The following is a 56,047-nucleotide window of genomic DNA, read 5'->3' on the forward strand; positions in this document are numbered from 1 at the left end:
CAATATCGCGCGAGGCGAGTTCCGCACCCGGAACATCAGCCATGAAACGTTCGCCGTTCTCATTAAGTAGAAGTGCGCCTTCGCCCCGCACTGCCTCGCTCACCAGCGCCAGCGGCCGTCGTAGCGAGGAAAGCGCCGTCGGGTGAAACTGGACGAATTCCATATCGGCGAGGATGGCGCCGGCGCGGGCGGCGAGCATGATGCCCTGTCCGAAATTGCCGGATGGATTGGTCGTCGCCTCATAAAGCCCGCCGAGGCCGCCGGTGGCGAGAACGACCTGTGTGGCCGGCAACGTAAAGCAGCCTTTGGGGCCGATGCAGGCGAGACCGGCGATGGCGCCGTTTTCCGTCAGCAGGCGACGAACTTCCGTGCCTTCCAGAACGGTGATGGAGGGTGTGCGAAGAACGCTGGCGGCGAGAGCCGTGACGATGGCCGCGCCCGAACCGTCACCTTCGGCATGCAGGATGCGCCTTCTGCCATGGGCGGCCTCCAGCCCGAAGACGAGCCTGCCCGCGGCATCACGGTCAAAGCGCACCCCCGCCTGCTCCAGCGCCTCGATGACGGCGGGGGCGGCGGAAACGATCTCTGCGGCCATTTCAGCATCGCAGAGGCCGTCACCCGCGGCGAGCGTATCGGCAAGGTGGAGGGCTGCACTATCGTCGGGGCCGAGGCTTGCCGCAATACCGCCCTGCGCCCAGGCGCTGGACGTCTCGCCGCCGAGAACGCCGCGTGTGATAAGCAGCACAGGCTGCGGCGCAAGCGTCAGCGCCGCCATCAGGCCGGCAATGCCGCTGCCGACAATGACCGTCCAGCCCGCATGCGACGGGAGGCGTTCGTTCATACTTCCAGCATCCTTTCCACGGCGCGGCGGGCGGCGACGGCGATAGCCGGATCGACCGTCACTTCGTGGCGGTTTTCCTCAAGGGCCGTGCGGATGTTGCCAAGCGTGATGCGCTTCATATGCGGGCAGAGATTGCAGGGACGGATGAATTCGACATCCGGGTGATGTACGGCGACATTGTCGCTCATCGAGCATTCCGTCAGAAGCACCACGCGGGCGGGGCGTTCGCGGCCGACATAGTCGGACATGACGGCGGTGGAACCGGAAAAATCCGCGGCCTCCACGACATCGGGCGGACATTCCGGATGCGCCAGCACGGTGACGCCGGGATGGCTTTCCCTGAGTTCTCTGATGTCATCGGCGGTGAACAGTTCATGCACCTCGCAATGGCCGCGCCAGGCGATCAGTTCGACATTGGTTTCCTTCGCCACGTTCTTTGCCAGATATTCATCCGGCAGCATCAGCACGCGCGGCACGCCGAGCGATTCCACCACCTGGCGGGCATTGCCTGACGTGCAGCAGATGTCGGAGGCCGCCTTCACCGCAGCGGACGTGTTCACATAGGTGACAACCGGAACGCCGGGATAGGCCTTGCGCAGAAGGGCAATGTCCTCGGGCGTGATGGAATCCGCCAGCGAGCAGCCTGCGCCCATATCCGGAATGAGCACGGTTTTTTGCGGATTGAGCAGCTTTGCCGTCTCGGCCATGAAATGCACGCCGGCGAGAACGATCACATCCGCTTCCACTTCCATCGCCTTGCGGGCAAGGGCAAGGCTGTCGCCGACGATATCGGCGACGCCGTGGAAGATTTCCGGTGTCTGGTAATTATGGGCGAGGATGACCGCGTTTCGCTTGCGCTTCAACTCGAGGATCGCATCCACATCGTCCTGAAAGCCCATCCATTCGGCCTTGGGAATCACCCGGGCGACGCGATCATAGAGGCTTGCGGCGGATATCTGTTCGTTCACGGCACTCTCCCATTTATACTCTGTTTGAGTATATCTAGGACAAAGAGATATTCTCATTGTGAGTATATGTCAATTGCGGGAGAGGGGCAGTTTTGTACCTGAGAGGGCGCGTTCATCGAGAACGGTCTGGCGGAAGCGGAAAAGCTTTGCCGGGCGGCCGCCGGTTTCGGTCGCCATGTCGCCGGTTTCTTCCACCAGCTGCTGCTGTTCAATCAGCCGGCGGAAATTCTGCTTGTGCAGCGTCAGCCCGGCCAGCGCCTCGATAGCGCGCTGCAGCTGCAGGAGCGTGAAGGCATCGGGCATCAATTCGAACACCACCGGCCGGTATTTGATCTTGGCCCTCAATCGCGCAATGCCGGTGGCGAGAATGCGGCGGTGATCGGCAAACATGGGCCTGCCGAAATTGATCCGCGGATCGCCCTGCGCTTCCTCAACCAGCCCGGCTTCATACAGCAGCTCATAGCGCTGCAGGGTCAGTTCCTCGTTCCAGCCGCCGCCATCTAGGCCGAAGGTGAAGTCCGCCCGCAAATGGCGCTGGCTTTTGCAGGCGGGATCGGAATCCGCCCAAGCACGCAGCCTGTCGATGATGCTGTCCAAAACCTCAGGGCGTCCCTGGCGATGATCTTCCCAGGGGAAATATTCGTACCAGCCGTGCCAAAGGGCGCGTTTGCCGCCTGAGGCTTCCTGCTCGCGAACCAGCCCAAGATAACCGATGGAGATGGTTCTGCCGCCCAAAATGTCGTTGTTGCGGTCGCGATCGGCGAAGGTGTAGAGCTGTTCGAGATAACCGACGGGGTGGTGGGTCTGTTCGTGGATCCATTCCCGCAACCCGCTCTGGAGCGTTCTGTGCCCGAATTCGAACGGCCCCGACGGAAGTGCTGCGCCTTCCCGAACGGTCATGACCCGCGGCTCATCCGTGGTGATGGCGGTGACGACGGCGATGAGTTCGGCATGGGCAAGCCCGATGGTCACGGCGGCTCCTCTGGTCGTTGGCTCTAGGGTCAACCTTCTTTGGCACAGGAAGGTTGGTTCGCCAACATGGCGGCCGAAATGGGCTGTCGATAATCCGCCGCCCACAAAACCGCGTCTCATCAGACAAAAGGATGAATTCTTGTGGTTAGCCGTCTATCGTCTGGTATGTTACAGACCCGCACAAGCATTTCAGACGGTAGAAGGCCGATGTTGGAGAACATATCGCTCGAAGAGACACTTGTGGGTTATTATACCTGGAACATCGGGCAGAACCTGATCTATCTCGATGCCGTGGCGGCCCGCCTGCGCGAATTCTCGCCGGAAAAAGCCGCCTGCGGCATTCCGGTCGAAGATTTCATCGCGCAGATCGAAAGCGGCTCGCGCGCACGCGTCGCCAAGGCGGTTTATAATTCGCTGACAAATGGCGTGTTCTATGATCAGGAATATCGCATTCAGCTCAAATCCGGCGGTTTCCGCTGGTTGCGGACAACCGGACGGGTGATCCTGGATAGCGACCAGCTCCCGATCATGGCCATGGGCACCGTGCGGGATGTCAGTGCGTGCAAGGTTTTATTGATGTGATATGCGGCCGGTCACTTTCGTAAAGACGGCCGATTTATTTTATGTCGTTCATTGTTTTGATGTTGCGGTGACATGGTCAGGCAGATCGCAATTTTGCTGTTTCAGATCGTCCTTGCCATAGGCCTCGGCATAGCCGGCATCCGCATCGCCTCGCTCGTCAATGGCGAGGCGACCTCCGCACCGGCGAGCCTTGCCGCCAATACGGAACTGCTGTGGACCACCTCGCCGGTGCGGGTCGATCCCCGTAGCCAAAATTACGAGCGCATTCCGACGCCGCCAGATCTCTATCCGATAAAAATGCATGCGGACCAGCGCCTGCGTGTGATTTCCAGCAACCGCTTTACCTTCAAGGGCCAGGAATTCCGCCTCGCCGGCGTGGAGGAGGTCGAACGCAACCGCGTCTGCACCGGCCCCGACGGCCGCCGTTACGCCTGCGGCCTCAACGCCTTCAAGGCGCTGGAGAACCGGCTGCGCGGCAGATATCTCGAATGTCGGGTGGTGGAGGAGGTGAGTGCGCCGGGTTCCCTGGAGTGCCGTATCAACGGGCAGGATGTGCGGGCGCTGCTGCAATAGGCGATGACGTCAAATGGCCTAAAAGATGAATAGGACCGGTTGGCCGAAAGCAGAATTTATTGTCTGAGAAGATTTGGTGGAGCTAAGCGGGATCGAACCGCTGACCTCTTGCATGCCATGCAAGCGCTCTCCCAGCTGAGCTATAGCCCCATAAGGGTTCCGGCATTTCTTCCGGTTCCGGGAACCGAAGCGGTTGTTGTTCCGTTCGGTGGCGGCTTACTACTGCGGCTTTCCGACGAGTGCAAGCATAAAAAACGGCCCGGCGTCATTTTTTTGTCGTCGGGCCGAATTATCGAGTAAAATCAAGCTTCTTCGTCGTCGCCCGATACGCCGATGATGCCGGACATGTCGTCGTCGTCATCTTCGTCGTCGGTTTCGAGGAAGGTGTCGTCATCGTCGTCGATTTCGACGTCATCGTCGTCACCCAGATCAGGGATTTCGTCGCCGCTGTTGTCGCCATCGGCATCTTCCAGCGAGACGAGTTCGACTTCCGTGTTTTCGGTATCGACTTCCGCCACTTCCTCTTCTTCAGCCTGCTCCATCTTGGCCTGGGCGGTGCTTTCCTCGAAGAAGGACAGCGGCCAGGACTTGCCGGTGTAGGGAGAAACGACCGGGTCGCGGTTCAGATCGTAGAACTTCTTGCCGGTATCGGGGTCTGTGCGCTTGGTACCAAGTTCCGCTTTTGCCACTGTCTAAGCCTCAAATTGTCGGATGAGTTTCGGTGTGTACGCCGTAAAACCGGCATAGACGGTAAAATTTATAGCCGGTCCCCTTAATCGTTGCGCTCTTTCGTGTCAAAGACAAACTTCGGGTGCCGCCTGCCTCGGCGCAACCCCTATGCGGGGATGCTGATATAAATAGGGAGGCATGACACACTCTATTATATCAATGACGGATGCACAGGCGGAAAGCTTCATGACCTTCACGATCGCCATAGACGGGCCGGCCGCGGCGGGCAAAGGAACCCTATCACGCAGGATCGCCGAGACCTATGGTTTCCACCATCTCGATACCGGGCTGACCTACAGGGCAACCGCCAAGGCGCTTCTGGATGCCGGCCTGCCGCTCGATGACGAGGCCGTGGCCGAGAAGATGGCGCTGGAGGTCGATCTTGCGGGGCTCGATCGCGCCGTTCTTTCCCGGCACGATATTGGTGAGGCGGCGTCCAAAATAGCGGTGATGACGCCGGTGAGACGCGCGCTCGTCAAGGCGCAGCAGCGTTTTGCCTTGAAGGAGCCGGGCACGGTGCTTGACGGACGCGACATCGGCACGGTGGTGTGCCCGCAGGCGCCGGTGAAACTTTACGTCACGGCCTCTGCCGACGTGCGGGCGCGACGCCGTTACGACGAAATTCTGGCCAATGGCGGCAGCGGCGATTATGATGCCATCTTCACTGAGGTGAAAAAACGCGACGAGCGCGACATGGGCCGCGCTGACAGCCCGTTGAAGCCGGCTGAAGACGCGCACTTGCTAGATACGTCGGAAATGAGTATAGAGGCGGCGTTTCAGGCCGCGCGGACGATCATCGACGCCGCCCTGGAGAAACAGGTTTCTCGCGGAACCGCTTGAATTCGGTCCGCGTTTAGTCCGGAATTGCCCGAAGTCATGTCCTTGCGCCGGAAAGCCTTTTGAAAAGGCGGGCATGGGGTCGGGTATCAACAACACTAGCCCACCGGCGCTTTTGTATTCGTCATAGCGCGGATGCAATCAGGAGATTTCATGTCAGTATCTACCCCCACGCGCGAAGATTTCGCAGCGCTTCTCGAAGAATCCTTTGCCTCTAACGATCTTGCCGAAGGCTATGTTGCCAAGGGTATCGTAACGGCAATCGAGAAGGACGTTGCCATCGTCGACGTCGGCCTCAAGGTTGAAGGCCGCGTACCGTTGAAGGAATTCGGCGCGAAGTCCAAGGACGGCACGCTGAAGGTCGGCGACGAAGTCGAAGTTTACGTCGAGCGCATCGAAAACGCTCTCGGCGAAGCCGTTCTGTCGCGCGAGAAGGCTCGCCGCGAAGAAAGCTGGGTCAAGCTCGAAGCCAAGTTCGAAGCTGGCGAACGCGTCGAAGGCGTTATCTTCAACCAGGTCAAGGGTGGTTTCACCGTCGATCTGGACGGCGCTGTTGCCTTCCTTCCGCGTTCGCAGGTCGACATCCGTCCGATCCGCGACGTTACCCCGCTGATGCACAACCCGCAGCCCTTCGAAATCCTCAAGATGGACAAGCGTCGCGGCAACATCGTTGTTTCGCGCCGCACGGTTCTCGAAGAGTCCCGCGCCGAGCAGCGTTCTGAAATCGTTCAGAACCTCGAAGAAGGCCAGGTTGTTGACGGCGTCGTCAAGAACATCACCGATTACGGTGCGTTCGTTGACCTCGGCGGCATCGACGGCCTGCTGCACGTTACCGACATGGCATGGCGCCGCGTCAACCATCCTTCGGAAATCCTCAACATTGGCCAGCAGGTCAAGGTTCAGATCATCCGCATCAACCAGGAAACCCACCGTATCTCGCTCGGCATGAAGCAGCTCGAGTCCGATCCGTGGGATGGCATCTCCGCCAAGTACCCGGTTGGCAAGAAGATCTCCGGTACGGTCACGAACATCACCGACTACGGTGCATTCGTTGAGCTGGAGCCGGGCATCGAAGGCCTGATCCACATTTCCGAAATGTCCTGGACCAAGAAGAACGTACATCCCGGCAAGATCCTGTCCACGAGCCAGGAAGTCGACGTTGTCGTTCTCGAAGTCGATCCGTCCAAGCGCCGTATCTCGCTCGGCCTCAAGCAGACGCTGGAAAACCCGTGGCAGGCATTTGCCTACAGCCATCCGGCCGGCACTGAAGTTGAAGGCGAAGTCAAGAACAAGACCGAATTCGGCCTGTTCATTGGCCTCGAAGGCGATGTTGACGGCATGGTTCACCTGTCGGATCTCGACTGGAACCGTCCGGGCGAACAGGTCATCGAAGAGTTCAACAAGGGTGACGTGGTCAAGGCCGTCGTTCTCGATGTTGACGTCGAGAAGGAACGCATCTCGCTCGGCATCAAGCAGCTCGGCAAGGATGCTGTCGGCGAAGCCGCTTCTTCCGGCGACCTGCGCAAGAACGCAGTCGTTTCCGCTGAAGTCATCGGCGTCAACGATGGCGGCATCGAAGTGAAGCTCGTCAACCACGAAGACCTCACCTCGTTCATCCGTCGCGCTGACCTTTCCCGTGACCGTGACGAGCAGCGCCCTGAGCGCTTCTCCGTTGGCCAGGTTGTCGACGCCCGCGTCGTCAACTTCTCGAAGAAGGACCGCAAGGTCATGCTTTCGATCAAGGCTCTGGAAATCGCTGAAGAGAAGGAAGCCGTCGCACAGTTCGGTTCTTCCGACTCGGGCGCTTCGCTCGGCGACATCCTCGGCGCGGCTCTGAAGAACCGCGGCGAATAATCGCCAAGATCTTTGAAATGAAGAACCCGCCGGAATTTTCCGGCGGGTTTTTTATTGCTTTCAGGTTGCGCCGGCGGGCGGGCACCGGCGCTCTTCTCAGAGCATGCCGCTCATCTTGAGATAATAATTTTCCGCGCTGTCGTCGGAAGCCGCCGCAGGCGTGCTTTCCCGCTCGTCTGTCGTGTCATTGGCAGCAATGCGTTCTTCCGTATCGTCCTGACCATCGGAGTTTTCAGCGCCGGCCTCGGCCTCACCTTCCGCCTCATCCTCGGAAAAGGGGCCGCCTCCCCGCGGCGGGGTTTCCGATTCATAGTCCTCGTCCGCCGGCGGATAGGCGACGAGCGGCAGCGGCGTGCCGTCTTTTACCAGGGCGGCGGCGATCAATGATTGCGAGGCCGATTGCTCCAGCATCGCCATTCTCGCTTCCGGGTCCAGCATGGCCCGCGGCTGCAGCTGGGTTTCGGGACGATGGGTCGCCGTTTCCGTTTCTTCGCCGGAGGGGCGGGCGGCGGCCGTTGCGAGGGCGGGTTTTTCCACGGCCTGATCGTCGAAGGGCTGCTGCGCGCCACTTTGCGGCGCGGGCAGAGACTGCTGTGTGCCGGCTGCCTTGGCAGGAAGTTTGCCAGCCGTGGCGGCAAGCAGCAGGGTATTCATGGTCTCGGCGTCGTCCGCGAGCGGACCGGACGGTGGGTTAAAGCCCGTGCGGGGCTCTTTCTGCTCCGCCTTCGTTATCTCTCGATGCGGCAGGGCAGGGCGCGTTTCACCGGTTTCGGCGCGAGGCGGGTTTGCCAGGCGGATTTCGCCCGACACCTCCTTTGTCACGTTGCCGGTCTGAGGCGGAAGCGGACGTGCCGTGTTTTCGGCTCTTCCATCCGGCTTTGCGGCATTGCTTGGCGTATCATGTGTGTCGGCAGGCGGGGCGGAAAGCGTGGGCCGAGGGTCCAGCTGCGCGGTTAGCGCCGCCACCGTGGCTTTCACCGCTGCGCCACTGAGGGCGAGCGGGCCGATGAGCAGAGGCAGAAGCCGGCTGGCGGTCGCGGAATTTGCCGCCTGTGCGGTCACGGCCGGAGAGGGGCGACCTTCGGCATTCTGGCCCGGCGCGTTCTGCTGTTTCGGCGGTGCCGATTGCGCAGGGGTGGGATTGGAGGAATTGTTCTGCTGATAGGAGGAGACCACCGCCTTTGCCGCCAGATCCGCTCCCTTGTAACGGGAAAGCTCGATCAGCAGCGCGAGGCGGGCAGCATCCGGCCCGGTCGGCTGTTTCAGGATTTCGGCGAGCATTGAAAGCGTCAGGCCCTGCAGGGCTTTGCCGACCTGTTGTTCAAGCGCCAGACGTTGTGGCGCCGGCAGGGTGCGGAGCGCCTCTGTCAGTCGCGTCACATAGGTCTGGATCGCTTCGCCATCCCGCCGCGGCAGGTTCATCAGCTTGCCGAGCGCTTCCGCCAGAACGGCGGTGCTGCGGGAGAGCTGAAATTCGCTGGTGAGGGAGGCGATTGCCGCCCGGGCAAAAAGACTGCCGCTATTTTCAGGGACGGGATTGCTCGGTTGCGGCGGTGTGGTCTCTTTCACCTGCCCGCGCGGCATCAGCGGGACCGTGGTTCCATAGGCGGCATCGGTTGCCGCAATTTTCGGTACAGGCGGTAACATGCTGCGCTCCGTTTCTATCGGTGACCGCCGCTGGCTGCGAAAGGGCCAATCCCCATTGGCTCTCTGATCCGCATCTGGCTTAAATGTTGAAAAATCGCCGCGCCGGTGATGGACAGGTGTCATCTCGCCCGCTCATGCGGGAGCGCCGTATACGCCTCTGGCCGCAAATGTCGGTTGCAGCGCATACAGAATCATCTGGTTCAATCTTGGCTTGCAGATATTAAGATTTGGCTAACCAAAGAATTGCCTGTGCGGGCGCAATCAGGGTGAGACGCCGATGAACATGCGGTAAAGGCCGTTATCGTCGGAATTGACAGAGGAAATATGATCGGGGTCGCTGGTTGCGGCCTCAAAAGCCTCCGGTGGCATCGCATCCAGCCAGCTTGCCTTGGGAAGGCTTCGCTCTGGCTGCATTTCAATGGGGGCGATGGGATTGTCCTCTTCGCCGGCTGCGGTGAAGGCCCCGTCATCGGGAACAAGCGGCGGGGCGGCCATGGACAGCAGGGCCTGCGCCGCATTGGGCTCATTGTCGTAAACGACGCTGCCGGATAGGCCGGAAATATCGGTCATGTCTGAACTCACATCATGTTTCGCTCAAGTGACTTTCGGAAGCGGCAATCATGCCGCCTTTTTCTTCAGCAGTTCATAAAGGCCATTGTCGTCGATCGAGACCGGCAGAATGGCATTGCGGGTCTCTTCGACAAGTGTCTGCGCATCGAGCAGTTTTTCGGCGTCGTCTTCCGCATCGGCCGGATTGGTGGCTGCGTCTGTCTCGGCAGGTTCATCTTCGTTCTTCGCCGGCTCGGCTTCATCCGCAGGCGCAGCCGCAAGCACGGAGATCAGGGCGGTTTCCGATGATATGTCGGCCGACGCCTGCGGATCGGCGTCTACCGTCTTTTCCTCGCCGGAAGCATCGATATGCTCCTTCACGACGTCCTGGAGTTCCTGCACGTCTTCAAGCTTGCCCTGCGCATCGAGGGCCTGGATATCCTCTTCCCGCTCCGCCTTCACTTCCGCATCGTTGATTTCGCCAATGCGCTCTTTACCGCGTTCGGCCTGCAACTCTTCTTTGGTTTTGGGATCGGCGACATCTTCGAGACGCTGAATGACTTTCAGGGTCTCCCGCGTCATGAAGCGTGTGCCCTGCGCCTGCGTGTCCAGCGCACCTTTCACGGCGCGCGCCTCGTCGCCATAGGGGTTGGCGATGGCGGCGATCATCTGTCTGGCGGAGATGCCGAGTTGCTTGAGGCCGGTGGTTTCTTCCAGTTCACTGACATTTTTCGGCAAAGTCGCGCGCATCGCCATGATGGCTTTCGACATCTCATCGCCGAAATTATCTTCGTTGCCCGTCAGGCCGGCGCCCTTGGCGATGCGGGCGGCGAGGGCGGCCATGGGATCGGTCTTGGTGGTGGCGCCATTATTCAGCACCTCGACGACCTGTCCCTCCGAAACACCGAAAGAGGTCAGGGAAATTTTCGTGGCTTTTCCCTGCGCATCGGTTTTTTCGAAACTGTCCGTCAGCGTCAGGGCATCCTGAAGTCTTTTGGCGAAGGAAAAGCTCGACTCGTCGGCTTCCTGTGTGATGCCGAGGGCGGAGGAAAAGCGGGAAACAAGTGAGGCGAAAGCATCGGCGTCCGGTTTCATGATGCCGAAGAGATAGGCGCTTATCTTTTCATTGGCGGCGCGATGGCTTTCGTCCGGCTGCGGGTTGGTCTTGACCGCATCGTCCTTTTGGGTGCCGTTCGCCTTTTCCTGCTCTTCGCGCTGGCGGTCCTCGATGGCTTCCACCATCGAGCGCATGAGTTCGCTGACTGCAATGCCCGCCGTCTGCTGTAGCGGAGTGATCATCTTCAAAGTTCCCGGCCGCCCAAAGTTGCGGCCGAGAATAGGCAGTTCTGGTAAATCAGTGCTTAAACGAAGCGGCTGAAGGCTCAGCTATGGGCGAAAATATCCGTTTCTTCCCAGCCGAGGAGATCGAGTTTCGCGCGGGTCGGCAGAAAGGCGAAACAGGCGTCGGCATGGTCGAGGCGGCCGTCGCGGATGAGGCGGGCTGTCAGCTTGTCACGCAGTGCGTGCAGATAGAGCACGTCGGAGGCGGCATATTCGAGCTGGGCGGGCGACAGGGGCTGGGCCGCCCAGTCGGAGGATTGCTGCGCCTTGGAGATGTCGACTTCCAGCATTTCCTTCAGATTGTCCTTAAGGCCATGCCGGTCCGTGTAGGTACGGGTCAGCCGCGAGGCGATCTTGGTGCAGAAGACCGGTGTGGTCGTCACGCCGAAGGTATGGAACAGAACGGCGATATCGAAACGGCCGTAGTGAAAAATCTTCTGGTGGGCGGGATCGGCCAGCATGCGGACGAGGTTCGGGGCCTGCGTCTGGCCGGCGGCGATGCGGATGACGTCAGCCGTGCCATCGCCCGGCGAAAGCTGGACGACGCAGAGACGGTCGCGGCGCGGCACCAGCCCCAGCGTTTCCGTGTCGATGGCGATAGCACCGGTGTAGCGGGCTGCATCTTCGGCGGAAATATCGCCTTCGTGATAGCGGATGGTGGCTGCCATGTCTTGCTCCGGAAATTTCCTGTTTATGGCACCGGCTATAACGGAAAGAGCGTCTGGACGATACCGTTTTATGGGTCGTTTCCGTCCTCCTTCGGCTTGCCTTTGCGAAACAGCCCGGGTTAGGTTCGGAACATCCTTTCCTGACAGATCGCATGAATTCCCGATGACAAAGAAAATCTATCTCGCCGGCCCGGAAGTCTTCCTCCCGAATGCGCGTGAAATGCTCGACCTCAAGGCCTCGCTGGCGCGGGAAGCCGGTTTCATACCGCTTTCGCCGGGTGATCTGCAGATTCCGCCGGCGGACACCAGGATCGGCCACGGTTGCAACATCAATGCCGTCGATGAGCAGATGATGCTGGAAGCGGACGCGATCATTGCTAATCTCACGCCGTTCCGCGGCATCGCCGCCGATACGGGAACGAGCTACGAGCTGGGCTTCATGTGCGCGCTGGGCAAGCCGGTTTTCGCCTATACCAATGTCGCGGCCAATCATTTCACCCGTATCAAGGCGCATTATGGCGGCGTTGCTACCCTGGATGAAACGGGCCGCTATCGCGGACCGGACGGGCTGTCGATTGAGAATTTCGACATGGTCGACAATCTGATGCTGCATGGCGGGATTTTGCGGCGCGGCGGTATCATCATCGTCGGCGATGCACCGGAAGACGCTCTGTATACGGATCTGGACGCCTATAGACGCTGCCTCACGGCGGCGGCTGAAAAATTATTGACACCGATTGACCCCGAACGAACTGATATAGTGGAGGCATCATCATGAGCGGAACCATCCTCATCACCGGCGCGACATCCGGTTTCGGACAGGCCACGGCGCAGCGCTTCGTCAAGGAAGGCTGGAAGGTCATCGGCACGGGCCGGCGGGCGGAACGGCTGGAGGCGCTTTCGGCTGAACTCGGTTCCGCCTTTCATGGCGTCGCCTTCGATATCACCGACGAGGAGGCGACAAAAAAGGCGCTGGCCGGCTTGCCTGATGGATTCAGGGATATCGACATTCTCGTCAACAATGCCGGCCTTGCACTCGGCACGGCGCCCGCGCCGCAGGTGCCGTTGAAAGACTGGCAGACCATGGTGGACACCAACATCACTGGTCTCCTGAACGTCACCCACCATCTGCTGCCGACGCTGATCGAGCGCAAGGGTATTGTTATCAACCTTTCGTCTGTTGCTGCGCACTACCCCTATCTGGGCGGCAATGTGTATGGCGGTACCAAAGCGTTCCTGCGGCAATTCTCGCTCGGCCTGCGTTCCGACCTGCATGGCAAGGGCGTCAGGGTAACCTCGATCGAACCGGGCATGTGCGAAACGGAATTCACGCTGGTGCGCACCGGCGGCAATCAGGAAGCCTCGGATAATCTCTACAAGGGCGTCAATCCGATCACGGCGGACGATATTGCCAACACTATCCACTGGGTCGCCTCGCAGCCCAAGCATATCAACATCAACAGCCTCGAACTCATGCCGGTCAACCAGTCCTTTGCCGGTTTCCAGGTCTATCGGGAAAGCTGATTTCTCACGGTTTGGGGGAGTGCTGAAAAACCGGGCAGGAATTCTGGAGCTATGCAGAAATGCAATGCTGCATTGCGAGACTTGCTCTGTTAAAAATCACAGATACCGCTATAATCAAATCATCGAAGCGACGCACTCCTCCTCCCAGTGTCGCTCGATGTGGATCGGTGGTACTCCTCCTCCCAATCACCGATCAAGTTTGAAGCCTGCCGCACCTCCTCCCGCGGCAGGCTTTTTCCTTTTCTGGGCGTCTTTTCCTTTACTGCCTCTCGCCGTCGTCCTTTGGCGTGCCCGCTCCGTGTTGAAGGCTGGCCGCAAACTCCCCTTGGATTTCCGGGGGGATTTTGATTTTTTGCGTCAAGGCAATGAGGGCTTAAATCGGGCGTGTGTTGATCACATTTTCGTTATGTCTAGATGAATTTGCACAGTTTTGTGGTGGCGCGCCCCGCCGGGCCATTGCCTAGCCCCCGCCCTGTGTTTAAGCATGAGCAAAAGAACGCTTGGGAGGTTGCCGGCACGCTTGTGTCTGCGGCCCGAAAGCGGCGGGGAGAGAATGGCAGACTTTCAAGAGGCGCTGAAGCGGTTTCAGCCGATCGCGGTTTCATCGATCGCTGAAGACGAGTTCAGATTGCGGCTACGTGGCCTGCAAGCGCGGATGATCCAGCAAAATGTGAAGGCGGTCTGGCTCGATGCATCATCGTCGCTGACCTATTATACCGGTCTGTCGCTTGGCCTTTCCGAGCGCATTCATGGCGCTCTCGTTCCTGCCGAGGGTGCGCCGGTCTATGTCAGCCCGACCTTCGAGGAGCCTAAGCTTCAGACGCTCATCCGCATTCCGGGTGAGGTCGCCGTCTGGGAAGAGGATGAAAGTCCCTTCGACCTGATGGCAGGACGCATTGGCGCACTTTCCTGTCCCGGTCATTTTGTCGCCATCGATCCCGCAACACCCTTTGTTTTCGCATCGGCCCTGATGCAGCGTCTCGAAGGACGGATCATTTCCGCCCAGCTGATGATCGTTGCCCAGCGGCAGGTCAAATCCGCGGCCGAAATCGCTCTCATCCAGACCGCGATGGACGCCAGCTACGGTGTGCAGAAAGCCGTGTTCGAAGGCCTGCGTCCCGGCATTTCCACCACCGAAGTGGCCGATTTCGTCAACGCCGCCCATATTGCGCTGGGCCTGAAGCCGCTTTTCGTGGCGGTGCAGTTCGGCGAGGCGACGGCCTATCCGCATGGCGTGCCCTATGCGCAGACGCTGAACGAAGGTGACATGGTGCTGGTCGATCTCGGCGGCATTCTTCATGGCTATCGTTCCGATATCACCCGCACCTATGTTTTCGGTGAGCCGACCGAGCGTCAGCGCTTTCTCTGGAACGCCGAACGCGACGCGCAGGCTGCGGCTTTTGCGGCTGCGAGCCTCGGCGCTGCCTGCCAGGATGTCGACAAGGCCGCGCGCGAAAGCCTCAAGGCGGCTGGTTTTGGCCCGGACTATCAGGTTCCCGGCCTGCCGCACCGCACCGGTCACGGGCTTGGGCTGGATATTCACGAAGAACCCTATATCGTTGCAGGAAATGCCACGGCGCTTGAGCCGGGCATGTGTTTTTCCATCGAGCCGATGCTGTGCGTTTATGGCGAATGCGGCGTCCGTCTCGAGGATATTGCTTATATGACGGAGGCGGGGCCGCGCTGGTTCTGTCCACCGGAGACGAACCTCGACCGGCTGTTTCAGCCGGTCGCCGGGTAATTGGTCGGGAGGCAAAAGACCGAACGGCGACACGGGTCTCCGCGTCGCCGCTGACCAGAAGAGGTAGGCCCCCAGGGGCCGCAGGAACTCAGAAAAAGAGGGAAAGGACCACCAGATGAAAACGCTGACCCGCAGTTTGCTTATCGCCTCTGCGCTTGCGATGGCTTCCGCCATGCCAGCCATGGCGAAGACCTTCGTTTATTGCTCCGAGGCATCGCCGGAAGGCTTCGATCCGTCGCCCTACACCGCAGGTGGCACCTTCGACGCTTCCGCGCATCCGGTCTACAACCGTCTGACCGAGTTCAAGAAGGGCACGACCGAAGTTGAGCCCGGTCTCGCTGAAAAATGGGATGTTTCGAGCGATGGCCTCGAATACACGTTCCACCTGCGCAAGGGTGTGAAGTGGCACTCCAACGAGAAGTTCACGCCGAGCCGCGATTTCAACGCCGACGACGTGATCTTCAGCTACAACCGCCAGGGCGACGCGAAGAACCCGTGGAACCAGTATATCGCAGGCATCACCTACGAATATTACAACTCCATGGAAATGCCGTCGCTGATCAAGGAAATCGTCAAGGTTGACGATTACACCGTCAAGTTCGTGCTGACCCGTCCGGAAGCGCCTTTCCTCGCCAATATCGCGATGCCTTTCGCTTCGATCGTGTCGAAGGAATATGCCGATACGCTTGATAAGGCCGGCACCAAGGAAGACTTCAACAACCTGCCGATCGGCACCGGTCCGTTCAAGTTCGTCGCCTATCAGAAGGACGCGGTCATCCGCTACCAGAAGAACGCCGACTACTGGGGCGAAGCTCCGAAGATCGACGATCTGATCTTCGCGATCACGCCTGACGCCGCCGTTCGCCTGCAGAAGCTGAAGGCCGGCGAATGCCACCTGATGCCTTATCCGGCTCCGGCTGATCTGGCCACCATCCGCGCCGACAAGAACCTCAAGCTCGACGAGCAGCCCGGTCTGAACGTCGCCTATTTCGCCTACAACACGACCGTTGCGCCTTTCGACAAGCCGGAAGTCCGCAAGGCGCTGAACATGGCGATGAACAAGCAGGCGATCATCGACGCCGTGTTCCAGGGCGCCGGCACGGTTGCCAAGAACCCGATCCCGCCGACAATGTGGTCCTACAACGACAGCATCAAGGACGATCCGTACGATCCGGAAGCAGCCAAGAAGGCTCTCGAAGCCGCTGGCGTCAAGGATCTGACGATGAAGATCTGGGCGATGCCGGTTCAGCGTCCCTACATGCCGAACGCCCGCCGCACCGCCGAGCTGATCCAGTCGGATTTCGCGAAGGTCGGCGTCAAGGCCGAGATCGTCTCCTTCGAATGGGGTGAATACCTCAAGAAGTCGACTGAAGTGAACCGCGACGGTGCCGTCATCCTCGGCTGGACCGGCGACAATGGTGACCCTGACAACTTCATGGGCGTTCTGCTTTCCTGCGCTGCAACCGGTGAAGGCGGTGCAAACCGTGCCCAGTGGTGCAACAAGGAGTTCTCCGAACTGCTTTCCAAGGCAAAGCAGACCACTGACGTTGCCGAGCGCACAAAGCTTTATGAGCAGGCGCAGGTGATCTTCAAGGAACAGGCTCCGTGGGCGACGCTTGCGCACTCCACGCAGTTCGTTCCGATGTCCGCCAAGGTTTCCGGCTTCACCATGAGCCCGCTTGGTGACTTCACCTTCGAAAACGTCGACGTCGCGGAATAATCCCAAACAACGGACGCGCGGAAGGACCCTGTTCTTCCGCGCGTCTTTTCAGGAAAAAACCATGATCCGGTTCATTCTCGGCAAACTCCTCTACCTCGTTCCGACATTTCTCGGGATTACCTTCGTCGCCTTCGCCTTCGTGCGCGTCCTGCCGGGCGATCCCGTGCTGTTGATGGCGGGCGAGCGTGGCATTTCGCCTGAGCGGCATGCGCAGCTTGCCGAACAGCTCGGCTTCAGCCAGCCCGTCTGGCAGCAATATCTTCATTTCCTCGGACGGCTGCTTCAGGGCGATCTCGGCAATTCGCTGGTCACCAAGAAGCCGGTTCTCACCGAGTTCCTGTCGCTCTTCCCCGCGACGGTCGAGCTTGGTCTCGTCGCAATCATCATCGCAACATTGATCGGCGTGCCGGTCGGCGTCATTGCCGCCATCCGTCGTGGTTCCTGGTTCGACCAGATTTCCATGACCACCGCGCTCGTCGGCTTCTCCATGCCGATCTTCTGGTGGGGCCTGCTGCTGATCATCATGTTCTCCGGCATCCTGCAATGGACGCCGGTGTCGGGCCGCATTTCGCTGATGTATTTCTTCCCCTCCGTTACCGGTTTCATGCTGATCGACAGCCTGATTTCGGGGCAGAAGGGCGCCTTCCTGTCGGCCTTTTCGCATCTCATCCTGCCGTCGGTCGTGCTTGCCACCATTCCGCTGGCGGTGATTGCCCGCCAGACGCGCTCGGCCATGCTGGAAGTCATGGGCGAGGACTATGTGCGGACCGCACGCGCCAAGGGCATGTCGCCCGCCCGCGTTGTCGGCGTCCATGCGCTTCGCAACGCCATGATCCCGGTCATCACCACCATCGGCCTCCAGATCGGCGTGCTGATGGCTGGCGCCATCCTGACCGAAACCATCTTTTCCTGGCCGGGCATCGGCAAGTGGATGATCGATTCCATCTCGCGCCGCGACTATCCGGTCGTGCAGAGCGGCCTGCTTCTGATCGCGGGTCTGGTAATGGTCGTCAACCTGCTTGTCGATCTGACCTATGGCCTCATCAATCCGAGGATCCGTCACAAATGACCGATGTGATCACCACCCCCGGCGTCCGCCTTTCGGACGCCGCCATCCGCCGCCGGATGATCGCCGATTTCTGGTTCTACTTCCGTCAGAACCGCGGCGCCGTCATCGGCCTTGCCGTCTTCATTCTCCTCGTCCTCATCGCGGTCTTTGCGCCCCTGATCGCGCCGCATGATCCGACCCAGCAATATCGCGATGCGCTGCTCGTCCCGCCGGTCTGGCAGGAAGGCGGTCGTGCCGGCTTCTTCTTCGGCACCGATGCGGTCGGGCGCGACATGCTGTCCCGCCTGATCTATGGCGCACAATATTCGCTGTTCATCGGCGTCGTTGTCGTCTCCATCGCCCTTGTCGGCGGCATCGTTATCGGTCTCGTCGCCGGCTTTTTCGGTGGCTGGGTCGATACCGTCATCATGCGCGTCATGGACGTCATTCTGGCGTTTCCGTCACTGCTTCTGGCGCTGGTCCTGGTCGCGGTCCTCGGGCCGGGGCTCACCAATGCGATGATTGCCATTGCCATCGTCTACCAGCCGCATTTCGCCCGCCTGACGCGTGCTGCCGTCATGAGCGAACTCCGGCGCGAATATGTCACCGCCGCCCGCGTGGCCGGCGCCGGCAATTTACGGCTGATGTTCAAGACCATCCTGCCGAACTGCCTTGCGCCGCTGATCGTTCAGGCAACGCTCTCCTTCTCGTCTGCGGTTCTCGATGCCGCAGCCCTCGGCTTCCTCGGCATGGGTGCACAGCCGCCCGCTTCCGAATGGGGCACGATGCTGGCGGAAGCGCGTGAATTCATCCTGCGCGCCTGGTGGGTTGTCACCCTTCCGGGCCTGACGATCCTGATCTCGGTGCTCGCCATCAACCTCATGGGTGACGGCCTGCGCGATGCGCTCGATCCCAAACTGAAGCGGAGCTGAGCAATGAGCCTGCTGAAAATCAAGAACCTCACCGTCAAATTCGCCACCGCCACCGGCGCCTTCACGGCCGTCGACGGGATCGATGTCTCCGTCGACAAGCACGAAGTGCTGGCGATCGTCGGCGAATCCGGTTCCGGCAAGTCGGTTTCGATGCTCGCCGTCATGGGGCTTCTGCCCGATACGGCGACGATCACCGCCGATGAGATGACCTTTGACGGCATCAACCTGCTCGCCATGTCGCCGCAGGAGCGCCGCAAGCTGATCGGCCGCGAGATCACCATGATCTTCCAGGAGCCGGTCGCCTCGCTCAACCCGTCATTTACGGTCGGTTTCCAGATCGAGGAGGTTCTGCGCCTCAATCTCGGCATGAGCGGCGCTGCCGCGCGTGCCCGGGCTCTGGAACTGTTTCGTGCCGTGGGTATTCCCGAGCCGGAAACCAAGCTCAAGGCTTATCCGCACCAGATGTCGGGTGGCCAGTGCCAGCGCGTGATGATAGCGATTGCGATCGCCTCCAAGCCGCGCCTGCTGATCGCCGACGAGCCGACCACCGCGCTCGACGTGACGATCCAGAAGCAGATCCTCGATCTCCTGATGAATCTGCAGACGGAATATGGCATGGCGCTGATCCTCATCACCCACGACATGGGCGTCGTGGCGGAAACCGCGGATCGCGTCGTCGTGCAATATAAGGGCCGCAAGATGGAGGAGGCGGATGTCTTAAGCCTGTTCGAGGCCCCGCAGCATCCCTATACCAAGGCACTGCTTTCGGCCCTGCCGGAAAATGCCACCGGCGACCGTCTGCCCACGGTTTCCGATTTCTTCGGCAAGGAGGGCGTTCAATGAGTATCGTTGTCGAAGGCAAGGGCATTACCCGCCATTATCACGTTCCCGGCGGCATCTTTGGCGGCGCCAAGACGGTTCAGGCCCTCAAAGGCATCGATTTTGCCGTCGAGCGCGGCAAGACGCTCGCCATCGTCGGTGAGTCCGGTTCGGGCAAGTCGACGCTTGCCCGCATCATCGCGCTGATCGACCCGGCATCCGGCGGTGAACTCAAGATCGAAGGCAAGCCGGTCGATATCGCCAAGCGCCGCCCCGATACGGTCATGCGCTCCAAGGTGCAGATGGTGTTCCAGAACCCCTATGGCAGCCTCAACCCGCGCCAGAAAGTGGGTGATGTGCTGATGGAGCCGCTGCTCATCAACACGAAAATGCCGGCTTCCGAGCGCCGCGAGCGCGCCGAAGCCATGCTGGTGAAGGTTGGCCTCGGTCCTGAGCATTTCAACCGCTATCCGCACATGTTCTCGGGCGGCCAGCGCCAGCGTATCGCCATCGCGCGCGCACTGATGCTGAACCCGGCGCTGCTGGTGCTGGATGAACCGGTCTCCGCGCTCGATCTTTCGGTGCAGGCGCAGGTGCTGAACCTGCTCCGAGATCTGCAGGAAGAATTCGAACTGACCTATGTTTTTGTCAGCCACGATCTTTCTGTGGTGCGCTACATCGCCGATGACGTGCTGGTCATTTCCAAGGGCGAGGCAGTGGAGCAGGGCACGCGCGAGGAACTTTTCGCCAACCCGAAGCACCCCTATACGCGCCAGCTTTTTGCCGCGACACCGATCACGGATGCCGACGCCATCCGCGCCCGCGTGGAGCGCCGCAAGGCGGCACGGCAGGCCGCGACGGCTTAAACGCGAGACGCCAAAGTTGAGAACAGGCCGGATTTCCGGCCTGTTCGTCTTTCAGGACTTCAAAAATATGCCGATGGCGGCGAGTGCGCCAAGTTCCCTGACGTTGCGATAGGCGGCTTTCAGGTTCGAGACGAAGGTTTCATTGCCGGGCAGATCATCGCCGAACGTGCGTTTGAACGCGAGAAAGCGGTCGATAACATCGTCCGGTGCCATTGCCAGCTGATCCGGCGCATCCCACTCCCTGAAGGCCGGATCGAGAATCGTGATCGGCTCTCCCTTTTCGTTCCTGTCCGCGCATGACCTGATCCAGAGGGCCACGGCAAAAATGACAGCGCCGCTTCCGGCGTTTTCCTCCAGCAATTCGCGTAAGGGCGCAAGAATACGCAGCGGCACCTTCTGCGAAGCGTCGGAGGCGATCTGCATGGTCTTGTGCTGCAGAGAGGGATTGGCGAAACGTTCCCGCAGGCCGGCTGCGAATTCCGCACCATCGACGACAGGGTCCAGCGTCCGGCCGACCTCGCGCCAATAGGCGTCGATGAAATCGCGCACGGTCTTTTCACCCCAGGCATCGGCCACCGTCGCAAGGCCGGCAATCTGGCCAATGGCGGCAATGGCGCTATGAGAACCGTTCAGCATTCGGAGCTTCATATGTTCGTACGGTTCGACATTGCCGACAAATTCCACGCCTGATTTCTCGAGCGCCGGCCTTCCATGAGGAAAGTGGTCTTCTATGACGAAACGGAAATAGGGTTCGGCAACGACCGGCCACGCATCACGCAAGCCGAGTGCGACCGAAATCGCATCCCGGTCCGCATCCGTGGTGGCGGGAACGATCCGATCCACCATTGAGCAGGGGCAGGCAATATTGGCTTCGATGAAGGAGGCCAGTTCCTTATCCGCAAGGTTGGCGAATTCCAGCAGCAGCTTTTGCAACACATGGCCGTTGGCGGGCAGGTTGTCGCAGGACAGCAGCGCCAGGGGCCGAGAACCCTCTTTGCGCCTGCGCCGCGTGGCCGCAAGGATGAAGCCGAAGATGGAACGCGGCCTGTCCGGGTTTTCGAGATCATGGACGATATCAGGGTGTTCGCGCAGCAGGCTGCGGGAGGCGAGATTGGTCAGGTAGCCCTTCTCTGTCACGGTCAGGGTGACGATGAGAACGCGCGGATCGGCCATCCGCTCCACCAGCCGTTCGGGGTCTTCCGGGGCAACGATGGTTTCCAGAATGGAGCCGATGATGCGCAGGCGCTCGCTTTGGCCATCACGCAGGCAAAAGGTGTAGAGATTGTCCTGCGGTTCGATGGCGTCGCGTGTGTCCGGACTGCGCAGCGACGCGGCGACGATGCCCCATTGCGTCTCACCGCGGTTAAGGCAATCATCGATGAAAACCGCCTGATGCGCCCGGTGAAAGGCGCCGACGCCGAGATGCACGATGCCGGGCGTGATCTTCTCACGCTCATAGGCGGGTGTTGCTACTGTTTGCGGCAGGCGGGGCAGGGTTGCAGCGGAAAGCCGGTCTGTCATCGACGCGAAATCCCCGTACGGAGCGAGATGGTCGCGGCTCGCGCCGATGGAATTGCGACGCTCGGGTTTTCGCGCATGTCAGTTCCTCCCCTTGTCTTTTGAATGGATCAGACACCGGCCTCTTTGAGCAGCCGGACCTGGCGCAGCGTATTCTGCCGGCTGCGCTCGAGATGCCGCCACAGGGCATCGATGATCTGGACCTTGCTGCCGGCGGCAATGGCGTCGGCGATATTCTGGTGTTCCTCGACCGAGCGGGCGTAATCGCCGAGGATCGAGACGAAAACCGTGTGGGTCTGGTCGAGAATGCGCCCATGCGAGCCGGAAATGACGGGAATGCGCGCCGCCGAAACAAGAGTCGTATGGAAGCTGCGATCGTAAAAAAGCGCTTTCGACAATTCGTCCAGCGTCGAGCCCTTGGCGAATTCACGATGTTTCGTCAGGCTTTCCAGAAGTTCCGCGTGCAGCGCTCCATCCAGTTGGCCGGCGTCGAAAGCCACTTCCACCGCGCCTTTTTCGAGCAGCATTCTGGCGGCGTAAAGTTCTTCCACATCCTCCACCGTGAAATCGCGCACCACCATGCCGCGCCGGGAGGAATTGACCACCAACCCGTCAGCTTCGAGTTTCAGGCAGGCTTCTTTCACCGGTGTGGGGCTGATGCCGAGATCGGCGGCAAGCTCATTGGGCAACAGGCGTTCGCCGCCGCGCAATCTGCCGCTGACGATGCGTGCGCGCAGTTCCTGATGCGCCTGTTCGGCGAGCGTGATTTTGACCAGCGTGTTCATGGCTGCATCATTGCCCAGCTTCGCGGGACAGGCAATGGCTGAATATTAAAAATAAAAAATTTTTTATTTTACAAAAGCCGATTTTCCTTTAGCTCTATCTGCCAGCGGAAGCGGGCTGCTGGAGGAGGGTGGCCTGCAAATTCCCGAAAGCCATCCGCGCGATCTCTGATCGCGGGGCGGTGGCGTCTGTTCCTCCCCGGAAGCAATCAGCATCGAGGACTGACCGATCATGAAAATTACCGCCGTCGAACCTTTCATCCTGCACCTGCCGCTGACCTCGGAGTCCATTTCCGATTCCACCCACAGCATCACCCATTGGGGCGTCGTCGGCGCGAAGATCACCACCAGTGACGGCCTTGAGGGCTATGGTTTCACCGGCACCCATGCGCATCTGCCGTCGGACAGGCTGATCACATCCTGCATCAGCGATTGTTATGCGTCCTTGCTGGTGGGAGAGGATGCGTCGGAGCATTCAAGGCTGTGGACGAAACTTGCCCGTTATCCCTCGCTGCAATGGGTTGGCCGCGCCGGCATCACGCATCTGGCGCTGGCCGCGATCGACGTGGCGCTCTGGGACCTGAAGGCGAAAAAGGCGGGCGTGCCGCTCTGGCAATATCTCGGCGGCGCGCGCACAGCGGCGGTGGAAGCTTACAATACCGATATAGGCTGGCTTTCCTTCACGCTGGAGGATTTGCTGGCGGGCAGCATGAGGGCGGTGGAGGAAGACGGCTTCACCCGCCTGAAGATCAAGGTAGGGCATGATGATCCGACTATCGATATCGCCCGCCTTGCCGCCGTCCGCAAGCGTGTCGGTTCGTCCATTCGCATCGCCATTGACGGCAACGGCAAATGGGATTTGCCGACCTGCCAGCGTTTCTGCGCGGCGGCGAAGGATCTGGATATCTACTGGTTCGAGGAGCCGTTGTGGTATGACGATGTGACGAGCCACGCGCGGCTGGCGCGCAATACGTCCATTCCGATTGCGCTCGGGGAGCAGCTCTACACGGTGGATGCGTTCCGCTCATTCATCGATGCCGGCGCGGTGGCCTATGTCCAGCCGGATGTGACCCGGCTCGGCGGCATAACCGAATATATCCAGGTTGCCGATCTCGCGCTCGCCCATCGCCTGCCGGTGGTGCCGCATGCCGGCGAAATGAGCCAGGTGCATGTGCATCTGAGCTACTGGCACCCGGCATCGACCATTCTCGAATATATTCCGTGGATCAAAGATCATTTCGAAGAACCGATCCATGTCCGTGACGGTGTTTACAAGCGCCCGGAACACCCCGGCGCCAGCACCACGCCTCTGGCTGAAAGCTTTGCCCGCTATGGCAAATCGGTAAAATGAGCAGCGGTATACAGCCCGGATTTTAAGGGAGGGAAAGCCCGTCCTCCGTCATGCCGGACTAGATCCGGCATCCAGCCACGGCGCGTCTGCGCCGTGAAAAGAGTCTTTCGCGATCAAAGACTTGATCGCGCTGGACCCCGGATCAAGTCCGGGGTGACGGAGTGTGGATGATGCAATTTTTCCAAATTTAGCGCCAGCCGAGTGCCGGCGCTACCTGCTTGAGGATCGTCTCGATCACATGGGCGTTGTAATCGACGCCCAGCTGGTTCGGCACGGTCAGGAGCAGCGTGTCGGCCTCGGCGATGGCTTCGTCGGCCTTCAGCTGTTCAATCAGCTGCTCCGGCTCGGCGGCATAGCTGCGCCCGAAGATCGCACGTGTCTTGTCGTCGATGTAGCCGATCTTGTCATCACCTTCGTTGCCGTAACCGAAATACGACCGGTCGCGATCGTTGACGAGGGCGAAGATGCTGCGGCTGACCGATACACGCGGCTCGCGGGCATGTCCGGCTTCCTTCCAGGCTTCCCGGAAGGTGCGGATCTGCTGCGCCTGCTGGACATGGAAAGGCTCGCCCGTTTCGTCCGTCTTCAAGGTGGAGCTTTGCAGGTTCATGCCAAGCTTTGCCGCCCACACCGCCGTTGCATTGGAACTCGAACCCCACCAGATGCGCTCGCGCAGCCCTTCGGAATGCGGTTCCAGCCGCAGCAAGCCGGGCGGGTTCGGGAACATCGGACGCGGGTTCGGCTCAGCGAAACCTTCGCCCTTCAGAAGTTCGAGGAAGACTTCGGTGTGCTGACGCGCCATGTCTTCTTCGCTCTGGCCTTCGGCCGGACGGTAACCGAAATAACGCCAGCCATCGATCACCTGTTCCGGCGAGCCGCGGCTGATGCCGAGCTGCAGGCGTCCGCCGGCGATGAGGTCGGCCGAACCGGCATCCTCGGCCATGTAGAACGGGTTTTCATAACGCATGTCGATGACGCCGGTGCCGATTTCGATCTTTTTCGTGCGGGCGCCGACGGCGGCCAGAAGCGGGAAGGGCGAGGCAAGCTGGCGGGCGAAATGATGCACGCGGAAATAGGCGCCGTCGGCTCCCAGTTCTTCCGCCGCGACGGCGAGGTCGATCGATTGCAGCAGCGTGTCCGCAGCCGAGCGGGTCTGCGACTGGGGCGAGGGCGTCCAGTGGCCGAAGGAGAGGAATCCGATCTTTTTCATGATGACCTTCCAGATGTCGGAGGATGCCGGTCGTCACAAACCGGCTTCGTTGTTGTCAGTCATATAGGCAACCGTGCGCATCCTCCAATCGGCCACCCGTAAACACGGTGTCGCCGAAATGTGAACGATGACCGCGTCAGGCGATTGTTCTGCGGTCCAGGATGAAGAGATTTTCATGCGCGCGTGCGGTCGTGAGGATGAAATCCATCAGAGAGCGTACCCGCGGCACATTGGCGAGATCGTGGTGGCTGGTCAGCCAGTAGCCGCGCCGCAGTTCCACCTCACCGGCAAGCACCATCTGCAGGTCTGGAAAACGTGCCGCGATGAAATTCGGCAGGATGCACAGGCCCCTGCCGCTCAGCGTTGCCGTCAGCTGCGCGAAAATGCTTGAGGACTGAAAGCCCGGACGCAGGCCGGGCATCACGTCGCGCATATAATCGAGGCCCGGTGAGAAGATCAGGTCCTGCACGTAGCCGATAAAGAAATGATCGGGCAAATCCTCGCGCCGGGTGATTTTCGGGTGGCTGGCGAGATAAGAGCGCGAGGCATAGATATGCAGCGTGTAATCGATGATCTGTTCGTTGATGTAGGGACCGGCTTTCGGCGGGTCGAGCGTGACCGCCACATCCGCCTCCTTCCTCGACAGCGCCATGATCTGCTGGATCGTCACCATCTCCACCATGATGTGAGGATGGGTGATGGCGAAGTCTTTCAGCCTTTCCACGAAGAAAAAATTGGAAAAACCCTCGGGCGCACTGAGCCGCACCACGCCGCGCAGCAGGCTGCCGCTTTCGGAAATATCCGATTGCAATCTTTCCGCTTCCGCCTCGATGCGCTCGACGGTATCGACCAGCCGCCGCCCGACCGTGGTTAGCTCGTAACCACGCGGGTTTCTCTCGAACAGCTTGGTTTTAAGCGAGAATTCCAGCCGGTCGATGTGGCGGGAGACGGTGGCGTGGCTGGTGCGCAGGCTTCTCGCCGCCGAGGAGAGCTGTCCGGTGCGGGCCACGGCCAGAAAATATTGCAGGTCGTCCCAGGTGAAAGGGGTGGCCATATTTGTCTTCCATCAAGAGTTCTGTTCAAAAATGAACAGTTCCTGTTCGCAATTTGATGATGCCCAGCTCTTGTGTCAACGACCGAATTCGAGAAGTCTAGGCTCAGGATGCATCGCTTTGAGGAGGGCGGTGTGACCAATCAGGTGCAATGGCATGGAAACCCCCGACGCGGTTTCGTTCACCATTGCACAGACCCATCTGAGGCTCGCAATCATCTCTGGGAGGAGAAGTCATGCGCAAGAGTATCCTTTTATCCACGGCCATGGCACTGGCCGCGGGCACCGCCGCTTATGCCGCCGAGATTTCAGACGGCAAGGTCAAGATCGGTATCCTGAACGACCAGTCGGGTGTCTACGCCAATTTCGGCGGCAAGTACTCTTATGAAGCCGCGAAGATGGCGGTTGAGGATTTCGGCGGCAAGGTGCTGAACGCGCCGGTTGAGGTGGTGACCGCCGACCACCAGAACAAGGCGGATGTGGCCTCCAATATCGCCCGCCAATGGTACGATACCGAACAGGTCGATTCGATCATGGAGCTGACCTCGTCGTCGGTCGGCCTTGCCGTGCAGGCGCTCTCCAAGGACAAGAAGAAGATCACCGTCAACACCGGGGCGGCAACCACCGAACTGACCGGCAAGCAGTGCAGCCCCTATGGTTTCCATTGGGCCTATGACACCTATTCGCTGGCGGTCGGCACCGGCGGCGCGCTGGTGAAGCAGGGCGGCGACAGCTGGTTCTTCCTGACCGCAGATTATGCCTTCGGTTATTCGCTGGAAGAAAATACCGCGAATTTCGTCAAGGCCAATGGCGGCAAGGTGCTGGGCTCCGTGCGCCATCCGCTTGCCACGACGGATTATTCCTCCTTCCTGCTGCAGGCGCAGTCCTCGGGCGCGAAGGTCATCGGTCTTGCCAATGCCGGTCTCGATACCTCCAACGCCATCAAGCAGGCGGCCGAATTCGGCATCGTCGCCGGCGGCCAGCGGCTTGCGGCTCTTCTCTTCACGCTCGCCGAAGTCCACGGCCTCGGTCTTGAAGCAGCCCAGGGCCTGACGCTGACGGAAGGCTTTTATTGGGACCGCGACGATGAATCGCGCAAATTCGGCGAACGCTTCAAGGAACGCACCGGCGCCATGCCGAACATGGTGCATGCCGGCACCTATTCCGCCGTGCTGCATTACCTGAAAGCCATCGAAAAGGCCGGCACCGACGATGCTGATGCCGTCGCCAAGGCCATGAAGGAAATGCCCGTCAACGACGTCTTCTCGAAGGATGGCCATGTGGCCGCCAATGGCCGCATGATCCACGACATGTATCTCATGGAAGTGAAGAAGCCGGACGAGAGCAAGCAGCCGTGGGATTATTACAAGGTGCTCGCCACCATTCCCGGCAAGGAAGCCTTCATGGACCCCGCAAAAAGCGGTTGCCCGCTGGTAACGCAATAAAAGACTGACGCAATAAAGGGGAAAGTTTCATGACGATCGCTCCCGCCCCCGCCGGGCAGGCCGAACCTCGCGTCGTTCTTTCGGCGCGTGGTCTCACCAAGACCTTCGGTGCATTCGCAGCCGTGAAAAACGTCGATCTCGACGTGCATCACGCCCGCGTGCATGCGCTGATCGGCCCGAACGGCGCCGGCAAGACTACGGTCTTCAATTTGTTGACCAAGTTTCTCCAGCCGACGGGCGGGGCGATCACCTTCATGGAAACGGACATAACAAGGACGCCGCCGGACAAGGTGGCGCGTCTCGGCCTCGTCAGGTCCTTCCAGATATCGGCGGTGTTTCCGCATCTAACGGTTCTGGAGAATGTGCGGGTGGCGTTGCAAAGGCCCAACAACCTTTCAACGCAATTCTGGTTACCCCTGTCGTCGCTCGACAGGCTCAATGCGCGCGCCGAGGAGCTGATCGCAACGGTTGGCCTGACGCGGGAAAAACATGCGCTTGCGGCCGATCTTTCCTATGGTCGCAAGCGCGTTCTCGAAATCGCCACCACGCTGGCGCTCGACCCGAAGGTGCTGCTGCTTGATGAGCCGATGGCCGGTATGGGCGGGGAAGATGTCTCGCATGTCGCCGAGCTCATCCGCGAGGTGGCCAAAACCCGTGCGGTGCTGATGGTCGAACACAATCTGAAGGTCGTGGCCGATATCTGCCACCACGTCACGGTGCTGCAGCGGGGGGAAATTCTGGCGGAAGGCGATTATGCCGCCGTTTCCGCTGATCCGCGCGTGCGCACGGCTTACATGGGCACGGAGGAGGCTTGATATGGCGGCAATGCTCGAAGTCTCCAACCTGAAATCCTGGTACGGCGAAAGCCAGGCCCTGCACGGCGTCGACCTGACCGTCGGCGAAGGCGAAACCATCACCATTCTCGGACGCAACGGCGTGGGCAAGACCACGACGCTGCGCACCATCATGGGCATCATCCGCAACCGCAAGGGCGTCATCAAGCTCGGCGGCAAGGATCTGATGCCGGTGCCGCTGCATCGCACGGCGAAATACGGTCTTGGTTTTGTGCCGGAAGAGCGCGGCATCTTCGCGACGCTGAGCGTCGAGGAAAATCTGAAGCTACCGCCCGTCGTCGCATCCGGTGGCATGACGCTCGATGAAATCTACGAGCTGTTTCCCAATCTTTACGAACGCCGCACCAGCCCCGGCACCAAGCTTTCCGGCGGCGAGCAGCAGATGCTGGCCATGGCGCGCATCCTGCGCACCGGTGTAAAGGTGCTGCTGCTTGACGAACCGACCGAGGGACTTGCCCCCGTCATCGTGCAGCGCATCGGCGAGGTGCTGCAGAAACTGAAGAGCCGCGGCATGACCGTGGTTCTGGTCGAACAGAATTTCCGTTTTGCGAGCCGCATCGCTGACCGTTTCTACCTGATGGATCACGGCCAGATGGTCAGCAATTTTCCGGTCGGCGAGCTTTCCGGCCGCATGGGCGAGCTCAACAAGGTGCTGGGGGTTTAACCATGACAATGATCTTCGGCGTTCCAATTCAGGCACTGCTCGGGCAATTGCTGGTGGGCCTCATCAATGGGTCCTTTTATGCGCTGCTGTCGCTCGGCCTTGCCGTCATTTTCGGCCTGCTGCGCGTCATCAATTTTGCCCATGGCGCGCAATATATGCTCGGCGCTTTCGTGGCCTTTCTCGGCCTTCAGTATTTCGGCATCACTTTCTGGGTGGCGCTCATCGTCACGCCGCTTGTCGTCGCACTTTTCGGCGCGATCATCGAACGCTTCCTGCTGTCGCGGCTTTATGATCTCGATCCGCTTTACGGGCTGCTTTTCACCTTCGGCCTGGCGCTGGTGGTGGAAGGCACGTTCCGCTGGCTTTATGGCGCGGCGGGCCAGCCCTATTCGGTTCCCCGCGAGCTTGCCGGCGGCACCAATCTCGGCTTCATGTTCCTGCCGAATTACCGCGCTTTCGTCGTCGTGATTTCACTCATCGTCTGCATTGCCACCTGGGCTTTGATCGAAAAGACGCGTCTTGGCTCCTATCTGCGCGCTGCCACCGAAAACCCGACATTGGTGCAGGCTTTCGGCATCAATGTGCCCGTTCTCCTGACGCTGACCTACGCGCTGGGTGCGGGCCTTGCCGGGTTCACCGGGGTTCTCGCCGCGCCCATCTATCAGGTCTCGCCGCTGATGGGCACCAACCTCATCATCGTCGTCTTCGCGGTTGTCGTGGTCGGCGGCATGGGGTCGATCATGGGCGCCATCGTCACCGGTTACATGCTGGGCGTCGCAGAGGGCCTCACCAAGGTGTTCTACCCGGAAGCCTCCAATATCGTCATCTTCGTCATCATGGCCTTTGTGCTGCTCATCCGCCCCGCCGGACTTTTCGGAAAGGACGCCTGATATGTCCAAAGCCACCCATAGCCCCACTGCCGGCACGCTGCCGCAGACGGAAGTTTCCGCGACCGCCGGAACCATCAAGACCGTTCTCATACTGGCGGGTCTTGCCGTGTTGATCGCCGCGCCGATGTTCGTTTACCCGATCTTTCTGATGAAGCTTCTGTGCTTTGCGCTGTTCGCCTGCGCCTTCAACCTGCTGATCGGTTATACGGGGCTGTTGTCCTTCGGCCATGCGGCGTTTTTCGGCGGCGCCGCCTATTTCACCGCCTATTCGGTGAAGGAATGGGGCGTTACGCCGGAGATCGGCCTTGTCATCGGCATGGCGGGCGCGGCCCTTCTCGGCCTCGTCATCGGCTTTTTCGCCATTCGCCGTCAGGGCATCTATTTCGCCATGATTACGCTCGCGCTATCGCAGATGTTTTATTTCTTCTGCCTTCAGGCGCCGTTTACCCATGGCGAGGACGGCTTGCAGGGCGTGCCGCGCGGCCATCTTTTCGGCCTTCTCGATCTCAATGCGCCGCTCAATATTTATTACACGGTGCTGGCCGCCTTTGTCCTGGCACTTCTGGTCATCTGGCGTTTCGTCAACTCGCCCTTCGGCATGATCCTGAAGTCGATCCGTGAAAACGAGCAGCGCGCCATTTCGCTGGGTTACAGCGTGCAGCGTTACAAGCTGGGTGCTTTCGTCATGTCGGCGGCGCTGGCCGGTCTTGCGGGCGGTCTGAAGGCGCTGGTCTTCCAGTTCGCGACGCTGACCGACGTCACCTGGCAGATGTCGGGCGAGGTGATCCTGATGACGCTGCTCGGCGGCATCGGCACCATGATCGGCCCTATCTTCGGCGCGGGTCTCGTTGTCACCCTGCAGAACTATCTCGCGACATCGGATTTCCCGGTCACCATCATCACCGGGCTTGTCTTCATGGCCTGCGTTCTGGTGTTCCGGCGTGGTCTGATCGGCGAATTTTATGCGTCGTGGCTCGGGAGAAAACTCGGCTTCCAGCACCGCGGCTAGAGATTTTTGAAAACACTTGAAAGGCTTCCCCCGCGTCCGGGACGGTGCGGCAAGGGCGGCGCATGGAGAAAAGCATGGGCGAATATGACTATATCGTCATCGGAGCGGGGAGTGCCGGATGTGTCCTCGCCAACCGCCTTTCGAAAGATCCGAACAACCGCGTGCTGCTGCTGGAGGCTGGCGGCAACGACAACTACCACTGGATCCATATTCCGGTCGGTTATCTCTATTGCATCAACAATCCGCGCACCGACTGGTGTTTCAAGACGGCGGAAGAGCCGGGGCTTAACGGCCGTTCGCTGATCTATCCGCGCGGCAAGGTGCTGGGCGGCTGCTCCTCCATCAACGGCATGATCTATATGCGCGGGCAGGCGCGGGACTATGATCTCTGGCGGCAGCTTGGTTGCGAGGGCTGGGGGTGGAACGACATCCTGCCCTATTTCCTGAAATCGGAAGATTTTTATCGCGGCAAAAGCGACTTGCACTCTGCCGGCGGTGAATGGCGCGTGGAGAAGGCGCGCGTGCGCTGGGATGTGCTTGACGCCTTCCAGAGGGCGGCAGGAGAAGCCGGCATTCCCGCGACCGATGATTTCAACCGGGGCGACAATGAAGGCGCCGGTTATTTCGATGTGAACCAGCGGGCCGGCTGGCGCTGGAACACGGCAAAAGCCTTCCTGAAGCCGGCGCTTGGCCGCAAGAACCTGACGGTTCTGACCAAGGCGCATGTCAAGCGTCTCATCATCGAAGAAGGCCGGGTGACGGGCGTGGAGTTCCACCATGACGGCGTCTTGAAAAAGATGCGCGCCCGGCGCGAGACGGTGCTGTCCGCCGGTGCGATCGGCTCGCCGCATATTCTGGAGCTTTCCGGTGTCGGTCGTGGCGATGTGTTGCAGGCTGCCGGTATCGATACGGTGGCGGAGGTCCAGGGTGTGGGCGAGAACCTGCAGGACCATCTGCAGCTGCGCATGGTCTACAAGGTCTCCGGCGTCCTGACGTTGAATGAAAGGGCCTCCACCCTGTTCGGCAAGGCGAGGATCGGTCTCGAATATGCGCTCACCCGCTCCGGGCCGATGTCGATGGCGCCGAGCCAGCTCGGCGTCTTCACCCGCTCCTCGCCGGAAAAGGAAACCGCCGATCTGGAATATCATGTCCAGCCGGTTTCGCTCGACAAGTTTGGTGATCCGGTTCACACTTTTCCCGCCATTACCGCAAGTGTCTGCAATCTGCGGCCGGAAAGCCGCGGCTCAGTGCATGTGAAAGGACCGGATTTCGCCATGCAGCCGGAAATCCGCCCGAACTATCTTTCCACCGAAGGCGACCGGCAGGTGGCGATCGACGCCATGCGGCTGACGCGCCGCATCGTCGCCCAGCCGGCCTTCGCACGCTTCAAGCCGGAGGAATACCGGCCCGGCCCCTCCTTTGAAAATGACAATGATCTCGCCAAAGCGGCGGGCGATATCGGCACCACCATCTTCCACCCCGTCGGCACGCTGCGCATGGGGTCGGATATGGAAAGCGTTGTCGATGCACGGCTGAAGTTCCGGCGGCTTGCCGGGCTGCGCGTTGCCGACGCCTCCGTCATGCCGCGCATCACATCCGGAAATACCAATTCGCCGACGATCATGATTGCCGAAAAGGCCGCCGACATGATCCTTGCGGATAATCGTTGAAAGGAGCGCACCGATGAAGACCGTCGCTTTTCTCGGGCTGGGACATATGGGCCTGCCGATGGCCGCCAATCTCGTCAAGGCGGGTTATGCCGTCAGGGGTTACGATCTTGCCGACGCCTGCCGCGCGGCGGCGAAAGAGGCGGGCATTCCCGTTGCCGCGGATTCCGCCGAGGCCATCGAAGCGGCTGAGGTGATCATCACCATGCTGCCGAAGGGCGAACATGTCGTTTCCGCCTATGGCGATCTGGTTAAAAAGATCTCTGCCGGCACGCTGCTCATCGATTGCTCGACGGTGGATATGGAAAGCGCGCTGAAGGCGCATGAACTGGCCGCTTCCGCCGGTTGCCCCTCTGTTGACGCGCCGGTCTCCGGGGGCACGGGTGGCGCTGCTGCCGGCACCCTGACCTTCATGTGCGGCGGCGAAGCGGAGGCCTTCTCTGCGGCGAAGCCGGTGCTGGAGGCGATGGGCAAGAAGATCGTGCATTGCGGCAAGGGCGGCAACGGCCAGGCTGCCAAGATCTGCAACAACATGATCCTCGGCATTTCCATGATCGCCGTTTCCGAAGCCTTCGTGCTGGGCGAAAAACTCGGCCTTTCGCATCAGGCGCTGTTCGATGTCGCCTCCACCTCTTCGGGGCAATGCTGGTCGCTCACCACCTATTGCCCGGTGCCGGGACCGGTGCCGACATCACCAGCCAACAAGGATTACCAGCCCGGATTTGCGGCGGCCTTGATGCTCAAGGATCTGAAGCTTTCGCAGGAGGCTGCGAACGGTGCCGGGGCCTCCACCCCGCTCGGCGCAGCTGCGGCGGCGCTTTATGAGAATTTCGTTGATGACGGGAGCGGCGGGCGTGATTTCTCCGCCATCGTCGAAATGCTGCGCGGGGGCAAAGCATGACGGACGCCGCGCCATCCGACATCTTATGGGCACCGCCCGAAAAGAGGGTGAAGCACTCGGCTCTGTTTTCATTCGCGGCCAGAACTGCAGAGCTGCACAAGCAGGCGGCTGATGACTACGCCGGCCTGCTGCGTTGGTCGATCGACGCGCCGAACGAATTTTACGATGCGCTTTGGGACGAGCTCGGCATTATCGGAACCCGCAGCGAAACGGCATTCAAACCCGGCAAGACTATACGAGACGCTGAGTTCTATCCGGGCGCAAGGCTCAGTTACGCCGAAAATCTGCTGCGCGATGCCGACGATCGGCTGGCCATCATCGCCCATCGCGACGATGGCACGCGCCGCGAGATCAGCCGCAGACAGCTTTACGACGAAGTGTCCCTGATGGTGCAGGCGCTCGTTGATGCGGGCGTGAAGGAAGGCGACCGCGTCGGCGCCATCGTCACCCATGATATCGAGGCGATCGTCAGCTATCTGGCTGTCAGCGCCATTGGAGCCATCTGGTCATCCTGCTCGCCGGATTTCGGCCCGGCCGGCGCTTCCGACCGCCTGTCGCAGATCGACCCGAAAATTCTCATCGCCGTGTCGGAATATGGTTATGCCGGCAAACGCATCGATGTCGGCCCGACCATCCGTGCGGTGGCGGAAAGTGCGGCTCCTGAAAAGATCGTGCTGATCGGCGATGCCGTTCCCGAAAGCCTCGCCGATCTCGGCTGTGTGACGCTCAAGGATTTCGTCGCGCCTTATGCGGCGGGCGAGATTGCCTTCAATCGTCTGCCCGTCAAGGCGCCGCTGGCGATCCTTTATTCCTCGGGTACAACAGGCAAGCCGAAATGCATCACCCATTCCGGCGGCGGCCTGCTTCTTCAGCATATGAAGGAGCTGAAACTGCAATGCGATATTCAGGAAGGCGAGCGTTTCTTCTATTTCACCACCTGCGGCTGGATGATGTGGAACTGGCAGGTCTCCGGTCTGGCGCTCGGTGCAACGCTTGTCACCTATGACGGCAATCCCGGTTATCCAACATCCGCGCGGCTGATCGATCTCATCGATGCCGAACGGATCGCCACTTTCGGCACATCGGCGAAGTTTATCGATGCCTGCCTGAAGGCCGGGTTGAAGCCGAGTGAAAGCCATGACCTTTCGTCGCTCAGAACGATCCTTTCCACCGGCTCGCCGCTCATCCCACAATCCTTCGATTATATCTATCGCGACTGGAAGGCTGACGTGCATCTCGCCTCCATTTCCGGCGGTACTGATATCTGCGCGTGTTTCCTCGGCGGCAATCCGCTGCAGCCCGTGCATCGCGGCGAATTGCAGGGTGCGATGCTCGGCATGGATATTGACACGCTGGATGATGAGGGCCATTCCGTTCGCGGCGTTGCCGGTGAACTCGTCTGCCGCAATGCGCATCTGTCCATGCCGGTGAAGTTCTGGGGCGACGAGGACGGTTCGCGGTATCAGGCCGCCTATTTCGACCGCTTTCCCGGCATCTGGGCGCATGGCGATTTTGCCGAAATGCGCCCTTCGGGCGGATATGTCATCCATGGGCGTTCAGACACGACCCTCAATCCCGGCGGGGTCCGCATCGGGACTGCGGAAATCTACCGGCAAGTGGAAACCGTGCCTGAAGTGGAGGAGGCGATTGCCGTCGGGCAGGATATCGACGGTGACCAGAGGGTCATCCTCTTCCTGCGCATGAAGGGCGGCGCGACCCTGACGGAAGAGCTGGAAAAAACCATCCGCAGCCGCATCCGTTCGGGCGCCACGCCGCGGCATGTCCCGGCAAAAATCATTGCCGTCAGCGCCATTCCCCGCACCCGTTCGGGCAAGATTTCCGAAATCGCGGTTCGCGATACCATCCATGGCCGGCCGGTGAAGAATGCCGATGCGCTTGCCAATCCTGAAGCGCTCGAACTTTTCCGCAACCTGCCGCAGCTGAAGGACTAGGCCGATGGAGGATCAACCGAAAACCGTGCTCGTCACGGGTTCCACCAGCGGCATCGGGCTCGCCATCGCCAAACGTTTCGCCGAAGCGGGATATCTGGTCGCGGTGCATGGCATAGAGACGACGGAGGAGGCGACGCAGGCCCTGGAGATGGTGGCACAGGCGGCGCGGCACAGGCCGGTCTATTTTTCCGCCAATCTCGCCAATTATGATGAAAGCGCGCATCTGCCGGAAACCGTCATCGCCGAATTTGGTCATATCGACGTCCTCGTCAACAATGCGGGCATCCAGAAGGTTGCGCCGATCGACGAGTTCGATTTCGCCGATTTCTCCCGCATCGTCGCCATCTCGCTCGACAGCGCCTTTCACACCATCCACGCGGCCCTGCCGGGCATGAAGGAAAGGGGCTGGGGCCGCATCGTCAACATCGCCTCCGCCCATGGCCTGCGCGCGTCGCCCTTCAAGGGGCCTTATGTGGCGACCAAACATGCGGTGGTGGGTCTGACGAAAAGCGTGGCGCTGGAAGTCGCCGAACTCGGCATTACCTGTAACGCCATCTGCCCCGGTTATGTCTGGACCCCGCTTGTCGCCGCCCAGGTCGCCGATCAGGCGCGCGTGCACGGCATGAGCGAAGAGGACGTGGTGAAGAAGGTGATGCTTGCGCCGCAGCCGACCAGACGGTTCGTGCAACCGGAAGAAGTGGCGGAAATGGCGCTTTATCTCGCGGGCGATATGGCGCGCTCCATCACCGGCACCACCATTTCGATCGATGGCGGCTGGACGGCGAAATAAATTTCGCACACGCGTCTGAAGCGAACGATCGCGCTGGTTTCCGGTATTGTTAGGCGATTTCAATCCTGTATAGTTTTCGGGAACGGTGGGGGTAGCGCCGTGTTCACGGAAAAGCGGCATGATGAACACAGGGTCTTTTGAAGCGCCGCTGGCGCGTTCGCGCTTCGATACGCGCCAGGTGCCGAAACGCGACGCCATGGCGTTGTGGCGGGATTCGATCAACGTGCTTTTTGATGCCCGCCTGCGCCGCTCGCAGGATGACGGTTTTTTCGCCAGCGTGGACGCCGCTTTCATCGGGAATGTTGCGCTCGGTCGCACCCAGTCCTCGGCGCAGGATTTCGACCGATCGCGCCACAAGCTTGCCCGCGACGGCATGGACGGTTTTCTTCTGCAATTTTACGCCAGCGGGAAGAGCATGTCGCGGCGCGGTTCGGGCGAGACCGCAGGCCCCGGCGACCTCTATCTCATCGATATGGCGCAGCCGCTGGCCACTGCCACGTCGGATCATGATCATCTCAGCCTCGTCGTGCCGCGCCGGCTGCTGGAAGGCAGGCTTGGCGGTTCCGGCAATCATCATGAACGCGTGCTGCCGGCCGGTTTGCCGCTGGTATCGCTGCTGCGCGAAACGATGACGAGCATCTATCGCCATTTCGACGTCATGAACGCCAGCGAGGGCGCAGCCACGGTCTCGCCGCTTCTGGAACTGGCTGCGGCCGCCATCAACAATCATGTCGGGCACGACAATGCGCAGGGCGTGCAGCGGGCGCTCAGGGCATCCATCCGCCGTTATATCGACAGTCACCTTCTCGATCCGGCCCTGTCGGTGGAAAAGGTCATGGGCGAATTCGGTGTGTCGCGACGCACCGTCTACCGGCTCTTCGAGCCGCTTGGCGGGTTTTCGGCCTGCATCACCCACCGACGTCTCGAACGCGCGATGGATTTCCTGCGGGCACCACAATCGGCGCATATGACGATTGCCGAGGTTGCCGCGTCCTATGGTTTCACCAATCCGGAAAATTTCAGCCGCGTCTTCAAGAAGACTTTCGGCCTTTCGCCGCGTCAGATGCGGCATTTCGCTTCGGAAAACCGTGACCTCACGTCGGATATTCTGAAGCCGGATAGCGCGGAATGGACACGCTGGATCGTGCAGCTCGGCCGCTGATGACGATTGGCCGCGCGCCGTTCTGACACTTTATGACGGTTTGTTGGCACAATCCGACCATTCGCTGCGGCTGCGGCGCGATGGGGATGCGCATGTCTTCCAGACGTGCCAAACAGGGCGCGTTATTTTTATCAATATATTGCCTGACAATCATGATACTGAGAATCCTCGCTTTTCTGGACCTGTGTCGCCAATGGCGCCATGCGGTAAAACAACACCTCTCCTTTTCCGGCGCCACATTTCACAGGCCGCCATCGCCCCCGCCTTCGGCGAATTTTGACAGCTCCTCAGACGATCCATCGGAAACGGACGACGGCGAAGCACGCCTGCCGGTTTCCTGGCTCGGCCTTGGACAAAGCTTCAGCGCGCTGGATGCGGAAGACTGTGACAGGGCGCGTTTGCCGGCCGAGTGCGGTTAACGTCGTTCTCCGGCGATCTGGAACAAAACCCTGACCCCAAGGATTAGATCAACAGGGTTACAGGGAGTGAAAGACATGGCCAGAGAAAATGCCAGCTATCTCGACAGTCGGGATACTCCGAAAAGCGAAACGGCAACGCGTGCGCGGCAGGGATCGCGCGGACGTCCCGTCCTTGTCATTCTGATCGTCAGCGTGCTTCTTGCATTGGTGGTCTGGGCTGTCGTCGAATATTCCGTTTTCGAACCCGACCAGAACCTGCCACAGAACCCGCAGACCGAGACTGCGCCGGTGCCGCAGCAGCCGTCCGGATCGGGAAGCTTCGACAACAATCCCGCGAATGGCCGCGCGCAACCACCGTCATCGACAGAGACAAACCCCTCGCCACAGGATTCGACAGGGGCGCCGCAAAACCCGTGACCACCCTAGCGTGAAGTTTTTTCGCGATGATGATAATTTCCATGGAACCAGATTGCGCCCGATTTCATTTCACGCAAAGTGACAGGAATCGGGGGTTTCATTCATGGCAGTCACCGTCACTGCAGTTGTTCTTACGCTGATCGGTCTTGGGCTGTTCGGTTTCGGCTCTCAGCTCGTCATGCTGGGCGGGAGCTTTTATTACGTGCTTTCCGGACTGGCCTTCCTGTTGACGGCCGTTCTGCTGTTCAAGCGCAATCGCGCAGCCCTTCACGTCTATGCCGTCTTCATTGTCGCCACGCTCGCCTGGGCTATCTGGGAAGTTGGCTTCGACTGGTGGCAGCTTGGCCCGCGCGGTGGCATCGTCATTCTCATCGGGCTGTGGCTTCTGGTTCCATGGGTCCGGAAGCCGCTCGGTTTTGCGAGCCCCACCGGGCTTCGCTATGGGCCGAACGCCTGGCCGCTTGCGCTATCCGTGCTCGCCTCCATCGTCGTGGCCGGATATTCCATGGCGCAGGATCCACACGACACGGCAGGTTCCCTGCCGCAGGAAACCGCCTCGGCGACGCCCGCCTATGGCGGCAATGTGCCTGACGGTGACTGGCATCAATATGGCCGCACGCCCTATGGACAGCGTTATTCGCCGCTGACCCAGGTCAATGTCGAGAATGTCTCGCAGCTCAAGGAGGCCTGGCGTTACCAGACTGGCGATGTGAAGCTGCCTGATGATGTGGGGGAAACCACGTATCAGGTGACGCCGCTCAAGATCGGCAATACGCTTTATATCTGCACACCGCATAATTGGGCGATTGCCATCGATGCCGCCACCGGCAAGGAAAAGTGGAAATACGACCCGAATGTCGGTCTTAATCCGGACCGCCAGCACCAGACCTGCCGCGGCGTGTCCTATTATGCCGAGCCCAATGCTGCTGAAGGCACGGCCTGCGCCCAACGCGTCTACCTGCCGACCTCGGATGCGCGGCTGATCGCGCTTGACGCGGCCACCGGTCAGGTCTGCACGTCTTTTGCCGATCAGGGTGTGCTGCATCTTGAGCAGGGCATGAAGTACAATCCCGCCGGTTATTATTATTCGACCTCGCCGCCGGTCATCGCGGCGGGCAAGATCATCATCGGCGGCGCGGTGAACGACAACTATTCCACGCAGGAACAGTCCGGTGTCATCCGCGCTTTCGATGTGAATAGCGGTGCGCTCGTCTGGAACTGGGATTCCGGCAATCCGGCGAAAACCGAACCGATTGCGGCGGGTGAAACCTACACCACCAATTCGCCCAACAGCTGGTCGGTCTTCAGTTATGATGAAGGCCTCGGTCTCGTTTATATCCCGCTCGGCAATCAGGTGCCCGATCAGCTCGGTATGGGCCGCAGCGAGAATGTGGAGAAATATTCCTCCTCCATCGTCGCGCTCGATATCAACACCGGCAAGGATCGCTGGGTGCGCCAGACGGTTCATCACGATCTCTGGGACATGGACGTGCCGGCCCAGCCAGTGCTGCTCGACATCACCAAGGACGGTCAGACCATCCCGGCTCTCGTCGGCCCGACCAAGCAGGGCGATATCTACGTTCTCGACCGGCGCACCGGCGAGCCGCTTCTGCCGATCACGGAGGAGCCGGCGCCGGGCGGTGCGATCCCTGAGGACTTCACCTCACCGACGCAGCCGACGACGGCCTTGTCGTTCAAGCCGGAGCCATTGCAGGAAAAGGACATGTGGGGCGTCTCCATGTTCGACCAACTCGCCTGCCGCATCCGCTTCCATCAGCTGAACTACAAGGGCCGCTATACGCCGCCGTCACTGACCGGCTCGATCATCTATCCCGGCAATTTCGGCACCTTCAACTGGGGCAGCGTCGCGGTCGACCCCGAACGCCAGGTCATGTTCGGCATGCCGACCTATCTCGCCTTCACCTCGCAGCTCGTGCCGCGCGCCGACATTCCGCCGAAGGGTCAGGACGAGAAGGGTAGCGAACAGGGCCTGAACCGCAATGATGGCGCGCCCTATGGCGTGTTCATGGGCCCGTTCCTCGGTCCGCTGAAAATCCCGTGCCAGGCCCCGCCATGGGGTTATGTCACGGGTGCCGACCTGCGTACCGGCGATATCGCCTACAAGCACAAGAACGGCACGGTCTATGACATGACGCCGCTGCCACTGCCCTTCAAGGTGGGTGTGCCTGGTATTGGCGGGCCGATGATCACCAAGGGTGGCGTGGCCTTCCTCGGTGCTGCCGTCGACAACTATCTGCGCGCCTATGACCTCACCACCGGCAAGCAGCTATGGGAAGCGCGCCTGCCGGCCGGCGGCCAGGCAACGCCCATGACCTATGCGCTGGAGGGCGGCAAGCAATATGTAGTGATGGTTGCAGGTGGTCACGGTTCCGTCGGAACCAAGCCGGGCGATTATGTGATCGCCTATACCCTGCCGTAATCTCTGCAGTCTTCAAGACACATAAAAAACCGGAATGGGTGACCATTCCGGTTTTTGTTGTTGAGGGTATTACGCGGCCTTTTTCTGGGCGGCGGCGTTGACCGAAGTCTCGGCGAGCGCGGTCAGCGCATCGTCGGTCTTTGCCTCTTCCTTGAGCGTGGCATCCAGCAGCGAAACCGCCTTCGTGTGGCCCAGCTTTTCCGCCCAGGCCTTCAGGGTCCCATAGCGGGCGATCTCATAGTGTTCGACCGCCTGTGCTGATGAAACGAGACCGGCATCAAGCGCGGGTGTGCCTTTGAAGTCCTCCATTATCTCCTCGCCCTCGGCGATAATGCCCTGGATGGCTTCGCAGGTCTTGCCCTGTGCGCGCTTGCCAATGATCTCGAACACTTCCTGCAGGCGTTCGACGTGGCCCTGGGTTTCTTCCTTGTGCTTTTCAAAGGCCTGTTTAAGCTTCGGGTCGGTTGCCGCCCGCGCCATTTTCGGCAGGGCCTTCAGGATCTGCCTTTCGGCGTAGTAGATGTCCTTCAGCGTGTCGTAAAACAGGTCGTCGAGTTTCTTCTCGGCCATTGGTCCTTCTCCCATGTGTGAAAATGCATGATGTGCGCCCATGCGCACGGGAGACAAACCCTTTGCCGCTGCCATGGTTCCGGCTCGGTTGCGCGCAACGTTTATATTGCTGCGCGGAACCAACGCAGCCTTTCCGAACTTAGTGGGAATAAATGTCGGGAGGAGACATGACGTGCCCCAGAGCCTTGCAGAAGAATTTTCCATGAATATTTCCATCCCCTTCGAGGTACTGCTGGTGCGCGTGTTTGGCGCGGTCATCCTGTGCGGCCTGATCGGTCTGGAGCGGGAGTTTCACAAGAACACGGCCGGTTTGCGCACCAACATGCTCATCGGCCTTGCTGCCGTCACCTTCTGCATCATCACCATTCATATGATGGAGACGATGGCGGAAGGTCATGAGGCCGCGCGGCTCGATCCTATCCGTCTGGTGGAAGCCGTGACGGCGGGCATCGCCTTTCTCGCAGCGGGTGTGGTCGTTTATACGAGAGGGGATGTCAAAGGCCTGACGACGGGCGCCAGCATATGGCTTTCGGCGGCAATCGGCCTCTCGGCAGGTCTCGGCATGTGGCCGCTTGCCCTTGTCGCCGCCGGCGCCGGTATCGTTGTCCTTTGGACGCTCCGGCGCTTGCAGGTGGCCACCGGCATCAAGGAGGATTGACGGGCATCAGCCGAAACGGAAGAGATCGGCGTCCGGGTCCTTGCCGCCATTAACGGCGGCCGCCACGATTTCGGCGGCGATCTGGCTGAAGGTGATGCCATTGCCGCCGAAACCCATCACGGCATAGACGTTTTTCATACCCGGCACCGCGCCGATCAGGGGCAGGCCGGTGGTGGTGGTGCCGAAGGCCGCGGCCCAGCGATAGTCCGGCTCTCCCATATCGACGCCAAGAAGCCTTTCGATCTTGCAGCTGATCGTCTTCGCCTTCGCGGAAAGCTTGCGCTCCGACAGATAGGCGGTGGGGTTTTCCTCGTCCTCGCCTCCGGCGATCATCCTCCCCTCGCGGTCGGTGCGCAGGTAAAGATAGGGATCGGACGCTTCCCAGACGATATGGTTCTCCAGCCAGCCGGGTAGATCGAGCCGCTTTTTGCTCGCCAGAGCCCAGGTGGAAATGATCTGGTGTTTCGGGCTCTCCAGCATTTTCAGGAATTCATAGCCGGTGCAGAAAACGACATTGCGTGCGGAAAGGATCTTGCCGCCGGCGGTGGCGAGGACAACCTCGTTGCCGAGGTTTCTAAGATCGGTGATCTCAAGCTGGGAGACGATTTCGGCGCCTGCGCCGGCCGTATGGCGCAAAAGGCCGGCCGTCAGCTGTGCGGGATTGGCGGAGGCCGAGATATCGCTGAGGATGGCGGCGGTCCGGTCCAGCCCATATTGCTCTCGCAGTTCTGCAGCGGAGAGGAAGCGGGCTTCGATGCCAGCTTCTTCGCGCGCGGCCGCTTCGGCTTTCAACGCGCGCGATCCCATGTCGTCTCCGGCGAGATAAAGCGCCTGCTTGCGCTTCATGCTGCAGGAGATGCCAAGCGAGGAGACGACTTCCTCCAGACGCAGGACGGCGCGTGCGGAACGCTGCCATGCCCTGTCGGCCGCGGGCCTGCCGATCATCTTTCTGAGTTCCGTCAGCGGCGTGTCGATCTCGTGCTGTATCATCGCGGTGCTTGCCACGCTGCTGCCCATGACCGGTTCGCGCCGGTCGATGATGAGCATGGATTGACCCGGCCTTTGCAGGGCGTGGGATACGAGTGCGCCGCTGATGCCGGCGCCGACGACGATCGTGTCGTAATGGTCGGCGGCGGGTGTGTGCCCGCTGCGGATGCCGATGCGCGGGCTATCGGCCCAGACCGATTTTGAATCCCTGAGATCGCGTTCTTTCGTCAGTTCCGGTGTCGTCATGAAGATGTCCTGAATGGGTCAAGGCTCGGTATAACCGGCGACAGTGAGGGTGAGCGTTCCGCTGCGGGGATCGCTGCGGAAAAAAAGCGTGCCGCTGTCCTTCGATTCCGAGGCGACATAATCGAAGGTCACATCGGCGTTTTCCGGCGCGGCGTCATTCCGCTGCAGGTCGCCGCGCACCTGCACCTGCGCTGCGGTGGTCATGGAGAGGTTGCGGATGTCGAATTTCACCCGATATTGCCCGGGCTGCCCCTCCACGCTGGTGACGGCGATGTCGAAGCGGGCATCCTCGGGTACATAGCGATAGATGTCATAGGCGATCCAGCCGAGCATCGCGGCGACGAGCAAGGTGCAGATGGTTCCCGTCACCCATTCGATCCAATGCGGATCGGCGCTTTCCGTCTGTTTTCCGTTTTTCGATATCGTCATCTTGTCCTCACAGGATCAGCCGGGCCGACGCCGCGCCGATCGAGGCTGGAACACCGAGAATGACGGCGGCATTCATGATCTGCGACAGCGAGGTGTGGTCGAGGCGCTCGAAGGTCCAGAGCGTATAGATGCTGATGGCGATGGCGATGACGTAGCCGGGCAGGGTGAAGCGGATGAAGGATTGCCACCATTGCTGTCCTTCATGCAGCTGATGCGAGCCCTTGAAGTGAAGCGCATAGACAAAGCCATGCATGATGGCGATCGACAGCAGACAAAGGGTCAGAACGTGATAGGGCGTCACCTTGTAGGCGATCAGGATCATTTCCTCCGTCGGGGCGACATTGAGGTTGAGGAAGAGCGCGCCCACCACCATCATGAAAAGCTCGTGCAGATAACCTGTCTCGCCGGAATACTCGCCTTCCTCTTCGTCCTCTGCGTCGGAATGCTGGCCGAGCTGGCTGCGGCCGAGCAGCGCGCCGATGCTGGCGGGAACGGATTGCAGCGCGACCTTGGCGACGATATTGGAGGCGGTGAGCTGGTCGTTCAGAACGCCGAACAGCAGGAGCACGCCCGCGCTGACAGCGATGCCCAGCCCATAGGCGGTTATCGCGTCGCGCAGGGCCTGGCTCCAGGAATTGATATTCTCAAAACCGATGCGGCGGGCAAGAAGAAGAAGCAGCGGCAGGTTGAGGATGCAGAGCAGCAGAAGCCGCCATGAGTTGACGTAAAGACCGAGGAACCACATTTCCATGGTCATCAGCATGGGCAGGGCAAACAGCAATGCACCCGCTGTGCCGCGCGCAAGGCCGATCAGGAACTGCCTGACCTCGTCATCTTCCCCATGTTTTTGATTGACCGTAACCGCCATGCCGTCCCCTTGTGCGGAGGATAACGCAATGGCGTTTTTCCGGTTCCGTTGGGTTTATTTCGCAGGGTCAATAAGGGCGATGCCGAATTCCCTGTTATAGCTGCGCCGCAATTCTGCGGGCGTTTCGCGAATGACGACTTCCAGAGTGGGACGAACCACGCCCTTCAGAAAATGGCCGCCTTTTGTGGACCCGTCGGCAAAACCCAGAACCACATGCAGGTGCGGATTGGGCGTGTCGTTCTCGTCAAGCGTAATGTCGCCAAGCAGGCTCAGGACCTCGCTCTGTTCGGTGACCGGTATTTCCTTGTAGTCCTGCGTGGACAGATCAAAAAAAGGCGAGCGTTGCCGTGGCGAAGGCGCCGATCGCGGTGACAGAGGCGGCGTTGATGTTCTCGGCCCTGGCAAAACGCCTGATGGCCTCGAAGGCTTCTTCCTCGGGATCGATGACGAGGATGAAGGTGCGCTCCGCGCCGCTTGCCAGCAATCTGCTTTTCATATTCTTCCTCCAAAATAAAAGTGCCGCCGGAAACCGGCGGCACGGGAATGTCGTTCGTGTCTTAAGCGGCGCGACGTTCGTGACGGCCTTCCTCAATCTCTTCCACGATCTTGGCGACGAAGGCATCGAGATCGTCAGGGCTGCGGGAGGTGATGATACCCTTGTCCGTTACCACCTTTTCATCCTTCCAGTTGGCGCCGGCATTCTTGAGGTCGGTCTTGATCGACCAATAGGAAGTGGCGTCGCGGCCGCGCAGGGCGTCCGCTTCGACAAGCAGCCACGGCGCATGGCAGATGGCGGCAACCACCTTGCCCGATTTGACGAAATCGCGAACCACCCGCATCGCATCCTCGTCATGGCGCAGAATATCCGGGTTGATCTGGCCACCGGGAAGAACCAGCGCGTCAAAATCTTCGGTTTTTACGGTCTTGGCCGAGAGATCGACGGTGATGCTGTCGCCCCAGTTCTTCTTATCCCAGCTCTTGATTTCGCCCTCCTTGATGGAGGCGATCTTCACGTCCGCACCCTTGGCCTTCAACTGGTCATACGGCACCCGCAGCTCGGAACGTTCGTATCCGTCCGTTGCGAGAATGAGGATTTTTGCGGCGTTGATGGCAGTCATATCTGTCTCCTTCTGGGTTCAGTCGTCCTTGTCGGAATTCATGGAGGGGAGGAAGAATTCCACGTCCTTGAGGCGCTTCTCATCGAGATTTTCGATGTTGGTTTGCCAAAATCGCTCGGCTTCCGCCGGTTCGGCTTTCCATTGGCGCACGAAGGTCTTGTTGTCGTCGATCATGACCTTGCGGGTGCCGCCGAGCCGCAGATATTCTTCCGCAAGTTTGCGTGTTTCGGTCTTTTCCATGTCGCAGCTCCTTGTGCGTGGAAAACGGGAACGGAGGGGCGCCGGATGGGTAAGAAGCTCGGCTGCCATTTCGTTGGCCACCGGGAGAAAACGGAAAAATCCCGGTGTTCTTCGGCACCATCGTGTCCGTTTGACACGGCGGCCCTCCTGCTGGAACAACGTGAGCTTTAAAGGATGGTTCCGCAGTTTTTTCGGGCGGCATCATTGCCAGGCACAAATGAATAGTGCGCAATTTTTTACCGGAACAAACGGACATGTCGTGTTGTTTTATCCCCGATGCAGGGAGGCAGCATGGCAGCCACACAGAGTGACGGCGAATACCGGGGTAACAACGAAAACAGGGGCTTCTGGTCGATCGATTTCGGCAATTCGCCCGTTATCGGCACGGCCATCCATGACGGTCATTTCATCCGCATGGATATAGCCGATCTGATGGCTCTTTCGCCGGAAAAGCGGCTGAGAGAGGAGGATCCCTTTACCGGCGAGATGGTCGCCGGATTGACGAACCGGATCGTCGTTCACCATTCCCGTTTTGAAGTCGATCTCAATCGCGCCACCGATCAGGCGATCTATCTGAAGCCGGAACAATCCTGGGGGCTGGAGGTTTGGAACCAGACGCCGCCGGAACAGGCCAGCCGGCAATCGCTCGATTTCCACGCCGATTATTACGCGATGCTTGAAACCGTTCTCTCAACGCTCGAGCGACGGCATGGTGCTTTCGTGGTGCTGGATGTGCACAGTTACAATCATCGCCGGCAGGGCGCCGACGCACCGGCGACGGCGCAGGCGGAGGCGCCCGATATCAATATCGGCACCTTTTCCATGGATCGCAGCCGATGGGGCGATGTCGTCAGCGCGGTCGGTCATCATTTCGCGTCTGCGACCATCGGCGGACGCCGTCTCGATGTTCGCGAGAATGTGGCGTTTCAGGGCAAGGGCGAGCAGACGCGCTTCATCCACGAGCGTTTCGCCGAAAATGGCTGCGCCATTGCAATCGAGTTCAAGAAATTCTTCATGGACGAGTGGACGGGAAAGCCGGATGAGCGCGTGGTGGCGGATATTCGTGAAGCGATCGCAACGCTCCAGCCGGTTCTCGAAGAATGTCTGAGGGCGCGGCGATGAACCTCTCACCCGTCCGCAGCGCGCCATCCCCAATCACCGATCTGGTCGATGACGTGGTGTTGTGCCTGGAAGCCGGCAAGGCCATCCGCCGCGATGTCGGAAAAGACGGCCGTTTGCACATCGACCGACCGCTGCCGTTCCTCTGCCTGCATCTGACGGGCGGCACGAAAGATCTCGCCGCGCGCGACATCGCCGCCGCCCATGCCTCCTATCTCATCGCTTCGAACATTCAGGAGGCCGCGCCGCTGATCGAGGCGGTCGGCGCGGTCATGCGCGAGCGTTTCGGCGCCTTTATTGTTCTCGATATTGGCGAGCTTGAACACGACATCCTGCTCGCCGACGACTCTCCCTTCCTGCCGCATTATGAGGTTTCGGTCTCGGCGACGTCAGAACCGGAAACCCAGAAAGCGCGCCGGGTCTTCATCAAGGCGGTCTGTGATGCCGAAGTGCGCTTTCGCACGCCGCGCATCACCCGGCCGGAGCCGGAAGCCGACCCGGTCCTCCGGTTTCAGAATGCCGGACTGGATTTTCCCTGCATCAGCGTGCGCTTCGCGCCGATCTATCGCCAGCCGGAATCCGGTGCGGATTATCCCGGTCTGCGCGAGACGATGATTGCCGATCTCTTCGATGCCGGTCTGCAGGCCTTTTCGTCTTTTTCCTCCGGCATGGATGCGCTGAAGGTCACCAGTCACCGGGCGCTTGGCCGCAAGGCCTTTGTCGATGCGGTCAAACGTGCCGACCGGTCGATCGACGAGATTGTCTCCTCCTTCGATTTTCTTCTCTCCGTCACGCCCATCAATGCGCGGCGGGCATTCGAGGAGTTTCGCGATGGCAGCTTCCAGTACGCGCCGCGCCTGCTTTACCGGCCGCTGGGCGTGGATGTGGAGGAGCAGAAGCGCAAGCTCTATTCCGTCGTCTTCGACCATCTTGAAGACCCGGTGCTCTATCATCTCTACCGGGAGAAACAGCGGGAGATCGATCTGCAGCTGACGATGCTGGCGAGCCTGCATCATCGCACCTTCACCGATTTTTCACGCGCCCTCTATGGCGCCGTCGAACCCGCTCTTCTGACGCTGGCGCTTCGCGTGCTTGAGGATTGCCCGCACAGGCAAGAAAGCGGCGAAATCGCCATGGTGGATTGTTACGTGGTCGCCAGGAAGTCGCGCGAAATGGTCGAGACCTATCTGGGCGAGGAGCCGGAATTCAAGGCCCGCGTCGAAATCCGTGATGACCTGCCACCCGGCCTGATGGTGACGGGCGAGAAGCTCTTGATCTCCCGCCATACTGTCATGGAACAGCGCCGTGTCGAGGCGCTCCTGTCGCATGAGATCGGTGTGCATCTTCTTACCTATTTCAACGGCTCATTTCAGGGGCTGCGGCTCTTCCGCACCGGCCTTTCCGGTTATGAGGGCGTGCAGGAAGGGCTGGCGGTGCTGGCGGAACATCTGGCCGGCGGCATGACGCGCGAGCGCCTGCGGCTGATCGCCGGCCGCGTCGTCGGCTGCGCCGCCATGCTGGATGGTGCGACTTTCGTGGACACTTTCCGCATCATGACCCGCGAACACGGTTTCGACGAGGCCGCGGCCTTCAACATGGTGCTGCGCATCTATCGCGGCGGGGGTCTCTCCAAGGATGCGATTTATCTGCGCGGGTTGGCCGAGGTGATGGACCATCTGCGCAGGGGCGGCGCGCTCGATCCGTTCTGGATGGGCAAGATTGCGGCGGCCCATTTTCCTGTCATGCAGGAGCTCGCCCTGCGCGGCCTGCTTCGTCCGCCGGGTGTCCGACCCGCATTTCTGCTGCCCGCCAAGGCCAATGAGCGGCTGGAAAAAATACGGGCGGGATTATCCATTGCCGAACTGGCGACTTTATAGGAGGGGCTTCATGCGTATCGCATTTTTCGTCAATTCCATCGAAACCGAGGGGCCGAACTACGCGACCGGCCTGCTTGCCATGGCGGCGCTCAATCGCGGCCATGAGGTGGTCTATCTGACACCAGGGGATTTTACCCTGCGCGCGGATGACAGCCTGACCATCCATGCCACCGTATTGCCGAAGACAAAATACAAGAAATCGGAAGGCTTCCATGCCGCCCTTCAGGACAAGGCGCTGGAGCGGCGCACCATGGATGTGGAGGAAATCGATGCGCTGATGCTGCGCAACGACCCCTCGCTCGACCAGACAACGCGACCGTGGGCGGTGCATGCGGGTATCCTGTTCGGGCGGCTTGCCGAACAGCGCGGCGTTGTGGTGCTGAATGATCCCGAAGGACTGGCGCTGGCGCAGAACAAGCTCTATTTCCAGAGCTTTCCTGAAATCGTCCGCCCCACCACGATCATCTCGCGCAATGTCGATGAAATACGCGCCTTTGCCGATGGCCACCCCAAGGGCGTCATCGTCAAGCCGCTGCAGGGTTCCGGCGGTAAGAACGTCTTCAAGATCGGCTCCAGCAAGGAGGCCAATCTCAACCAGATTTTCGAGGCGGTCAGCCTTGAGGGTTATCTGATCGCGCAGGCCTATCTGCCGGCTGCGAAGGATGGTGATATCCGCTTCTTCATGATGAATGGCCGGCCGCTGATGCGTGACGGCAAATATGCCGCCCTTCGCCGCGTGCCGGCCAAGGGCGACCTGCGCTCCAACATCCATGCCAAAGGCACCGCCGAGGCGGTGAAGGTGACGGATGAAATCGTGGCGCTTGCCGAGATGGTGCGGCCGAAGCTCGTGGAGGACGGCATGTTCCTCGTCGGGCTCGACATTGTCGGTGACAAGATACTGGAAGTGAACGTGTTTTCGCCGGGCGGCCTTTCCAATATCCGCGATCTCACCGAGATGGATTTCAGCGACACGATCATCGAGGCCGTGGAAACCAAGATCAGCATGCAGAGCGCGTCCGGCGGCACCATCTCCAACCGCCTGCTGGCGACGCTGTGAGCTTATTCCCGTAATTCGGCCGGGTGCATTTCGCGGTACCAGGCGACGAGGGCCTTGATGCCCTCCTCGACCGGGGTTTGCGGCACGTAGCCGGTCAGGGCTCTCAAAAGATCGGGCGAGGCGAAGGTGCGGGGCACATCGCCCTGCTGCATCGGCAGCATGTTGCGGATAGCCGGCCTGCCGACCGCCTTTTCGACCGTCTCAACGAAATGCATCAGTTCCACCGGCTGGCCGCCGCCGATATTGACGATGCGGAACGGCGCATGGTGCGAGAGCGTGTCGGTGACACCTTCCTGAGTGACCCGGTTTTCCTCGGAAGGGATGACCGTGCTCAGCCGGACGATGCCTTCCACGAGGTCATCGATATAGGTGAAATCGCGGCTCATATTACCTTGCCCGTAAATATCGATCGCTCTGCCGTTGGAGACGGCGTCGACGAATTTGATCGGCGCCATGTCCGGCCGTCCCCACGGGCCATAGACCGTGAAGAAACGGAAGGCGGTGGTGGGCAGCTTGTGTAGATGGGCATAGCTGTGCGCCATCAGCTCCATCGATTTTTTGGTGGCCGCGTAAAGCGTCATCGGCTCGTCGGCCTTGTCGCTTTCCGCGAAGGGGATTTTCTCGTTGGCGCCGTAGATGGAGGAGGTCGATGCCAGCATCAGGTGCTTGACATCAAGGCTTCTGGCGAGCTCCAGCATGTTGAACGAGCCGATGAGATTGGAATCGATATAGGCGCGCGGATTTTCAAGGCTGTAACGAACACCCGCCTGGGCTGCGAGGTGGATGATGATCTCAGGCTCGGCGGCCTCTGCCGCTCGCTTCAGCGCATCCGTATCTTCCAGCATGCCGATCTCGGCCCGGAAGCCGTTGGAGCGGGAAAGAATGGCGTGGCGTTTTTCCTTGAGGCTGACATCGTAATATTTCGTCATGCCGTCGAAGCCGGTCACGAAATGGCCGGCGTCCAGCAGCCGTTTCGCAACGTAAAAGCCGATGAAGCCAGCCGTACCGGTAACCAGATAACGCATGATGATTATATCCCGAATCCGTTGGTGCGTTTTCGGTCTGACCGAAGCGCAGAAAACCTTTTAATGAAATTGAGAAAACGAAACCTCTATGCGCCTTCGTGCGGACGACCGACTGCGGCATAGATGAAGCCATGCGCGGCGACTTCATCCGTGCGGTAGATATTGCGCAGGTCCACCAGAACAGGGCTTTTCATGATCGCCTTCAGGCGCGGCAGGTCGAGCGCGCGGAACTGGTTCCATTCCGTCACGATCACCACGGCGTCGGCGTCTTCCGCTGCCTCGTAAGGGCCGTCCGCATAGTCGATGTCTTCCATCAGGTGGCGGGCATTCGCCATGCCTTCCGGATCGTAACCGACCACTTTCGCGCCGCCATCCTGCAGGGTCTGGATGATGGCGATTGCCGGGCTGTCGCGCATGTCGTCGGTATTCGGCTTGAAGGTGAGGCCAAGCACGGCAATCTTCTTGCCGCGCACATCACCGCCCATCGCGTTGATGACCTTGCGGCCCATGGCGCGCTTGCGGTTGTCGTTGATGGCGATGGTGGTCTCGATCAGCCGCACCGGGGCGTCATAGTCCTGCGCGGTCTTGGCGAGCGCCAGCGTGTCCTTGGGAAAACAGGAGCCGCCATAACCGGGGCCGGCATGCAGGAATTTCGGGCCGATACGGCCATCGAGCCCGATGCCGCGCGAGACATCCTGCACATTGGCGCCGACCTTTTCGCACAGATCAGCCATCTCGTTGATGAAGGTGATCTTCATCGCCAGAAAAGCGTTGGCGGCATATTTGATGAGTTCGGATGCACGTCTGGTGGTGAAGAGCAGCGGCGACTGGTTGAGATAAAGCGGGCGGTAAACCTCGGTCATGACGGGGCGGGCGCGCTCATCCGAAAGGCCGACGACGATGCGGTCCGGCCGCTTGAAATCCTCAATGGCGGCACCTTCGCGCAGGAATTCCGGGTTCGAGACCACGGCGAAATCGGCCGAGGGGTTTTCCTCGTGGATGATGCGTTCCACCTCGTCACCGGTGCCGACGGGAACGGTGGATTTGGTGACGATGACGGTAAATCCGTCGAGTGCATGGGCGATCTCTTTCGCCGCCGCATAGACATAACCGAGATCGGCATGGCCATCGCCGCGCCGCGAGGGGGTGCCGACCGCGATGAAGACGACCTCGGCATTGGCGACCGCGGCGGAAAGATCCGTCGTGAAGCTCAATCGGCCAGCCTTGGCATTGTTGGCAACGATGACATCGAGACCCGGCTCGAAGATCGGGATATGGCCGTTTTTCAGGGCTTCGATCTTCTCCGGCATCTTGTCGACGCAGACCACGTCATGGCCGAAATCTGCAAAACACGCGCCGGACACGAGGCCGACATAACCCGAACCGATCATCACAATCCGCATTCTTTTTCCTTTCGGTTAGCGAGGTCATGTTAACGCAGCGACACCGGCCGGGGAAATCGGCGGGTGAAAAATACCATGACATACTTAGCCGCCTTCATGCCCGTCGCCAAGCGCCACGATCAACACCGGCTAACCTCTTTCCATGACGGTGATGTGATGGCCGCGGCGGGACAAATTTGCCGCACCTTGCAGCCGATTGCATCGATGCGGTGAGATCGCGCATTTTTGCCTGTTTTGCGGCTTGCACTCATAGGTAGCCGGGTCTAGCCATAGGGTGAGGATCAAATCTGCCAGACTGTCTGCCCCTTGAAGGGGCGTCCGGGTTGCTTCACGCGACCGGGGGAAGCTTTGCGTTGCGGTCGGTGTTCGGGGACGTTCAAATGCAAAAGGGTTTTCTGCTCGGCCTGTTCGCTTATGCGACCTTTTCCTTGGGCGATGCCACCATCAAGTCGCTTGGATCGCAGATCAGCGTTTTCGAAATCGGCTTCTTCAGCATCCTCTTTTCCGGCATCTTCATCTTCTTCAGCAAGCCGCGCGAGGAAAGATGGCGTGAATTCTGGCGCATGAGCCGGCCTTTCGCCGTGCATGGCCGGGCCATTTCCGGCCTCTTCGCCGGTATGTTAGGCATCTATGCCTTCACCACCATTCCGCTGGCGGAAGCCTATGCGCTGATCTTCCTGTCACCGCTCTTCGTGACCGTCCTTTCCGCCGTCGTGCTGAAGGAGAATATCGGCCCCTGGCGCTGGGCGGCGGTTCTGGCCGGCATCGTCGGTGTCATCCTCGTCGTGCGGCCGGGCTTCAAGACGCTGGAACTTGGGCATATCGCCGCCATCGGCGTCGCGTTCCTGGCGGCCATGACCATCGTGCTTTTGCGCTCACTTGCGGGCAAGGAAAAGCGGACTTCGATCATGGGCGTGCTGTTGATCTATGGCCTCACCTTCAACGGTATTGCCTCCATCCCCGATTTTGTCATGCCCGATCTGCACCAGCTTCTGGCCTTCGCCTTCATCGGGCTTTGCACGGCAACGGGGCAGGTCACGCTTCTGGTCGCAACCCGTATCGCGCCGGCGAGCCAGATTGCGCCGTCGCATTATTCGCAAATCCTCTGGGCCGTGGCGATCGGCATGGCCTTCTTCCACGAATATCCTGACGCCATGGCGGTGCTGGGATTGAGCGTCATCGCCGCATCGGGGCTGCTCACGATGATCCGCGAAAAGGTGAGGCTGGGCACCGTGCGCTGGAACCCGTTTTTCCGCAATCGCCTTTGAGTCCATCCGCCGATCGGAAACAGTGCGTCAACCGAAGCGCGGCTTGTGAAGCGGTGGTGACCCGGCCCATAAGGCTTTCATCTTTAGATGAACGGGGAGCCGCAAATGCTCGTGGATGGAAAATGGACCGCTGACTGGCATCCGGTGCAGGCGACCGACAAGAAAGGCGGCTTTGTCCGCCAGACCTCGGGCTTCCGCAACTGGGTGACACCTGACGGTTCGGCTGGACCAACGGGTGAGGGCGGTTTTGCCGCTGAGCCCGGCCGCTATCATCTTTACGTCGCGCTGATTTGCCCCTGGGCATCGCGCACGCTGATTGGCCGGAAGTTGAAGAAGCTGGAAGAGGTGATTTCGGTCTCCGTTGTCGAGCCCGCCCTTTCCGACGAGGGCTGGAAATTCGGCGACTATCCGGGCTCGGATCGCGATACGCTCAACGGCTTTACCTATATGCATGAGGTCTATACCAGCGCGGATCCGCACTATACCGGTCGCGCCACCGTGCCCGTGCTCTGGGACAAAAAGACGAAAACCATCGTCAACAACGAATCCGCCGATATTCTGCGCATGCTGAATTCCGGTTTCGGCGCTCTGGCCGACAATGGCGTGGACCTGTATCCGGAAGCGCTGCGCGATGAGATCGATGCTCTCAATGACCACATCTATCCGCGGCTCAACAACGGCGTTTACAGAACCGGTTTTGCCACCACGCAGGTCGCTTATGAAGAAGCCTTCGCCGACGTGTTCGCGACGCTTCAGGAGCTTGAAATCCGCCTCGTCTCAGGCGGGCCTTTCCTTTTCGGCGGTCTCCTGACCGAAACGGATGTCCGGTTTTTTGTGACGCTGGTGCGTTTCGATGCCGCCTATTACGGCCTGTTCAAATGCAATCTCCGCCGCATCGCCGATTATCCCGCCCTGCAGGCTTATATGATGCGGGTGCTGAACGTTCCGGGCGTGCGTGACACGGTCAATATCGACCATATCAAGCGCGGTTATTATTCCATCAAGGCGCTCAACCCGACCCGCATCGTGCCTGTCGGTCCTGATCTTCCGGGGCTGGATGACGTTTCGCTGTGAGGTGAACGGATAACGGACTAAACCGGCTTGCCGACCTGATCGAGCAGCCAGGCCTGAAAGGCGCGGGCCAGCGCATTGTCCTGCCGTCCTTCCGGCAGGGCCACGTAATAGCTCTTGTCGGTCTGCAGCGGGATGTCGAAGACGATTTCGAGGCGGCCGGAGGCGATCTCCGCCTCGATGAGATATTTCGGCAGAAGGGCGAAACCGATGCCGCTCGCCGCAGCCTCGATGATCATGGAGAACTGGTCGAAACGGCTGCCCTGATAGGCATTATCAGCCGTCACCCCGTTCATTTCCAGCCATTCCGTCCATAGTTTCGGCCGCGTCGTCACATGCAGGAGCGGTTGCCCGGTCAGGTCCTGCGGCCGACTCACGCCGGCGCGGTGCAGCAGGGCGGGGCTCGCGACCGGCACGATCACCTCATTGCATAAAAATGTGCAGGTGCCATGCGCCCAGACCGGCTGGCCATAATGAATGGCGAGATCGAACCCTTCCTCGTCGAAATCGAAGGGGTGCGATCGTGAGCCGATCGTGATCGTCATATCAGGATTGGTGTCGATGAAGCGGGAGAGGCGCGGCATCAGCCAGCGGCTGCCGAATGTCGGCAGTGTCGCTACCGAAAGCGATGCCTGCGATGTTCCTGCCGAAACCGCGCGCACCATCAGCTGCTCGGATTGCTGCAGGAGGCGCCGCACATCGGGCAGGAATTTGCGCCCCGCCTCTGAAAGCACGACCCGCCTGCGGATGCGCTCGAACAGCTGCATTCCCGTCTGCGCTTCGAGTTCGCCGATCTGCCGGCTCACCGCGCTCTGCGTGAGGTTGAGTTCTTCCGCAGCACGCGTAAAATTGCCGTGCCGTGCCGCGCATTCGAACGCCTGCAGGGTAACGATGTCAGGGACCAGTCTTCGGCGTGGATCCATTCCATTCTCGCATCAACTTACCCGCTTTCCTCATTGGAAAAGGGTCATTATGGCCATATATGATTACGGGAAAGAATGGAACGGTGCAAAACGCCAGTTTCAAAGAACGAATGACAAATTCGGGGAAAGACGAGTGACGGGAGTTGAAAGCGCCGTATCAAAACGGCCTTTCCTCCCCTTTCAGCCAAAAGGACGATGGACATGGATGCGACCACGAAGCTCGACGTGAAACAGGAAGCCGCGGCCCTGCTCGACAGGATGGGCGTTGCCCGCGATCTCTATACCGGCGGCGATATGGCCTCCTTCAGCCCGGTGACCGGTGAACAGGTCGCGAGCCTCAAGACCATCTCGGTCGAAGGTGTCGCCGCCGTGGTCGACAGGGCCGATGCCGCCTTCAAGGTATGGCGCAATGTACCGGCGCCCCGCCGTGGCGAACTGATCCGGCTGCTCGGCGA

The 56,047-nt window shown here is 60.2% G+C and carries 54 protein-coding genes, 1 tRNA gene and 1 pseudogene (2 of these 56 running past the window's edge); 33 read left to right on the plus strand and 23 right to left on the minus strand.

All coding sequences use genetic code 11. The annotated features are described in order from the left end of the window. The 3 genes from V6R85_RS16565 to V6R85_RS16575 form a co-directional block, all read right to left on the minus strand. Nucleotides 1-841, minus strand: partial view of an L-aspartate oxidase gene (locus V6R85_RS16565; protein WP_112278390.1) — the 5' portion only. It extends 731 nt beyond the left edge of the window; only the first 841 of its 1,572 coding nucleotides appear in the window; it begins with the start codon at nt 839-841; its stop codon lies beyond the left edge, outside the window. After that, nucleotides 838-1,809, minus strand: coding sequence for a quinolinate synthase NadA (gene nadA, locus V6R85_RS16570; RefSeq protein WP_003508608.1), 972 nt, complete (start codon nt 1,807-1,809; stop codon nt 838-840). Before nadA ends, V6R85_RS16565 begins: the two co-directional genes overlap by 4 nt. Nucleotides 1,810-1,878: 69 nt before the next feature. Continuing rightward, the gene (locus V6R85_RS16575) at nt 1,879-2,781 is read right to left on the minus strand and encodes an NUDIX hydrolase (protein ID WP_003508614.1); all 903 of its coding nucleotides are present in this window, start codon (nt 2,779-2,781) and stop codon (nt 1,879-1,881) included. A 207-nt stretch (nt 2,782-2,988) separates the two neighbouring features. Between V6R85_RS16575 and V6R85_RS16580 the strand changes: the two genes are divergently transcribed. Together V6R85_RS16580 and V6R85_RS16585 are read left to right on the plus strand one after the other, a co-directional pair. Further along, a complete protein-coding gene (locus tag V6R85_RS16580) occupies nt 2,989-3,363 on the plus strand; it encodes a PAS domain-containing protein (protein WP_003508649.1) in 375 nt (124 codons plus the stop codon). A 72-nt stretch (nt 3,364-3,435) separates the two neighbouring features. Next, entirely contained in the window at nt 3,436-3,936 is a 501-nt protein-coding gene (locus tag V6R85_RS16585) for a hypothetical protein (protein WP_060723426.1), read from the plus strand. A gap of 74 nt (nt 3,937-4,010) precedes the next feature. Here V6R85_RS16585 and V6R85_RS16590 read toward each other — a convergent pair. Beyond that, nucleotides 4,011-4,086: transfer RNA gene (locus V6R85_RS16590), tRNA-Ala, on the minus strand. 152 nt (nt 4,087-4,238) lie between these two features. Then, the gene (locus V6R85_RS16595; RefSeq protein ID WP_003508651.1) at nt 4,239-4,625 is read right to left on the minus strand and encodes a TIGR02300 family protein; all 387 of its coding nucleotides are present in this window, start codon (nt 4,623-4,625) and stop codon (nt 4,239-4,241) included. Between the two features lie 199 nt (nt 4,626-4,824). On the opposite strand from V6R85_RS16595, the gene cmk reads away from it, so the two are divergent. Then, nucleotides 4,825-5,505: a (d)CMP kinase gene (gene cmk, locus V6R85_RS16600; RefSeq protein ID WP_003508652.1), complete on the plus strand. Its 681-nt coding sequence runs from the start codon at nt 4,825-4,827 to the stop codon at nt 5,503-5,505. A gap of 150 nt (nt 5,506-5,655) precedes the next feature. After that, nucleotides 5,656-7,356, plus strand: coding sequence for a 30S ribosomal protein S1 (rpsA, locus tag V6R85_RS16605; protein ID WP_020009998.1), 1,701 nt, complete (start codon nt 5,656-5,658; stop codon nt 7,354-7,356). A gap of 96 nt (nt 7,357-7,452) precedes the next feature. On the opposite strand, the gene V6R85_RS16610 is transcribed toward rpsA, so the two are convergent. The 4 genes from V6R85_RS16610 to V6R85_RS16625 all read right to left on the minus strand — a co-directional run bounded on the left by V6R85_RS16610 (nt 7,453) and on the right by V6R85_RS16625 (nt 11,561). Then, complete coding sequence (locus V6R85_RS16610) at nt 7,453-9,003, minus strand: hypothetical protein (protein WP_112346904.1); 1,551 nt, start codon at nt 9,001-9,003, stop codon at nt 7,453-7,455. A 261-nt stretch (nt 9,004-9,264) separates the two neighbouring features. Then, nucleotides 9,265-9,573 carry a hypothetical protein gene (locus V6R85_RS16615; RefSeq protein WP_003508655.1) on the minus strand — a complete coding sequence of 103 codons (309 nt, stop codon included), beginning with the start codon at nt 9,571-9,573 and terminating at the stop codon, nt 9,265-9,267. Between the two features lie 48 nt (nt 9,574-9,621). Further along, nucleotides 9,622-10,851 carry a hypothetical protein gene (locus V6R85_RS16620; protein ID WP_111792981.1) on the minus strand — a complete coding sequence of 410 codons (1,230 nt, stop codon included), beginning with the start codon at nt 10,849-10,851 and terminating at the stop codon, nt 9,622-9,624. Nucleotides 10,852-10,934: 83 nt separating this feature from the next. Next, on the minus strand, nt 10,935-11,561 hold the full coding sequence (locus V6R85_RS16625) for a ribonuclease D (protein ID WP_060723422.1): 627 nt from the start codon (nt 11,559-11,561) through the stop codon (nt 10,935-10,937). Between the two features lie 163 nt (nt 11,562-11,724). On the opposite strand from V6R85_RS16625, the gene V6R85_RS16630 reads away from it, so the two are divergent. From V6R85_RS16630 to V6R85_RS16665, 8 genes are all read left to right on the plus strand, one after another. Further along, complete coding sequence (locus V6R85_RS16630; protein WP_162686891.1) at nt 11,725-12,339, plus strand: nucleoside 2-deoxyribosyltransferase; 615 nt, start codon at nt 11,725-11,727, stop codon at nt 12,337-12,339. After that, on the plus strand, nt 12,336-13,085 hold the full coding sequence (locus tag V6R85_RS16635) for an SDR family oxidoreductase (protein ID WP_060723420.1): 750 nt from the start codon (nt 12,336-12,338) through the stop codon (nt 13,083-13,085). Before V6R85_RS16630 ends, V6R85_RS16635 begins: the two co-directional genes overlap by 4 nt. Nucleotides 13,086-13,638: 553 nt before the next feature. After that, complete coding sequence (locus tag V6R85_RS16640) at nt 13,639-14,826, plus strand: M24 family metallopeptidase (protein ID WP_129565389.1); 1,188 nt, start codon at nt 13,639-13,641, stop codon at nt 14,824-14,826. A gap of 115 nt (nt 14,827-14,941) precedes the next feature. Continuing rightward, nucleotides 14,942-16,546 (plus strand): ABC transporter substrate-binding protein, encoded by a 1,605-nt coding sequence (locus tag V6R85_RS16645; RefSeq protein WP_111820664.1) that lies wholly within the window; start codon nt 14,942-14,944, stop codon nt 16,544-16,546. 61 nt (nt 16,547-16,607) lie between these two features. Beyond that, on the plus strand, nt 16,608-17,615 hold the full coding sequence (locus V6R85_RS16650; RefSeq protein WP_003508673.1) for an ABC transporter permease subunit: 1,008 nt from the start codon (nt 16,608-16,610) through the stop codon (nt 17,613-17,615). Beyond that, on the plus strand, nt 17,612-18,526 hold the full coding sequence (locus V6R85_RS16655; protein WP_003508674.1) for an ABC transporter permease subunit: 915 nt from the start codon (nt 17,612-17,614) through the stop codon (nt 18,524-18,526). Before V6R85_RS16650 ends, V6R85_RS16655 begins: the two co-directional genes overlap by 4 nt. Nucleotides 18,527-18,529: 3 nt before the next feature. Continuing rightward, on the plus strand, nt 18,530-19,369 hold the full coding sequence (locus V6R85_RS16660; protein WP_020813549.1) for an ABC transporter ATP-binding protein: 840 nt from the start codon (nt 18,530-18,532) through the stop codon (nt 19,367-19,369). Beyond that, nucleotides 19,366-20,211, plus strand: a complete 846-nt coding sequence (locus V6R85_RS16665) for an ATP-binding cassette domain-containing protein (protein WP_003508678.1) — start codon at nt 19,366-19,368, stop codon at nt 20,209-20,211. The genes V6R85_RS16660 and V6R85_RS16665 overlap by 4 nt, the downstream gene beginning before the upstream one ends. A gap of 51 nt (nt 20,212-20,262) precedes the next feature. On the opposite strand, the gene V6R85_RS16670 is transcribed toward V6R85_RS16665, so the two are convergent. Further along, on the minus strand, nt 20,263-21,732 hold the full coding sequence (locus V6R85_RS16670) for a mannitol dehydrogenase family protein (RefSeq protein WP_111792982.1): 1,470 nt from the start codon (nt 21,730-21,732) through the stop codon (nt 20,263-20,265). 107 nt (nt 21,733-21,839) lie between these two features. Then, entirely contained in the window at nt 21,840-22,514 is a 675-nt protein-coding gene (locus V6R85_RS16675) for a GntR family transcriptional regulator (protein WP_111792983.1), read from the minus strand. Nucleotides 22,515-22,743: 229 nt separating this feature from the next. Here V6R85_RS16675 and V6R85_RS16680 point away from each other — a divergent pair, with 229 nt between their 5' ends. After that, the gene (locus V6R85_RS16680; protein WP_111792984.1) at nt 22,744-23,862 is read left to right on the plus strand and encodes a mandelate racemase/muconate lactonizing enzyme family protein; all 1,119 of its coding nucleotides are present in this window, start codon (nt 22,744-22,746) and stop codon (nt 23,860-23,862) included. Between the two features lie 187 nt (nt 23,863-24,049). Here V6R85_RS16680 and V6R85_RS16685 read toward each other — a convergent pair whose 3' ends face one another. After that, entirely contained in the window at nt 24,050-25,072 is a 1,023-nt protein-coding gene (locus tag V6R85_RS16685) for an LLM class flavin-dependent oxidoreductase (RefSeq protein WP_003508682.1), read from the minus strand. A 136-nt stretch (nt 25,073-25,208) separates the two neighbouring features. Then, on the minus strand, nt 25,209-26,126 hold the full coding sequence (locus V6R85_RS16690) for a LysR family transcriptional regulator (protein ID WP_031234580.1): 918 nt from the start codon (nt 26,124-26,126) through the stop codon (nt 25,209-25,211). Nucleotides 26,127-26,359: 233 nt separating this feature from the next. Between V6R85_RS16690 and V6R85_RS16695 the strand changes: the two genes are divergently transcribed. The 12 genes from V6R85_RS16695 (at nt 26,360) to V6R85_RS16750 (ending at nt 40,733) form a co-directional block, all read left to right on the plus strand. Beyond that, a complete protein-coding gene (locus V6R85_RS16695; protein WP_060723414.1) occupies nt 26,360-27,568 on the plus strand; it encodes an ABC transporter substrate-binding protein in 1,209 nt (402 codons plus the stop codon). Nucleotides 27,569-27,597: 29 nt separating this feature from the next. Then, entirely contained in the window at nt 27,598-28,383 is a 786-nt protein-coding gene (locus V6R85_RS16700; RefSeq protein WP_111792985.1) for an ABC transporter ATP-binding protein, read from the plus strand. Between the two features lies 1 nt (nt 28,384). After that, on the plus strand, nt 28,385-29,086 hold the full coding sequence (locus V6R85_RS16705; protein WP_020009981.1) for an ABC transporter ATP-binding protein: 702 nt from the start codon (nt 28,385-28,387) through the stop codon (nt 29,084-29,086). A 2-nt stretch (nt 29,087-29,088) separates the two neighbouring features. After that, nucleotides 29,089-29,976: a branched-chain amino acid ABC transporter permease gene (locus V6R85_RS16710; RefSeq protein WP_026363562.1), complete on the plus strand. Its 888-nt coding sequence runs from the start codon at nt 29,089-29,091 to the stop codon at nt 29,974-29,976. Between the two features lies 1 nt (nt 29,977). Then, on the plus strand, nt 29,978-30,985 hold the full coding sequence (locus V6R85_RS16715; RefSeq protein WP_003508689.1) for a branched-chain amino acid ABC transporter permease: 1,008 nt from the start codon (nt 29,978-29,980) through the stop codon (nt 30,983-30,985). Between the two features lie 74 nt (nt 30,986-31,059). Then, nucleotides 31,060-32,655, plus strand: a complete 1,596-nt coding sequence (locus tag V6R85_RS16720; protein WP_060727512.1) for a GMC family oxidoreductase — start codon at nt 31,060-31,062, stop codon at nt 32,653-32,655. 13 nt (nt 32,656-32,668) lie between these two features. Next, nucleotides 32,669-33,553, plus strand: coding sequence for a 3-hydroxyisobutyrate dehydrogenase (gene mmsB / locus V6R85_RS16725; RefSeq protein ID WP_111792986.1), 885 nt, complete (start codon nt 32,669-32,671; stop codon nt 33,551-33,553). Next, the gene (locus V6R85_RS16730) at nt 33,550-35,505 is read left to right on the plus strand and encodes an acetoacetate--CoA ligase (protein WP_111792987.1); all 1,956 of its coding nucleotides are present in this window, start codon (nt 33,550-33,552) and stop codon (nt 35,503-35,505) included. Before mmsB ends, V6R85_RS16730 begins: the two co-directional genes overlap by 4 nt. A gap of 4 nt (nt 35,506-35,509) precedes the next feature. Further along, a complete protein-coding gene (locus V6R85_RS16735; RefSeq protein ID WP_111820670.1) occupies nt 35,510-36,295 on the plus strand; it encodes a 3-hydroxybutyrate dehydrogenase in 786 nt (261 codons plus the stop codon). A 118-nt stretch (nt 36,296-36,413) separates the two neighbouring features. Then, nucleotides 36,414-37,457: a helix-turn-helix domain-containing protein gene (locus V6R85_RS16740; RefSeq protein ID WP_111792989.1), complete on the plus strand. Its 1,044-nt coding sequence runs from the start codon at nt 36,414-36,416 to the stop codon at nt 37,455-37,457. A 494-nt stretch (nt 37,458-37,951) separates the two neighbouring features. Then, complete coding sequence (locus V6R85_RS16745; RefSeq protein WP_111784242.1) at nt 37,952-38,293, plus strand: hypothetical protein; 342 nt, start codon at nt 37,952-37,954, stop codon at nt 38,291-38,293. Nucleotides 38,294-38,396: 103 nt separating this feature from the next. Continuing rightward, nucleotides 38,397-40,733: a glucose/quinate/shikimate family membrane-bound PQQ-dependent dehydrogenase gene (locus tag V6R85_RS16750; protein ID WP_003508700.1), complete on the plus strand. Its 2,337-nt coding sequence runs from the start codon at nt 38,397-38,399 to the stop codon at nt 40,731-40,733. 69 nt (nt 40,734-40,802) lie between these two features. On the opposite strand, the gene V6R85_RS16755 is transcribed toward V6R85_RS16750, so the two are convergent. Beyond that, nucleotides 40,803-41,303, minus strand: a complete 501-nt coding sequence (locus V6R85_RS16755) for a YciE/YciF ferroxidase family protein (RefSeq protein ID WP_020009970.1) — start codon at nt 41,301-41,303, stop codon at nt 40,803-40,805. A gap of 172 nt (nt 41,304-41,475) precedes the next feature. Here V6R85_RS16755 and V6R85_RS16760 point away from each other — a divergent pair, with 172 nt between their 5' ends. Continuing rightward, nucleotides 41,476-41,961 (plus strand): MgtC/SapB family protein, encoded by a 486-nt coding sequence (locus V6R85_RS16760; protein ID WP_112207408.1) that lies wholly within the window; start codon nt 41,476-41,478, stop codon nt 41,959-41,961. Nucleotides 41,962-41,967: 6 nt separating this feature from the next. Here the strand turns inward: V6R85_RS16760 and V6R85_RS16765 are convergent, their stop codons facing one another. The 6 genes and pseudogenes from V6R85_RS16765 to V6R85_RS16790 all read right to left on the minus strand — a co-directional run bounded on the left by V6R85_RS16765 (nt 41,968) and on the right by V6R85_RS16790 (nt 45,849). Beyond that, a complete protein-coding gene (locus tag V6R85_RS16765; protein WP_111792993.1) occupies nt 41,968-43,194 on the minus strand; it encodes an NAD(P)/FAD-dependent oxidoreductase in 1,227 nt (408 codons plus the stop codon). 18 nt (nt 43,195-43,212) lie between these two features. Next, nucleotides 43,213-43,623 (minus strand): TIGR02588 family protein, encoded by a 411-nt coding sequence (locus tag V6R85_RS16770; RefSeq protein ID WP_060723403.1) that lies wholly within the window; start codon nt 43,621-43,623, stop codon nt 43,213-43,215. A 7-nt stretch (nt 43,624-43,630) separates the two neighbouring features. Further along, a complete protein-coding gene (locus V6R85_RS16775; RefSeq protein WP_336377086.1) occupies nt 43,631-44,491 on the minus strand; it encodes a TIGR02587 family membrane protein in 861 nt (286 codons plus the stop codon). Nucleotides 44,492-44,545: 54 nt separating this feature from the next. After that, nucleotides 44,546-44,987, minus strand: a pseudogene (locus V6R85_RS16780) (PPC domain-containing DNA-binding protein). Nucleotides 44,988-45,048: 61 nt separating this feature from the next. Continuing rightward, nucleotides 45,049-45,609: a type 1 glutamine amidotransferase domain-containing protein gene (locus V6R85_RS16785; RefSeq protein WP_020009964.1), complete on the minus strand. Its 561-nt coding sequence runs from the start codon at nt 45,607-45,609 to the stop codon at nt 45,049-45,051. 18 nt (nt 45,610-45,627) lie between these two features. Further along, on the minus strand, nt 45,628-45,849 hold the full coding sequence (locus tag V6R85_RS16790; protein ID WP_020009963.1) for a hypothetical protein: 222 nt from the start codon (nt 45,847-45,849) through the stop codon (nt 45,628-45,630). Between the two features lie 291 nt (nt 45,850-46,140). Here V6R85_RS16790 and V6R85_RS16795 point away from each other — a divergent pair, with 291 nt between their 5' ends. Genes V6R85_RS16795 through V6R85_RS16805 form a run of 3 tightly spaced genes read left to right on the plus strand, consistent with a single transcriptional unit; the run spans nt 46,141 to nt 49,902 of the window. After that, nucleotides 46,141-46,971: an N-formylglutamate amidohydrolase gene (locus V6R85_RS16795; RefSeq protein ID WP_111793005.1), complete on the plus strand. Its 831-nt coding sequence runs from the start codon at nt 46,141-46,143 to the stop codon at nt 46,969-46,971. Then, nucleotides 46,968-48,845: a flavohemoglobin expression-modulating QEGLA motif protein gene (locus tag V6R85_RS16800; protein ID WP_111792995.1), complete on the plus strand. Its 1,878-nt coding sequence runs from the start codon at nt 46,968-46,970 to the stop codon at nt 48,843-48,845. Before V6R85_RS16795 ends, V6R85_RS16800 begins: the two co-directional genes overlap by 4 nt. Nucleotides 48,846-48,855: 10 nt before the next feature. After that, a complete protein-coding gene (locus V6R85_RS16805) occupies nt 48,856-49,902 on the plus strand; it encodes a glutathione synthase (RefSeq protein ID WP_003508719.1) in 1,047 nt (348 codons plus the stop codon). A 2-nt stretch (nt 49,903-49,904) separates the two neighbouring features. On the opposite strand, the gene V6R85_RS16810 is transcribed toward V6R85_RS16805, so the two are convergent. Both V6R85_RS16810 and V6R85_RS16815 read right to left on the minus strand, forming a co-directional pair. Then, nucleotides 49,905-50,927: an NAD-dependent epimerase gene (locus V6R85_RS16810; RefSeq protein ID WP_087746418.1), complete on the minus strand. Its 1,023-nt coding sequence runs from the start codon at nt 50,925-50,927 to the stop codon at nt 49,905-49,907. Between the two features lie 86 nt (nt 50,928-51,013). Then, nucleotides 51,014-52,330 (minus strand): UDP-glucose dehydrogenase family protein, encoded by a 1,317-nt coding sequence (locus tag V6R85_RS16815; protein ID WP_003508722.1) that lies wholly within the window; start codon nt 52,328-52,330, stop codon nt 51,014-51,016. Between the two features lie 63 nt (nt 52,331-52,393). Between V6R85_RS16815 and V6R85_RS16820 the strand changes: the two genes are divergently transcribed. From V6R85_RS16820 to V6R85_RS16830, 3 genes are all read left to right on the plus strand, one after another. Further along, nucleotides 52,394-52,543 (plus strand): hypothetical protein, encoded by a 150-nt coding sequence (locus V6R85_RS16820; RefSeq protein WP_162690248.1) that lies wholly within the window; start codon nt 52,394-52,396, stop codon nt 52,541-52,543. 167 nt (nt 52,544-52,710) lie between these two features. Then, a complete protein-coding gene (locus V6R85_RS16825) occupies nt 52,711-53,598 on the plus strand; it encodes a DMT family transporter (protein ID WP_111792998.1) in 888 nt (295 codons plus the stop codon). Between the two features lie 105 nt (nt 53,599-53,703). Continuing rightward, nucleotides 53,704-54,672 carry a glutathione S-transferase family protein gene (locus V6R85_RS16830; protein WP_111792999.1) on the plus strand — a complete coding sequence of 323 codons (969 nt, stop codon included), beginning with the start codon at nt 53,704-53,706 and terminating at the stop codon, nt 54,670-54,672. Nucleotides 54,673-54,689: 17 nt separating this feature from the next. Here V6R85_RS16830 and V6R85_RS16835 read toward each other — a convergent pair whose 3' ends face one another. Beyond that, a complete protein-coding gene (locus tag V6R85_RS16835; protein ID WP_111784248.1) occupies nt 54,690-55,592 on the minus strand; it encodes a LysR family transcriptional regulator in 903 nt (300 codons plus the stop codon). Between the two features lie 201 nt (nt 55,593-55,793). Here V6R85_RS16835 and amaB point away from each other — a divergent pair, with 201 nt between their 5' ends. Continuing rightward, nucleotides 55,794-56,047, plus strand: partial view of an L-piperidine-6-carboxylate dehydrogenase gene (gene amaB / locus V6R85_RS16840; RefSeq protein WP_077998595.1) — the beginning only. The gene runs 1,276 nt beyond the window's last position; 254 of the gene's 1,530 nt are visible here — the first part of the coding sequence; its start codon is at nt 55,794-55,796; the stop codon falls past the right edge of the window.

The sequence above is a fragment of the Agrobacterium sp. CCNWLW32 genome (genome assembly GCF_037083425.1).
Taxonomy (GTDB): Bacteria; Pseudomonadota; Alphaproteobacteria; order Rhizobiales; family Rhizobiaceae; genus Agrobacterium; species Agrobacterium radiobacter.

Bases quoted from the DNA above. Each gene is read 5' to 3' on its own strand.
- V6R85_RS16830 (WP_111792999.1), top strand. From the start codon at position 53,704: ATGCTCGTGGATGGAAAATGGACCGCTGACTGGCATCCGGTGCAGGCG.
- V6R85_RS16825 (WP_111792998.1), top strand. From the start codon at position 52,711: ATGCAAAAGGGTTTTCTGCTCGGCCTGTTCGCTTATGCGACCTTTTCC.
- V6R85_RS16810 (WP_087746418.1), bottom strand. From the start codon at position 50,927: ATGCGTTATCTGGTTACCGGTACGGCTGGCTTCATCGGCTTTTACGTT.
- V6R85_RS16770 (WP_060723403.1), bottom strand. From the start codon at position 43,623: ATGACGATATCGAAAAACGGAAAACAGACGGAAAGCGCCGATCCGCAT.
- V6R85_RS16580 (WP_003508649.1), top strand. From the start codon at position 2,989: ATGTTGGAGAACATATCGCTCGAAGAGACACTTGTGGGTTATTATACC.
- V6R85_RS16645 (WP_111820664.1), top strand. From the start codon at position 14,942: ATGAAAACGCTGACCCGCAGTTTGCTTATCGCCTCTGCGCTTGCGATG.
- V6R85_RS16640 (WP_129565389.1), top strand. From the start codon at position 13,639: ATGGCAGACTTTCAAGAGGCGCTGAAGCGGTTTCAGCCGATCGCGGTT.
- V6R85_RS16735 (WP_111820670.1), top strand. From the start codon at position 35,510: ATGGAGGATCAACCGAAAACCGTGCTCGTCACGGGTTCCACCAGCGGC.
- V6R85_RS16730 (WP_111792987.1), top strand. From the start codon at position 33,550: ATGACGGACGCCGCGCCATCCGACATCTTATGGGCACCGCCCGAAAAG.
- cmk (WP_003508652.1), top strand. From the start codon at position 4,825: ATGACGGATGCACAGGCGGAAAGCTTCATGACCTTCACGATCGCCATA.
- V6R85_RS16620 (WP_111792981.1), bottom strand. From the start codon at position 10,851: ATGATCACTCCGCTACAGCAGACGGCGGGCATTGCAGTCAGCGAACTC.
- V6R85_RS16615 (WP_003508655.1), bottom strand. From the start codon at position 9,573: ATGACCGATATTTCCGGCCTATCCGGCAGCGTCGTTTACGACAATGAG.
- V6R85_RS16800 (WP_111792995.1), top strand. From the start codon at position 46,968: ATGAACCTCTCACCCGTCCGCAGCGCGCCATCCCCAATCACCGATCTG.
- V6R85_RS16680 (WP_111792984.1), top strand. From the start codon at position 22,744: ATGAAAATTACCGCCGTCGAACCTTTCATCCTGCACCTGCCGCTGACC.
- V6R85_RS16790 (WP_020009963.1), bottom strand. From the start codon at position 45,849: ATGGAAAAGACCGAAACACGCAAACTTGCGGAAGAATATCTGCGGCTC.
- V6R85_RS16710 (WP_026363562.1), top strand. From the start codon at position 29,089: ATGACAATGATCTTCGGCGTTCCAATTCAGGCACTGCTCGGGCAATTG.
- V6R85_RS16805 (WP_003508719.1), top strand. From the start codon at position 48,856: ATGCGTATCGCATTTTTCGTCAATTCCATCGAAACCGAGGGGCCGAAC.
- V6R85_RS16775 (WP_336377086.1), bottom strand. From the start codon at position 44,491: ATGGCGGTTACGGTCAATCAAAAACATGGGGAAGATGACGAGGTCAGG.
- V6R85_RS16690 (WP_031234580.1), bottom strand. From the start codon at position 26,126: ATGGCCACCCCTTTCACCTGGGACGACCTGCAATATTTTCTGGCCGTG.
- V6R85_RS16740 (WP_111792989.1), top strand. From the start codon at position 36,414: ATGATGAACACAGGGTCTTTTGAAGCGCCGCTGGCGCGTTCGCGCTTC.
- V6R85_RS16785 (WP_020009964.1), bottom strand. From the start codon at position 45,609: ATGACTGCCATCAACGCCGCAAAAATCCTCATTCTCGCAACGGACGGA.
- V6R85_RS16815 (WP_003508722.1), bottom strand. From the start codon at position 52,330: ATGCGGATTGTGATGATCGGTTCGGGTTATGTCGGCCTCGTGTCCGGC.
- V6R85_RS16745 (WP_111784242.1), top strand. From the start codon at position 37,952: ATGGCCAGAGAAAATGCCAGCTATCTCGACAGTCGGGATACTCCGAAA.
- V6R85_RS16660 (WP_020813549.1), top strand. From the start codon at position 18,530: ATGAGCCTGCTGAAAATCAAGAACCTCACCGTCAAATTCGCCACCGCC.
- V6R85_RS16675 (WP_111792983.1), bottom strand. From the start codon at position 22,514: ATGAACACGCTGGTCAAAATCACGCTCGCCGAACAGGCGCATCAGGAA.
- V6R85_RS16720 (WP_060727512.1), top strand. From the start codon at position 31,060: ATGGGCGAATATGACTATATCGTCATCGGAGCGGGGAGTGCCGGATGT.
- V6R85_RS16750 (WP_003508700.1), top strand. From the start codon at position 38,397: ATGGCAGTCACCGTCACTGCAGTTGTTCTTACGCTGATCGGTCTTGGG.
- V6R85_RS16635 (WP_060723420.1), top strand. From the start codon at position 12,336: ATGAGCGGAACCATCCTCATCACCGGCGCGACATCCGGTTTCGGACAG.
- mmsB (WP_111792986.1), top strand. From the start codon at position 32,669: ATGAAGACCGTCGCTTTTCTCGGGCTGGGACATATGGGCCTGCCGATG.
- V6R85_RS16700 (WP_111792985.1), top strand. From the start codon at position 27,598: ATGACGATCGCTCCCGCCCCCGCCGGGCAGGCCGAACCTCGCGTCGTT.
- V6R85_RS16715 (WP_003508689.1), top strand. From the start codon at position 29,978: ATGTCCAAAGCCACCCATAGCCCCACTGCCGGCACGCTGCCGCAGACG.
- V6R85_RS16630 (WP_162686891.1), top strand. From the start codon at position 11,725: ATGACAAAGAAAATCTATCTCGCCGGCCCGGAAGTCTTCCTCCCGAAT.
- V6R85_RS16705 (WP_020009981.1), top strand. From the start codon at position 28,385: ATGGCGGCAATGCTCGAAGTCTCCAACCTGAAATCCTGGTACGGCGAA.
- V6R85_RS16665 (WP_003508678.1), top strand. From the start codon at position 19,366: ATGAGTATCGTTGTCGAAGGCAAGGGCATTACCCGCCATTATCACGTT.
- V6R85_RS16670 (WP_111792982.1), bottom strand. From the start codon at position 21,732: ATGACAGACCGGCTTTCCGCTGCAACCCTGCCCCGCCTGCCGCAAACA.
- V6R85_RS16610 (WP_112346904.1), bottom strand. From the start codon at position 9,003: ATGTTACCGCCTGTACCGAAAATTGCGGCAACCGATGCCGCCTATGGA.
- V6R85_RS16655 (WP_003508674.1), top strand. From the start codon at position 17,612: ATGACCGATGTGATCACCACCCCCGGCGTCCGCCTTTCGGACGCCGCC.
- V6R85_RS16765 (WP_111792993.1), bottom strand. From the start codon at position 43,194: ATGACGACACCGGAACTGACGAAAGAACGCGATCTCAGGGATTCAAAA.
- rpsA (WP_020009998.1), top strand. From the start codon at position 5,656: ATGTCAGTATCTACCCCCACGCGCGAAGATTTCGCAGCGCTTCTCGAA.
- V6R85_RS16695 (WP_060723414.1), top strand. From the start codon at position 26,360: ATGCGCAAGAGTATCCTTTTATCCACGGCCATGGCACTGGCCGCGGGC.
- V6R85_RS16585 (WP_060723426.1), top strand. From the start codon at position 3,436: ATGGTCAGGCAGATCGCAATTTTGCTGTTTCAGATCGTCCTTGCCATA.
- V6R85_RS16650 (WP_003508673.1), top strand. From the start codon at position 16,608: ATGATCCGGTTCATTCTCGGCAAACTCCTCTACCTCGTTCCGACATTT.
- V6R85_RS16835 (WP_111784248.1), bottom strand. From the start codon at position 55,592: ATGGATCCACGCCGAAGACTGGTCCCTGACATCGTTACCCTGCAGGCG.
- V6R85_RS16755 (WP_020009970.1), bottom strand. From the start codon at position 41,303: ATGGCCGAGAAGAAACTCGACGACCTGTTTTACGACACGCTGAAGGAC.
- V6R85_RS16795 (WP_111793005.1), top strand. From the start codon at position 46,141: ATGGCAGCCACACAGAGTGACGGCGAATACCGGGGTAACAACGAAAAC.
- V6R85_RS16685 (WP_003508682.1), bottom strand. From the start codon at position 25,072: ATGAAAAAGATCGGATTCCTCTCCTTCGGCCACTGGACGCCCTCGCCC.
- V6R85_RS16625 (WP_060723422.1), bottom strand. From the start codon at position 11,561: ATGGCAGCCACCATCCGCTATCACGAAGGCGATATTTCCGCCGAAGAT.